Origin of the sequence: Mesorhizobium sp. M9A.F.Ca.ET.002.03.1.2, from assembly GCF_003952365.1 — a bacterium.
GTDB lineage: Bacteria > Pseudomonadota > Alphaproteobacteria > Rhizobiales > Rhizobiaceae > Mesorhizobium.
The window spans coordinates 2,075,969-2,133,290 of record NZ_CP034443.1 but is presented as its reverse complement, the minus strand read 5'-3'; the positions used below and the strand labels follow the sequence as shown (position 1 = coordinate 2,133,290).

General features: G+C 63.6%; 52 protein-coding genes (2 of these 52 cut by a window edge). 27 read left to right on the top strand and 25 right to left on the bottom strand.

The genetic code is table 11. The features are described from left to right. The 5 genes in view from EJ066_RS10580 to EJ066_RS10560 are tightly spaced (at most 58 nt apart) and all read right to left on the bottom strand, a layout consistent with a single transcriptional unit that may run on beyond the window. A protein-coding gene (locus EJ066_RS10580; RefSeq protein WP_126037431.1) for a dipeptide ABC transporter ATP-binding protein crosses the window boundary here: on the bottom strand, positions 1-425 show its 5' portion. It extends 406 nt beyond the left edge of the window; 425 of the gene's 831 nt are visible here — the first part of the coding sequence; its start codon is at positions 423-425; the stop codon falls past the left edge of the window. Next, complete coding sequence (locus EJ066_RS10575; RefSeq protein WP_126043820.1) at positions 422-1,297, bottom strand: ABC transporter ATP-binding protein; 876 nt, start codon at positions 1,295-1,297, stop codon at positions 422-424. The genes EJ066_RS10580 and EJ066_RS10575 overlap by 4 nt, the downstream gene beginning before the upstream one ends. A gap of 2 nt (positions 1,298-1,299) precedes the next feature. Continuing rightward, positions 1,300-2,217 (bottom strand): ABC transporter permease subunit, encoded by a 918-nt coding sequence (locus tag EJ066_RS10570; RefSeq protein WP_126037429.1) that lies wholly within the window; start codon positions 2,215-2,217, stop codon positions 1,300-1,302. 1 nt (position 2,218) lies between these two features. Further along, positions 2,219-3,226, bottom strand: coding sequence for an ABC transporter permease subunit (locus EJ066_RS10565; protein ID WP_126037427.1), 1,008 nt, complete (start codon positions 3,224-3,226; stop codon positions 2,219-2,221). A 58-nt stretch (positions 3,227-3,284) separates the two neighbouring features. Beyond that, a complete protein-coding gene (locus EJ066_RS10560) occupies positions 3,285-4,877 on the bottom strand; it encodes an ABC transporter substrate-binding protein (RefSeq protein ID WP_126037425.1) in 1,593 nt (530 codons plus the stop codon). A 424-nt stretch (positions 4,878-5,301) separates the two neighbouring features. On the opposite strand from EJ066_RS10560, the gene EJ066_RS10555 reads away from it, so the two are divergent. Both EJ066_RS10555 and EJ066_RS10550 read left to right on the top strand, forming a co-directional pair. After that, positions 5,302-7,236, top strand: a complete 1,935-nt coding sequence (locus EJ066_RS10555) for a long-chain fatty acid--CoA ligase (protein WP_126037423.1) — start codon at positions 5,302-5,304, stop codon at positions 7,234-7,236. An 80-nt stretch (positions 7,237-7,316) separates the two neighbouring features. Beyond that, positions 7,317-7,988: a 50S ribosomal protein L11 methyltransferase gene (locus EJ066_RS10550; protein WP_126043819.1), complete on the top strand. Its 672-nt coding sequence runs from the start codon at positions 7,317-7,319 to the stop codon at positions 7,986-7,988. Here EJ066_RS10550 and EJ066_RS10545 read toward each other — a convergent pair. Together EJ066_RS10545 and pgi are read right to left on the bottom strand one after the other, a co-directional pair. Beyond that, a complete protein-coding gene (locus EJ066_RS10545; protein ID WP_126037421.1) occupies positions 7,972-8,694 on the bottom strand; it encodes an HAD family hydrolase in 723 nt (240 codons plus the stop codon). The two genes, EJ066_RS10550 and EJ066_RS10545, sit on opposite strands and share 17 nt — an antisense overlap. Before the next feature lie 5 nt (positions 8,695-8,699). After that, a complete protein-coding gene (gene pgi, locus EJ066_RS10540; protein WP_126037419.1) occupies positions 8,700-10,361 on the bottom strand; it encodes a glucose-6-phosphate isomerase in 1,662 nt (553 codons plus the stop codon). A gap of 360 nt (positions 10,362-10,721) precedes the next feature. Between pgi and EJ066_RS10535 the strand changes: the two genes are divergently transcribed. After that, complete coding sequence (locus EJ066_RS10535) at positions 10,722-12,215, top strand: PLP-dependent aminotransferase family protein (RefSeq protein WP_126037418.1); 1,494 nt, start codon at positions 10,722-10,724, stop codon at positions 12,213-12,215. Positions 12,216-12,394: 179 nt separating this feature from the next. Further along, entirely contained in the window at positions 12,395-13,984 is a 1,590-nt protein-coding gene (locus EJ066_RS10530) for a trimethylamine methyltransferase family protein (protein WP_126037416.1), read from the top strand. 21 nt (positions 13,985-14,005) lie between these two features. Here EJ066_RS10530 and EJ066_RS10525 read toward each other — a convergent pair whose 3' ends face one another. The 3 genes from EJ066_RS10525 to EJ066_RS10515 form a co-directional block, all read right to left on the bottom strand. After that, positions 14,006-14,404, bottom strand: coding sequence for a hypothetical protein (locus EJ066_RS10525; RefSeq protein WP_126037414.1), 399 nt, complete (start codon positions 14,402-14,404; stop codon positions 14,006-14,008). Between the two features lie 64 nt (positions 14,405-14,468). Beyond that, complete coding sequence (gene chrA / locus EJ066_RS10520; protein ID WP_126037413.1) at positions 14,469-15,896, bottom strand: chromate efflux transporter; 1,428 nt, start codon at positions 15,894-15,896, stop codon at positions 14,469-14,471. Continuing rightward, positions 15,893-16,711, bottom strand: coding sequence for a chromate resistance protein ChrB domain-containing protein (locus EJ066_RS10515; protein ID WP_126037410.1), 819 nt, complete (start codon positions 16,709-16,711; stop codon positions 15,893-15,895). The genes chrA and EJ066_RS10515 overlap by 4 nt, the downstream gene beginning before the upstream one ends. 259 nt (positions 16,712-16,970) lie before the next feature. Here EJ066_RS10515 and EJ066_RS10510 point away from each other — a divergent pair, with 259 nt between their 5' ends. From EJ066_RS10510 to EJ066_RS10500, 3 genes are all read left to right on the top strand, one after another. Further along, on the top strand, positions 16,971-17,321 hold the full coding sequence (locus EJ066_RS10510; protein ID WP_126037408.1) for a metalloregulator ArsR/SmtB family transcription factor: 351 nt from the start codon (positions 16,971-16,973) through the stop codon (positions 17,319-17,321). Continuing rightward, positions 17,305-17,772, top strand: a complete 468-nt coding sequence (locus tag EJ066_RS10505; protein ID WP_126037406.1) for an SRPBCC domain-containing protein — start codon at positions 17,305-17,307, stop codon at positions 17,770-17,772. The genes EJ066_RS10510 and EJ066_RS10505 overlap by 17 nt, the downstream gene beginning before the upstream one ends. A gap of 63 nt (positions 17,773-17,835) precedes the next feature. Beyond that, on the top strand, positions 17,836-18,255 hold the full coding sequence (locus tag EJ066_RS10500) for a GFA family protein (RefSeq protein ID WP_126037404.1): 420 nt from the start codon (positions 17,836-17,838) through the stop codon (positions 18,253-18,255). A 75-nt stretch (positions 18,256-18,330) separates the two neighbouring features. Here EJ066_RS10500 and EJ066_RS10495 read toward each other — a convergent pair whose 3' ends face one another. Next, positions 18,331-20,136 carry an IlvD/Edd family dehydratase gene (locus EJ066_RS10495; RefSeq protein ID WP_126037402.1) on the bottom strand — a complete coding sequence of 602 codons (1,806 nt, stop codon included), beginning with the start codon at positions 20,134-20,136 and terminating at the stop codon, positions 18,331-18,333. A gap of 254 nt (positions 20,137-20,390) precedes the next feature. Here EJ066_RS10495 and EJ066_RS10490 point away from each other — a divergent pair, with 254 nt between their 5' ends. Then, positions 20,391-20,840 (top strand): carbon monoxide dehydrogenase subunit G, encoded by a 450-nt coding sequence (locus tag EJ066_RS10490; protein WP_126037400.1) that lies wholly within the window; start codon positions 20,391-20,393, stop codon positions 20,838-20,840. 32 nt (positions 20,841-20,872) lie between these two features. Here EJ066_RS10490 and EJ066_RS10485 read toward each other — a convergent pair whose 3' ends face one another. Continuing rightward, positions 20,873-22,066 carry an Mrp/NBP35 family ATP-binding protein gene (locus EJ066_RS10485; protein ID WP_126037399.1) on the bottom strand — a complete coding sequence of 398 codons (1,194 nt, stop codon included), beginning with the start codon at positions 22,064-22,066 and terminating at the stop codon, positions 20,873-20,875. 239 nt (positions 22,067-22,305) lie between these two features. Between EJ066_RS10485 and EJ066_RS10480 the strand changes: the two genes are divergently transcribed. From EJ066_RS10480 to EJ066_RS10450, 7 genes are all read left to right on the top strand, one after another. Beyond that, positions 22,306-22,683: a VOC family protein gene (locus tag EJ066_RS10480; RefSeq protein ID WP_126037397.1), complete on the top strand. Its 378-nt coding sequence runs from the start codon at positions 22,306-22,308 to the stop codon at positions 22,681-22,683. A gap of 98 nt (positions 22,684-22,781) precedes the next feature. Next, positions 22,782-23,681, top strand: coding sequence for a LysR family transcriptional regulator (locus EJ066_RS10475; protein ID WP_126037395.1), 900 nt, complete (start codon positions 22,782-22,784; stop codon positions 23,679-23,681). Between the two features lie 185 nt (positions 23,682-23,866). After that, positions 23,867-24,346, top strand: coding sequence for a formate dehydrogenase subunit gamma (locus EJ066_RS10470; protein ID WP_126037393.1), 480 nt, complete (start codon positions 23,867-23,869; stop codon positions 24,344-24,346). Further along, complete coding sequence (locus EJ066_RS10465; RefSeq protein ID WP_126037391.1) at positions 24,343-25,899, top strand: NADH-quinone oxidoreductase subunit NuoF; 1,557 nt, start codon at positions 24,343-24,345, stop codon at positions 25,897-25,899. The genes EJ066_RS10470 and EJ066_RS10465 overlap by 4 nt, the downstream gene beginning before the upstream one ends. Positions 25,900-25,911: 12 nt before the next feature. Next, on the top strand, positions 25,912-28,839 hold the full coding sequence (gene fdhF / locus EJ066_RS10460) for a formate dehydrogenase subunit alpha (RefSeq protein ID WP_126037389.1): 2,928 nt from the start codon (positions 25,912-25,914) through the stop codon (positions 28,837-28,839). Between the two features lie 2 nt (positions 28,840-28,841). Then, a complete protein-coding gene (gene fdhD / locus EJ066_RS10455; RefSeq protein ID WP_126037387.1) occupies positions 28,842-29,672 on the top strand; it encodes a formate dehydrogenase accessory sulfurtransferase FdhD in 831 nt (276 codons plus the stop codon). Next, complete coding sequence (locus EJ066_RS10450; RefSeq protein WP_126037385.1) at positions 29,662-29,982, top strand: formate dehydrogenase subunit delta; 321 nt, start codon at positions 29,662-29,664, stop codon at positions 29,980-29,982. Before fdhD ends, EJ066_RS10450 begins: the two co-directional genes overlap by 11 nt. A 397-nt stretch (positions 29,983-30,379) precedes the next feature. Here the strand turns inward: EJ066_RS10450 and EJ066_RS10445 are convergent, their stop codons facing one another. The 6 genes from EJ066_RS10445 to EJ066_RS10415 all read right to left on the bottom strand — a co-directional run bounded on the left by EJ066_RS10445 (position 30,380) and on the right by EJ066_RS10415 (position 37,264). Beyond that, positions 30,380-31,807 carry a gamma-aminobutyraldehyde dehydrogenase gene (locus EJ066_RS10445; protein ID WP_126037383.1) on the bottom strand — a complete coding sequence of 476 codons (1,428 nt, stop codon included), beginning with the start codon at positions 31,805-31,807 and terminating at the stop codon, positions 30,380-30,382. A gap of 29 nt (positions 31,808-31,836) precedes the next feature. Then, on the bottom strand, positions 31,837-32,652 hold the full coding sequence (locus EJ066_RS10440) for an ABC transporter permease (RefSeq protein WP_126037380.1): 816 nt from the start codon (positions 32,650-32,652) through the stop codon (positions 31,837-31,839). Then, positions 32,642-33,607, bottom strand: a complete 966-nt coding sequence (locus EJ066_RS10435; protein ID WP_126037378.1) for an ABC transporter permease — start codon at positions 33,605-33,607, stop codon at positions 32,642-32,644. Before EJ066_RS10435 ends, EJ066_RS10440 begins: the two co-directional genes overlap by 11 nt. Positions 33,608-33,859: 252 nt before the next feature. Then, positions 33,860-34,858: an ABC transporter ATP-binding protein gene (locus EJ066_RS10425; RefSeq protein ID WP_126037376.1), complete on the bottom strand. Its 999-nt coding sequence runs from the start codon at positions 34,856-34,858 to the stop codon at positions 33,860-33,862. 189 nt (positions 34,859-35,047) lie between these two features. Further along, positions 35,048-36,202, bottom strand: coding sequence for an ABC transporter substrate-binding protein (locus EJ066_RS10420; RefSeq protein ID WP_126037374.1), 1,155 nt, complete (start codon positions 36,200-36,202; stop codon positions 35,048-35,050). Between the two features lie 135 nt (positions 36,203-36,337). Next, entirely contained in the window at positions 36,338-37,264 is a 927-nt protein-coding gene (locus EJ066_RS10415) for a LysR substrate-binding domain-containing protein (RefSeq protein ID WP_126043818.1), read from the bottom strand. 87 nt (positions 37,265-37,351) lie between these two features. Here EJ066_RS10415 and EJ066_RS10410 point away from each other — a divergent pair, with 87 nt between their 5' ends. Beyond that, entirely contained in the window at positions 37,352-37,801 is a 450-nt protein-coding gene (locus EJ066_RS10410; RefSeq protein WP_126037372.1) for an Rrf2 family transcriptional regulator, read from the top strand. Positions 37,802-37,811: 10 nt separating this feature from the next. After that, a complete protein-coding gene (locus tag EJ066_RS10405) occupies positions 37,812-38,708 on the top strand; it encodes an NAD(P)/FAD-dependent oxidoreductase (protein ID WP_126043817.1) in 897 nt (298 codons plus the stop codon). Here EJ066_RS10405 and EJ066_RS10400 read toward each other — a convergent pair. Next, a complete protein-coding gene (locus tag EJ066_RS10400; protein WP_126037370.1) occupies positions 38,705-39,481 on the bottom strand; it encodes a DeoR/GlpR family DNA-binding transcription regulator in 777 nt (258 codons plus the stop codon). The two genes, EJ066_RS10405 and EJ066_RS10400, sit on opposite strands and share 4 nt — an antisense overlap. A gap of 441 nt (positions 39,482-39,922) precedes the next feature. Here EJ066_RS10400 and EJ066_RS10395 point away from each other — a divergent pair, with 441 nt between their 5' ends. Both EJ066_RS10395 and EJ066_RS10390 read left to right on the top strand, forming a co-directional pair. Further along, positions 39,923-40,807 carry a phosphotransferase family protein gene (locus EJ066_RS10395; protein WP_126037368.1) on the top strand — a complete coding sequence of 295 codons (885 nt, stop codon included), beginning with the start codon at positions 39,923-39,925 and terminating at the stop codon, positions 40,805-40,807. Then, positions 40,804-43,254, top strand: a complete 2,451-nt coding sequence (locus tag EJ066_RS10390; protein ID WP_126037366.1) for an FAD-dependent oxidoreductase — start codon at positions 40,804-40,806, stop codon at positions 43,252-43,254. Before EJ066_RS10395 ends, EJ066_RS10390 begins: the two co-directional genes overlap by 4 nt. 74 nt (positions 43,255-43,328) lie before the next feature. Here EJ066_RS10390 and EJ066_RS10385 read toward each other — a convergent pair whose 3' ends face one another. From EJ066_RS10385 to EJ066_RS10375, 3 genes are all read right to left on the bottom strand, one after another. Further along, positions 43,329-44,249: a DMT family transporter gene (locus tag EJ066_RS10385; protein ID WP_126037364.1), complete on the bottom strand. Its 921-nt coding sequence runs from the start codon at positions 44,247-44,249 to the stop codon at positions 43,329-43,331. 254 nt (positions 44,250-44,503) lie between these two features. Then, complete coding sequence (locus EJ066_RS10380; protein WP_126037362.1) at positions 44,504-44,758, bottom strand: hypothetical protein; 255 nt, start codon at positions 44,756-44,758, stop codon at positions 44,504-44,506. Between the two features lie 137 nt (positions 44,759-44,895). Continuing rightward, a complete protein-coding gene (locus EJ066_RS10375; protein WP_126037360.1) occupies positions 44,896-46,182 on the bottom strand; it encodes an amidohydrolase family protein in 1,287 nt (428 codons plus the stop codon). 245 nt (positions 46,183-46,427) lie between these two features. Here EJ066_RS10375 and EJ066_RS10370 point away from each other — a divergent pair, with 245 nt between their 5' ends. After that, positions 46,428-48,182 (top strand): ABC transporter ATP-binding protein, encoded by a 1,755-nt coding sequence (locus EJ066_RS10370; protein ID WP_126037358.1) that lies wholly within the window; start codon positions 46,428-46,430, stop codon positions 48,180-48,182. Between the two features lie 167 nt (positions 48,183-48,349). Here EJ066_RS10370 and ilvD read toward each other — a convergent pair whose 3' ends face one another. Further along, positions 48,350-50,194 (bottom strand): dihydroxy-acid dehydratase, encoded by a 1,845-nt coding sequence (ilvD, locus tag EJ066_RS10365; protein WP_126037356.1) that lies wholly within the window; start codon positions 50,192-50,194, stop codon positions 48,350-48,352. Positions 50,195-50,467: 273 nt separating this feature from the next. Here ilvD and EJ066_RS10360 point away from each other — a divergent pair, with 273 nt between their 5' ends. Further along, on the top strand, positions 50,468-50,941 hold the full coding sequence (locus EJ066_RS10360; protein ID WP_126037354.1) for a VOC family protein: 474 nt from the start codon (positions 50,468-50,470) through the stop codon (positions 50,939-50,941). A gap of 169 nt (positions 50,942-51,110) precedes the next feature. Here the strand turns inward: EJ066_RS10360 and EJ066_RS10355 are convergent, their stop codons facing one another. Beyond that, positions 51,111-52,703: a peptide chain release factor 3 gene (locus tag EJ066_RS10355; protein ID WP_126037352.1), complete on the bottom strand. Its 1,593-nt coding sequence runs from the start codon at positions 52,701-52,703 to the stop codon at positions 51,111-51,113. Between the two features lie 143 nt (positions 52,704-52,846). On the opposite strand from EJ066_RS10355, the gene EJ066_RS10350 reads away from it, so the two are divergent. After that, positions 52,847-53,926, top strand: coding sequence for an FAD-binding oxidoreductase (locus EJ066_RS10350; protein WP_126037350.1), 1,080 nt, complete (start codon positions 52,847-52,849; stop codon positions 53,924-53,926). 92 nt (positions 53,927-54,018) lie between these two features. Here EJ066_RS10350 and EJ066_RS10345 read toward each other — a convergent pair whose 3' ends face one another. Further along, entirely contained in the window at positions 54,019-54,273 is a 255-nt protein-coding gene (locus tag EJ066_RS10345) for a DUF6356 family protein (protein WP_126037348.1), read from the bottom strand. Between the two features lie 116 nt (positions 54,274-54,389). Between EJ066_RS10345 and EJ066_RS10340 the strand changes: the two genes are divergently transcribed. The 5 genes from EJ066_RS10340 to EJ066_RS10320 form a co-directional block, all read left to right on the top strand. Further along, complete coding sequence (locus EJ066_RS10340) at positions 54,390-54,860, top strand: Lrp/AsnC family transcriptional regulator (RefSeq protein WP_126037346.1); 471 nt, start codon at positions 54,390-54,392, stop codon at positions 54,858-54,860. A gap of 84 nt (positions 54,861-54,944) precedes the next feature. Beyond that, the gene (gene dut, locus EJ066_RS10335) at positions 54,945-55,430 is read left to right on the top strand and encodes a dUTP diphosphatase (protein ID WP_126037344.1); all 486 of its coding nucleotides are present in this window, start codon (positions 54,945-54,947) and stop codon (positions 55,428-55,430) included. A gap of 150 nt (positions 55,431-55,580) precedes the next feature. Continuing rightward, positions 55,581-56,249, top strand: a complete 669-nt coding sequence (locus EJ066_RS10330; RefSeq protein WP_126037343.1) for an HAD family phosphatase — start codon at positions 55,581-55,583, stop codon at positions 56,247-56,249. An 81-nt stretch (positions 56,250-56,330) separates the two neighbouring features. After that, positions 56,331-57,197, top strand: a complete 867-nt coding sequence (locus EJ066_RS10325; protein ID WP_126037341.1) for a hypothetical protein — start codon at positions 56,331-56,333, stop codon at positions 57,195-57,197. A 69-nt stretch (positions 57,198-57,266) separates the two neighbouring features. Beyond that, on the top strand, positions 57,267-57,322 hold the beginning of the coding sequence (locus tag EJ066_RS10320; RefSeq protein ID WP_126037339.1) for an oxaloacetate decarboxylase. It continues 748 nt past the right edge of the window; only the first 56 of its 804 coding nucleotides appear in the window; it begins with the start codon at positions 57,267-57,269; its stop codon lies off the right edge, out of view.

The following is a 57,322-nucleotide window of genomic DNA, read 5'->3' as shown; positions in this document are numbered from 1 at the left end:
CCGACCTTCTTCAGCATCTTCATGGCGAGATCGCGCCGTTCGGCGGCCGGCTTGTCGGTATTGATGAGCAGCGGCTCGCCCAGCACGTCGCCGATCTTCTGGCGCGGGTTGAGCGAACCATAGGGGTTCTGGAAGACGATCTGCACCTTGCGGCGCATTTCCTTCGTCAAGCCATCCCTGGCGATGTCGACCTTGTTGCCGTCGATGAAGAGCTCGCCCGATGTCGCCGGATCGATCAGGGTGACGATGCGGGCGAGCGTTGACTTGCCGCAACCGCTTTCACCGACGATGGCCAGCGTCTTGCCCTTATCGACGCTGAAGGAAACGCCCTTGACAGCGTGCACCGTGCGCGAGGGGCGAAACAGGCCGCCGCCGACATGATAGTCGCGCACGATGTTCTTGCCCTCAAGAACCGTCACGCTCATGACGCGGCTCCCGTTGCTGGCCCGGTTCCCGCGACAGTGGGGGCCGGTTCGAACAGCATGTCGGAAATGGTCGGCAGCCGGTCGCCGACGGCGTTTTCCGGCAGCGCCGACAGAAGCGCGCGCGTGTAGTTGCTCTTCGGCTGCTCGAACAGCGACAGAACGTCGGCCTCTTCCATCTTGCGGCCCTTGTACTGGACGATGACGCGGTCGGCGGTCTCGGCCACGACGCCCATATTGTGGGTGATCATAATCAGGCCCATGCCGTACTTGGCCTGCAGGCCTACCAAAAGGTCGAGGATCTGCTTCTGGATGGTGACGTCGAGCGCGGTGGTCGGCTCGTCGGCGATCAACAGCTTCGGATTGCAGGCGATGGCGATGGCGATCATGACGCGCTGGCACTGGCCGCCCGACATCTGGTGCGGGAACGAATTCAGCCGCTCTTCCGGATCGGCGATGCCGACCAGCTTCATCAGCTCGATGGCGCGGGCCCGGCGCTGAGCACGGTCCATGCCCATATGGAAACGCAGCACCTCCTCGATCTGGAAGCCGGCGGTGAAGCACGGATTGAGGCTGGCGATCGGCTCCTGGAAGATCATCGAGATGTCCTTGCCGACGATCTTGCGGCGCTCGGACGGACCGAGCCCGAGCAGGTCGATGCCGTCGAAGGCCATGCGGTCGGCCTTCACCGTCGCCGTGTTCGGCAAAAGCCCCATCACCGCCAGCATCGCCACCGATTTGCCGGAGCCGGATTCGCCGACGATCGCCAGCACCTCGCGCGGCTCGATCGACAGGTCGATGCCTTGCACGGCCATGAACGGTCCGGCGGCCGTATCGAAGGACACGGTGAGGTTCCTGATCTCGAGAAGAGGCATGGTCACGACCTCTTCAGCTTGGGGTCGAAGGCGTCGCGCAGGCCATCGCCGATCAGGTTGATGGCAAGCACCGTGATCAGGATGGCAAGGCCGGGGAAGGTCACCACCCATGGCGCGCGCAGGATGAACTCGCGCGCCGTGGCGAGCATCGTGCCCCATTCCGGCGTCGGCGGCTGCGCGCCGACGCCAAGGAAGCCGAGAGCCGCGGCCTCGAGGATGGCGTTGGAGAAGGACAGCGTCGCCTGCACGATCAGCGGCGCCATGCAGTTCGGCAAGATCGTCTTCACCATCAGCCTGAGATGACTGGCGCCGGCCACCTTGGCGGAGATCACATATTCGCGGTTCTTTTCGGCCATCACCGCCGCGCGCGTGAGCCGCGCGAAATGCGGCTGCAGCACCAGCGCAATCGCCAGCATGGCGTTGAACAGGCCGGGGCCGAGGATCGCCACCAGAACCAGGGCAAGGAGCAGCGACGGGAAGGCCAGGATGACGTCCATGATGCGCATGATCAGCGTATCGACCCAGCCGCGGAAATAGCCGGCGAGCACGCCGAGGACGATGCCGCTGGTCAGCGAGAAAACGACGACGACCAGACCGATGAACAGCGAGAACCGCGCCCCGAAAATCAGCCGAGAAAGCATGTCGCGGCCAACGGCGTCGGTGCCGAGCAGGAACATCGATTTGCCGCCCTCCTGCCAGACCGGCGGCGTCAGCAGCGCATCGCGAAACTGTTCGTCAGGCGAATGCGGCGCGACCAGCGGTGCGAAAATAGCTATCAGCACCAGAGCCGTGAACACGGCCAGGCCGATGACGGCGCCGGTGTTCATCGAGTAGTAATGCCAGAACTCGGCGAAGGCGCGTTGCCGGCCGCCGGTAGGAATGGATGCGGCGGTGGCTTCTGCCGTGATTTGGTCGGTCATCTCACTGCACCCGGATACGTGGGTTGATGACGGCGTAGAGCACATCGACGATCAGGTTCACCGCCATGACGATCAGCGCGATGATCAGCAAGCCGCTCTGGACGACAACATAGTCGCGCTTGGCGATCGCGTCGATCATCCACTTGCCGATACCGGGCCAGGAAAAGATCGTTTCGGTCAGGATGGCGCCCGCCATCAGCGTGCCGACCTGCAGGCCGATGGTGGTGACGACGGGGATCAGCGCATTGCGAAAAGCGTGGAGCCCAATGACGCGACGCGGCGCCAAGCCCTTGGCACGCGCGGTGCGGACATAGTCCTCGCCCAACACCTCCAGCATCGCCGACCGCGTCTGGCGCGCTATAACGGCGAGTGGAATCGTCGCCAGCACGATCGCCGGCAGGATCAGATGACTGGCGGCGGACCTGAAAGCGCCACTCTTGCCGGAAATCAGGCTGTCGATCAGCATGAACCCGGTGGTCGGCTTGAAGAAATATTGAAGGCCGATGCGACCGGAAACCGGCGTCCAGCCGAGATAGCCGGAGAAGAAGATGATGAGCAGCAGCCCCCACCAGAAGATCGGCATCGAATAGCCGGTCAGCGCCACACCCATCGTCGCCTGGTCGAACCATGATCCGCGCTTGATCGCGGCGAAGATGCCGGCGGGAATGCCGATGAGCACGGCGATGATCAGCGCGATTGTCGCCAGTTCCAGCGTGGCCGGAAACAGCGCCTGGAATTCACCGAGCACAGGCCGCTTGGTGGCGAGCGATATGCCGAAGTCGCCGGTCAGGACCCTGCCGATATACTCCAGATACTGGATGACATACGGCCGGTTGTAGCCAAACCGCTCGATAAGCTCCGCGTAGCGTTCGGGGCTGACGCCGCGCTCGCCGGCCAGGGCCAGGATCGGGTCGCCCGGCAGAAGCCGGACGAAAGCGAACGCCGCCAGCGATATGCCGAACACGGTCGGAACGATCAAGGCGAGCTTGTGGAGGAGATAGCGGAGCATCGTACTTCATAGAACGGCGGCGCCGGAAGTCCAGCGCCGCCGTCCAATTTCTCAGGAGTTATTCGGTGACGTCGACGCCGTCAAACCGATGAATGCCGAGCGGATCCATGACGAAGCCCGAAACTTTCTTGTTCATCGGCATGAAGACCTTGGAATGGGCGATGGTCAGCCACGGAGCCTCACGCTTGAACACGGCCTGGGCTTCCTCGTAGATCTTGGTGCGCTCGGCGACGTCCGTGGTCGCCTTGCCCTTCTGCAACAGGCCTTCGAACTCCTGGTTGCACCAGATCGCATAGTTGGACTGGCCGATGGCATCGCAGCCGAGCAGGAACAGGAAGTTGTCCGGATCGCCATTGTCACCGGTCCAGCCGAGCTGGAAGGCGCCGTCACGATCCTTCTGCTTGCCGCGTTCGCGATACTCGGTCCATTCATAGCTGACGATCTCGGCCTTCACGCCGATCTTGGTGTAGTCGGCCTGGATCAGTTCCGCGACCCTTTGGGCGTTCGGATTGTATGGGCGGCTGACGGGCATTGCCCAGATCTTCATCGACAGATCCGTGACGCCGGCGTCGGCCAGCATCTTCTTGGCCGCGTCCGGATCGTACGGATCGTCCTTGATGTCCTTGTTATAGGACCACATCGTCGGCGGGATCGGGTTGATGGCCGCCTGGCCGGCGCCCTGATAGACCGCATCAAGAATGGCCTGCTTGTTGACGGCCATGTTGAGGGCCTTGCGAACCTCGACCTTGTCGAAAGGCGGCTGCGTCGTGTTGTAGGCCATGTAGCCGATGTTCAGGCCTTCCTGCTCGTCGACCACGAGGTTCGTGTCGGCCTGCAGGCCGGCGATGTCGGCCGGCGCCGGGTACGACATGATATCGCACTCGCCTGCCTTCAGCTTCTGCGCGCGCACAGCCGGATCGGTCGTGATGGCGAAGATCAGATCGTCGATCTTCTGGCGGCCGCCAAAGTAGCCGTCCCATGCCGCATAGCGCACGACCGCATCCACCTGATAGTCGACGAACTGGAACGGACCGGTGCCGATCGGCTTCTGCGTGAACTGCTGCCTGGTGTCGGCCTTGTCGAGCTGGTCGGCATATTCCTTGGAGACGATCGACGCGAAATCCATGCCGAGATCCGGCAGGAAAGCGACTTCAGGCTTATTCAGCACGAACTTCACCGTCAGGTCGTCGACCTTGACGATTTCCTTGAGGAGATCGGGGAAGCCCATGCCGGTGAAATATTCCCAGCCGGTGCCTTCCAGATAGCTGAACCACGGGCTTTCCTTCTTCCACTGGCGTTCGAAGGAGAAGATCACGTCGTCGGCGTTGAGATCGCGCGTCGGGGTGAAGTAGTCGGTGGTCTGGAACTTCACGCCCGGCCGAAGCTTGAACGTGTATTCGAGACCGTCGTCGGAGACCGTCCAGCTCTCGGCGAGGCCGGGTGTGATGGTGGTCTTGCCGTGTTCGAACTCGACCAGACGTGAATAGATGGTGCGTGACGACGCGTCGAAGTCGTTGCCACCGCTCCACGGCGACGGGTCGAAGCCAGCCGGCGACGCCTCCGAGCAGTAGACCAATTGCTTCGCATTGGCCATGCCGCCGAGGACGCTTGCGGCCAGCAACGCGGCCGCAAAAGTCAGTTTCTTTTTCATGGAGGACTCCCTGATGTTCTTCCAAGCCCCTCTATCAGGCTCGCGAAGCGCGCATATAAGCACCGTTTTTCCGGCTTTGGAACACCCCGCTTGCCTACCCCATGGGAAGCAGAATTTAATTCTGCACACCGGCGAGAAGATAGAAGGAATTGTCAATTCTTGCCGATCACGGCATTATTAACGACTGCATTTTTTTATTGAACTTCAACGACCGATAGTGAGGAACCGCGACCTTCGGCTTGTCGCTGGCGCGGAAGATTTTCTTCCGGTCTTGCCGCAGGGGCAAGACTTGCACGGCTGCCGGTAGTCGCAATACATAGTGGCATGCTGGATTTCCTGGGTGCCCGGCCGCGGAGGACGTCTCTGTCATTCGGAGACGACGCGGCGGGCAAGCAGAGGCAAGAGAACAAGCAGGGAGGAACGGGTGGCAAAAACTCCAAGGACGACGCCCGCGAAAGCGGGGGCCAAAACCGCTGCAAAACCGGCCGGCCCCGACAAGCCAAAAGCGCTGTCTGCCGAAGCCGTTGCCAGGCCGAAGGTGGCCGCCGTGTCCACGAAGTCCAAAGTGTTTGCAGAGGCTGGCGGAACGCCCGCCGCCGTCAAACCAGAGGCGAACGCGGCACCGACAAGGGCTTTGTCAGCGTCGCCGGGGCCGGCCAGTAGATCGCCGAAGGCGCCTGCCGGATCGGCGAAGCCTTGGCTCAAAAGCTATCCGAAAGTCGTTCCGGCCGAGATCGGCGCCACCCCGTTCGGCTCCATCGGCGATCTGCTCGCTGACGTCTGTAAGCAGTACGCGAGCCGGCCCGCCTTCACCTGCATGGGCAAGACCGTCACCTATGCGGAAATCGAGCGGCTATCGGCCGCCTTCGGCGCTTTTCTGCAATCGAAGGGACTGCAGAAAGGCGCGCGCGTCGCGCTGATGATGCCGAACGTGCTGCAATATCCGGTGGCGATGATGGCAGTGCTGCGCGCCGGCTATGTCGTGGTCAACGTCAATCCGCTCTACACGCCGCGCGAGCTGGAACATCAGCTCAAGGATTCCGGCGCGCAGGCCATCGTCATTCTCGAGAATTTCGCCAGCACCTTGCAGGCGGTGATCGCCAGGACGGCGGTCAAGCACGTCGTGGTCGCGGCGATGGGCGACATGCTCGGCGGCCTGAAGGGGACGATCGTCAATTTCGTCGTGCGCCACGTGAAGAAGATGGTGCCGGCCTGGTCGCTTCCGGGCCATGTCAAGTTCAACGCCGCGTTGCAGGCAGGCGCCAGCGTGAGTTTCAAGCCGGCGAAGGCCGCTGCCGACGATATCGCCTTCCTGCAATATACGGGCGGCACCACCGGCATCTCGAAGGGCGCGGTACTGCTGCACAGCAACGTGCTGGCCAATGTCGCGCAGAACGCGCTCTGGATCGAAGACGCCTATACGATCAAGCCGAGGCCGGCGAATCTCAACCTCATCTGCGCGCTGCCGCTCTATCATATCTTCGCGCTGACGGTGAACGCGCTGATGGGCATGCAGATGGGCGGCCGGAACATACTCATTCCCAATCCGCGCGACATTCCCGGCTTCGTCAAGGAATTCGGCAAATACCCGATCCACATCTTTCCAGGCCTCAACACGCTGTTCAATGCGCTGCTCAACAACGAGGATTTCCGCAAACTCGACTTCAAGCCGCTGATCCTGACCCTGGCCGGCGGCATGGCGGTGCACAAGGGCGTTGCCGAGCGTTGGAAGGCGCTGACCGGCTGCCCGATCACCGAGGGCTACGGGCTTTCGGAAACCTCGCCGGTGGCCACCGCCAACAAATTCAGCGACGGCAATTTCACCGGCACGATCGGCCTGCCGCTGCCATCGACCGAGATCTCCATCCGCGACGACGACGGCAACGATCTGCCGCTCGGCGAGGTCGGCGAGATCTGCATCCGCGGACCGCAAGTGATGGCCGGTTACTGGAACCGACCGGACGAGACCGCCAAGGTGATGACCAAGGATGGTTTCTTCAAGTCGGGCGACATGGGTTTCATGGACGAGCGCGGCTACACCAAGATCGTCGACCGCAAGAAGGACATGATCCTTGTGTCCGGCTTCAACGTCTATCCGAACGAACTCGAGGAAATCGTGGCCCTGCATCCGGGCGTGCTCGAAGTGGCGGCGATCGGCGTGCCGGACGAACATTCGGGCGAAGTGCCGAAGCTGTTCATCGTCAAGAAGGACCCAGCGCTGACCGCCGAGGTGCTGACCGTCTATTGCCGCGAAAACCTGACCGGCTACAAGCGGCCAAAGTATATCGAGTTCCGGACCGAACTGCCGAAGACGCCGGTGGGCAAGATCCTGCGGCGAGCGTTGCGGGGACAGGCATAACTTTGGGCGATTGCCTTGCTGTCGACGATACGGCGGATACGTTTTCCCATCCCGATCCGCTGACGTTCATCAAGGCGAACATGCGTATCGCCCCGGTTCCCGCGCTTCCCGAAATCCGGCTTTATGCAGCCCATCCAGCGAGCGGTCTGTGGCGGCTCACGCATCCAGAAGGACGAGGAGCAGAGCCGGAAGAAGAAGCTGACGAGGACGGGGCCGAGCCGCAGCCACCTTACTGGGCCTATGCCTGGGCCGGCGGCGCGGTGCTTGCCCGCTACATCCTCGATCGGCCGGAGAGCGTGGCCGGGCTGCGCGTGCTCGATCTCGGCGCCGGCTCGGGCCTCGTCGGCATCGCGGCGGCAAAGGCCGGCGCCAGCGAAGTGATCGCGTCCGAGATCGACAGCAACGGCGTCGCCGCGCTCGGTCTCAATGCGGCGGCGAATGGCGTTACGATCACGGTAGTCGGCGAGGACATCACCGCCGGTCCGCCGCCGCCGGTGGATGTCGTGGCGGTCGGCGACTTGTTTTACGGACAAGATCTCGCCAACCGGATCATGCCCTTCCTCGACCGCTGCCTGGCCGCCGGCATCAACGTGCTGATCGGCGACCCGGGCCGCGCCTACCTGCCCCGCTCGCGGCTTCGCCTGCTGGCTGAATATCGCGTGCCGGATGTCGGCGAGGTCGGGGACGCGATGAAGCCGAGCGGCGTCTTCTCGTTCGAGCGGGAGCGAGGCGAATTCAGATCGTCTCGCTGACCCTCGCCGAAAGAAACTCGGGCAGATCGGCAACGGATTCCAGAATGACGTCGGCAACCTGCGACAGCGATTCACGCGTGCCGGTGCCGGAGAGCACGCCGATCGCCAGCCCGCAGCCGCCGACCCGTGCCATCTCCAGATCGTGGCGGCTGTCGCCGACCATGGCGATCGCCGACGGCTTCAGGCCGGTCAGGTCCGAAAAGGCCAGGATCGTATCCGGCGCCGGTTTCGGGTTGGCCACCGCGTCGTAACCATAGGCGGCGTCGAACAGTTGGGCGACGCCCAGCGTCAGCAACGTCTTTTCCGCGCCGGTGGTCGAATCGTTGGTGGCAACGCCGAGCCGGTAGGATTTCCCGTGAAGTATGCCAAGCGTCTCGACGATGCCCGGCAGCGCCACCGCCATCGCCGAGCCCTGCATCGAGGTGATCTCGTTGAAGCGGGCGACGGCAAGCATCTGATCTTCCTCGGACAGGCGCGGAAACCAAAGCTCGACGACATCCATATTGGTGCCGGAAGCAAAGATGGAATCGGGCTTGAAGCGCTTGGTGGCGAAATCGAAGCCAGCCGCGGCAAGCAGCCTGTCGGCTTTCCAGCGATCGCCCTCCGCCGCATCCATCGCCATGAAATCAGCGACGCCGAGCCATGTCGCGTTGAAGTCGACAAGCGTGCCGTCCTTGTCGAACAATATTCCCTTGATCTCGGCCAAGCCGCTTACTCCGATCCGCGCAATCGGTGGATATGTCCCACCAGTCCAGCGGTCGAAGCGTCTCGCTTTGCGGCATTCTCCTTGCCTTCCACGACCTCCTTGCCTTCCACGAAGGGCAGCAGGCCGGTCGCTAGTTCCTTGCCGAGTTCGACACCCCACTGGTCGAAGGAATTGATGTTGAAGAGCGTGCCTTCGACGAAGACGCGGTGCTCATAGAGCGCGATCAGCCGTCCGAACGTGTGCGGATCGAGTTGTCTGTAGAGGATTGTCACCGAGGGCCGGTCGCCGGAAAAGACGCGGTGCGGGGCGATCCTGTCGACATCGGCGGGGTCCATGCCTTTTGCCAGCATCTGCGCACGCGCTTCCTCCAGCGTGCGGCCCTTCATGAAGGCCTCCGACTGCGCCAGGCAGTTGGCGAGCAACAAATCGTGGTGATGCTTGAGATCCGGCTCATGACCGATGGCCGCGGCAAGGAATTCGACCGGAATGAAGTCGGTGCCCTGGTGCAGCAGCTGGAAGAAGGCGTGCTGGCCATTGGTGCCGGGCTCGCCCCAGACCAGCGGACCGGTCGGCGTGGTCACGGCGCCGCCGTCGAGGGTGACGCTCTTGCCGTTCGATTCCATGTCGAGCTGCTGCAGATATGCCGGCAGCCTGGACAGGCGCTGGTCGTAGGGAATGACGGCGCGGGCGGGGTATTTGCAGATCACCCGATGCCACCAGCCGATCAGGCCCATCAGCGCCGGCAGGTTCCTTCCCAGCGGCGCCGTCTGGAAATGTTCGTCCATGGCATGCGCGCCATCGAGAAAGGCGCGAAAATTCTTCGGGCCGACGGCGATCATCACCGGCAGGCCGATCGCGCCCCAGACGGAGTAGCGTCCGCCGACCCAATCCCAGAAGCCGAAGACGCGGTCGGACGCGATGCCGAATTTGGCCACCAGCTCCAGCGCCGTCGAGACGGCGGCGAAATGCTTGCCGACCGCTTCCTTACCGAGCGCCTTCTGCACCCATTCGCGCGCCGTCTCGGCGTTGGTCATCGTCTCGACCGTGGTGAAGGTCTTCGAGGCGATGATGAACAGCGTGGTTTCGGCGGAAAGGCCTTTCAGCGTGTCGTGGATATGGGCGCCGTCGATGTTGGACACGTAATGCGTGCGTGGCCCGTCGTGATAGGGCGCCAGCGCCAGCGTCGCCATGGCCGGGCCAAGGTCGGAACCGCCGATGCCGATGTTGACGATGTCGGTGATCTTCTTGCCGGTGGCGCCGGCCGCCTTGCCGGAGCGCACGGCATCGGCAAAGACGCCCATCGCGTCGAGCACGGCGACAACCTCCGCCTTGACGTCCTGACCGTCAAGCATGACGCCCTTGCCGTTCAGGTTGCGCAGCGCGGTGTGCAGCACGGCGCGGCCTTCGGTGACGTTGATCTTCTCGCCCGAGAACATCGCGGCGCGCCGGCCTTCGAGATCGGCGGCTGCCGCCAGCTTCTCCAGCATATCCATCGTCTGCGCGTCGACCGCGCATTTCGACCAGTCGAGCAGCAGGTCGCCGTCGGTGACGGAGAATTTTTCGAAGCGCTGCGGATCGGCAGCGAAGGCCTCGCGCATGCTGCCCCATTTGGCCGCACGGTGATCGCGCAGGGCGTCGAGCTGTTTTTGAAAGGACGATTGATCCACTGCCTCGCTCCGAAGTCTTTGATGCCATCATACCAGACCGGATGTTTCCGGCGCGTGTCGTCGCGGCAAACTATCTAGACGAAATCCACCGGTTTCAATGCGCGGGGATGACGCACTGCGCCACGCAGCGATGACGCGTGACGTCACGCAGCGATGACGCGTTACGTCACGCAGCGGTGACGCGTTACGTCACGCTGGGGATGCCGCGTTACGTCACGCTGGGGATGCCGCGGCGCAGCGAAGGATCACTGGCATAAATCCCAGCGATCAGAAAAATTGATTGGCGCAACCCCTTGTGCCACCGATACATTCGACTGGTCCAGCCAAGTGAAAAAGGCTGGCCATCGAGGAACAAATCCCATGCCACAGCGAAACGACACGGCCATATGGTCCGGCCTGTTCCGGATTTCGGCGGAATCCGGCCAGACCCTGCAGGCGCAGATCCGTCAGGCGATTGTCGCCGCCATCCTCGACCGGCAGATCGCCGCCTCTATGCCGCTTCCATCCTGCCGGATCCTGGCCGAGAAACTGGGCGTAGCGCGCGGCACCGTGGTGCTGGCCTTCCAGCAGCTCGTCGACCAGGGCTTCCTGGTGGCGCGCGAACGGCGCGGCCATTTCGTCAATCCCGAGGTGCTGGCGACGCCGGCGAGGCCGCATCAGAAGGCGCCCGACCAGGCCAACGAGATCGACTGGAAGGCGCGCCGGCAGATCGCTGCCAGCGACATGCCGCCGCCGGCCAAGCACGACAACTGGATCAAGTCGTCCTACCCGTTCGTCTATGGCCAGTTCGATCCGGCACTGTTCCCGACCGCAGAATGGCGCGAGTGCAACCGCATGGCGCTCGCCGTGCTCGAGATCCGCAACTGGGCATCCGACATGGTCGACCGCGACGACCCGCTCTTGATCGAGCAGATCCAGGCGCGGCTGTTGCCGCGGCGCGGTATCTTCGCCAATCCCGACGAGATCATCGTGACGCTCGGCGCGCAGAACGCGCTCTATATGCTGGCGACGCTGCTGATGACCAAAGGGTCCAAGGTGGCCATGGAAGACCCCGGCTACCCCGACGCACGCTCGATCTTCCGGCTGGCCGGCGCCGACGTCACACCGGTTCCGGTCGACCACTCCGGCATCGTAACCGCTTCCATTCCCAATGATTCCGGCTTCGTCTTCGTGACGCCCAGCCACCATTGCCCGACCATGGTGCCGCTGTCGGCGGAGCGCCGGCAGGACCTGCTGGCGCGGGCCACCCGCCACAATCAGATCATCATCGAGGACGGCTATGACAGCCAGCTTCTGGACGAGGCGCCGCAGCAGGCGCTGAAGAGCCTCGACCGTTCCGGCCGCGTCATCTATGTCGGCTCGATGTCGAAGACGCTGGCCCCCGGTCTGCGGCTCGGCTACATCGTCGCCTCGGCCGGGCTGATTGCCGAGCTTCGCGCGCTGCGCCGGTTCATGCTGCGTCATCCGCCGGCCAACAACCAGCGCGCGGTCGCGCTGTTCCTGTCGCTCGGCCATCACGAGGCGCTGGTGCGGCGGCTGTCGAGCGCCTTCGACGAACGGCGCAAGCGTCTGATCCATGCGATTTCCGCCTTCTTGCCGGAATGGCGCTCGACCGATTCGGCCGGCGGCGCGTCGCTTTGGCTCGAGGGGCCGCGCGGTACCGATTCGCGCAGGCTGGCCGAGGCCGCCGCCTCGCGCAGCGTCATCATCGAGCCTGGCGACCGCTTCTTCGACCGCACCGAAAAGCCGTCGCGCTTCATGCGGCTAGGCATTTCCTCGATCGCGCTGCAGCACATCGAGCCCGGCATCCGCGAACTGGCGACGGCTGCCGGGCGCAGGCCGGCGGCTGCCTGACGCCTCGTCGAGGCCGGGACCGGCCACGGTTCTTTAGCACCCTGGCATATGCGACGGGACCGTCTGGCTCATAGGCTGTGCCAATGTCGGCGGCATAGTTCCAGGCACAAGGGGACGAAGCAGGCCGATGGTGGACCAACCGCCGCCGCCTGCTTCGCAGCTAAAGTTGGAGTGCCTCCATGTCAGTGGCTGTTGAGAAGCCGGAGACGCCCTCGGACCAACGTTCGCGGCGTTCCGGCGGGCGCGAAGCGCGCCGCGCCATGCGGGCGGCGCCGCTTGCAGACGATATCAAGCCGGTGCGCGCCGGCCTCGAAGGCGGAAGTTACGGACCGCTCAGCGAAAACGACCGCGAGCGCATCCACGAGGCGGTGCTGACGCTGCTTGAAACGGTCGGATTTGCCAACGCCATCCCATCCTGCATCGAGGCGTTGACCAAGGCCGGCGCCACCCTCGGCAAGGACGACCGCATTCGCTTTCCCCGCGCGCTCGTCCTCGACACCATCAGACGAGCGGCACGGCATTTCACGCTGCATGGCCAGGATCCCAAGCACGACATGGTGATCCAGGGCAAGCGCGTGCATTACGGCACGGCGGGTGCCGCCGTGCATCTGGTCGATGTCGAGAAACGCGAGTACCGCGAGTCACTGCTGCAGGACATCTATGATGCCGCCCGCATCGTCGAAGGGCTCGACAACATCCATTTCTTCCAGCGGCCGATGGTGCCGCGCGACATTCCCGATCCGCTCGACATGGATTTCAACACGCTTTACGCCTGCGTGATGGGCACGTCGAAGCACGTCGGCACGTCATTCACGGTGCGCGAGAACGTCAAGCCGGCGCTCGACATGCTCTATGCGATCGCCGGCGGCGAGGAGAACTTCCGGGCGCGGCCGTTCGTGTCGAATTCGAACTGCTTCGTGGTGCCGCCGATGAAATTCGCCGAGGACGCCTGCGGCGTGCTCGAGGCCTGCGTCGAAGGCGGCATTCCGATCCTCTTGCTGTCGGCTGGCCAGGCGGGTGCCACGGCACCCGCAGCGATTGCCGGTGCGGTGGTGCAAGCGGTGGCCGAGGTGCTCGCCGGCCTCGTCTATGTCAACGCCATCAAGCCCGGCCATCCGGCGATCTTCGGCACTTGGCCGTTCGTCTCGGACCTCAGGACCGGCGCGATGTCCGGCGGCTCGGCCGAGCAGGCGGTGCTGACCGCGGCCTGCGCCCAGATGGCGCAATTCTACGACCTGCCGGGTGGTTCGGCCGCCGGCATGACCGATTCGAAACTGCCTGATATTCAGTCCGGCTACGAGAAGGGCATCACCGATGTGATGGCTGGCCTTGCCGGCCTCAACCTCGTCTACGAATCGGCCGGCATGCACGCCTCGCTGCTCGGCTTCTGCCTGGAAAGCCTGATCATCGACAACGACATGCTCGGCCATTGCCTGCGCTGCGTGCGCGGCATCGAGGTGACCGACGAGTCGCTGTCGATCGACACCATCGCCGACGTCTGCCTGAAGGGGCCGGGCCACTATCTCGGCAACGAGCAGACGCTGCGGCTGATGCAGACCGAATATTTCTATCCGGCGGTCGGCGACCGCTTTTCGCCGAAGGAATGGAACGAGAAAGGCAAGCCCGACATCTTGCAGCGGGCGATCGTCGAGAAGAAGCGCATCCTCGCCGAGCGCTTCCCGCGCCATGTGCCGAAGCCGGTCGACGACAAGTTGCGCGCCCGCTTCGGCAATCTGATCCAGCTGCCGCGCAGCGGCATGGGCGGCTGAGCACGCTTCTCCTCGGAACGGTCAGTCTGTGCTCAACCCGTAGCGTTCAAGCACTTCGGCGCTGATCAGCCTGGCATGCAGCGTCATCAGTATGATTTGCGCATCGAAGCTGTCGCCGGCCTCAAGTGCTGCCTCGATCCGGCGCTCCGCATCCAGCGTATGTTCACGGCCGTTGGACAGTTCGAACGCTTCCGGCCCGGCAATGCAATAGCCAAGCAGCAGCGCCACCGGCGGATAGGCTTGTGGCGGCGGCTCGTCGGACCAGTGATCCTTCATCAGATTGACGATGGTGAGCTTTGCTCCCTCCGGCACAAGGGCGGGGTGAAGGTCGACGCCGCGCAACGCGGTGTCGAGTTGCCTGAGGTCGCCTGAACGGCCGAACATTCCGAGGAAGCCTAGGGAAGAGCGCCGTCTCGCCATGATGTTCCTTCGTTTCCAGTCAGACATAGCGGGGTCGGCAACTTCAGTTAAGCACACGCAGCCGCTACCCGCTCGCCGACAGCAACAAGACACCGGCGAGGGCCGATCCCGCCAGCGTCGGCAGCATGCCGATCTTCAGCTTCAAAATGGCGATCATGGCGGCACAGGACAGCAGCGCCGCGCGCCAGTCGATCGATGAGAACACCGGCACGTCCATGCCAAGGCCGATGTTGCGCACCTCGCCGAAGATGACGTGCAAGGCGAACCATAGAGCGAGATTCATGATGACGCCGACGACGGCGGCGGTGATCGCGCCCAGCGCTGCCGACAGCGCCTTGTTGCCGCGCAGGGATTCGATGTAGGGCCCGCCGAGGAATATCCAGAAGAAGCAAGGGGTGAACGTCGCCCACAGCGTGAGCATCGCCCCAAGCGATCCGGCAAGCAGCGGGCTCAACGATCCGGATTGGCGGAACGCGGCAAGGAAGCCGACAAACTGCAGGACCAGGATGAGCGGACCGGGCGTCGTTTCGGCGAGCCCGAGGCCATCAACCATCTCACCGGGTGCGAGCCAGCCGAAGGATTCGACCGCTGCCTGCGCGACATAGGCAAGGACCGCGTAGGCGCCACCGAAGGTGACGACCGCCATGACGCTGAAGAAGCCACCGATCTCAGTCCACACGCTGGCGGATCCGGTGAACGCCCAGATCAGAAGCACAGGCCCGAGCCAGATCGGCAGCCAGATCGCAATGATGCGCGGCGCATGCCATCGCGTCGGCCTGGTGTGGGCGAGCTCGCCGCGCTCGAACATCAGGTCGACCGCGCCCTTGATGTCGGGAATCGCGTCCTTGCCGTGCGCCGCGCCGGAAAAGAGAGCTGGCGCAATACGGTTTCCAATCCAGCCCGTCAGGCCCGCAAGCAGGATGATGAGCGGAAACGGCACGTTCAATGCATAGATGGCGATGAAGGCGGCGAGCGCGATCGACACCATGACCCGATTCTTCAAGGCGCGTCGTCCGATCCGGATCATCGCCTCGATCACGATGGCGAGCACGGCCGCTTTCACCCCGAAAAACAGCGCCTCGACGAAGGGAGCGTCGCCATACAGCGCATAGAGGATACTCAAGGTGAGCATCACAAGCGCGCCCGGCGCGACGAAGAGGATGCCAGCGACCAGGCCGCCGATCGTCCGATGCAGCAACCAGCCGATATAGATGGCGAGCTGCTGGGCTTCAGGGCCGGGCAGCAGCATGCAGTAGTTCAACGCATGCAGGAAACGTTGCTCGCCGATCCAGCGCCGTTCCTCGACCAATTCCTTGTGCATGAGCGCGATCTGCCCGGCCGGCCCGCCGAAGCTGAGCAGGCCGATTTTTGCCCAGAGCTTCACGCCTTCGCGGAAGGTTGGCGCTGCCGGCGCTTCGACGGCCTCGCCCGTTTTCTCCGAAGCCCCCGTCTTGTCAGAAGCCCCCGCTGTGTCAGAAGCCGGGGCGCTCATGATGGCTTGCTTACGCTTGGCCAGTTGTGCGTCTCCTCGGTGGCATCGCGGCACCATCGGTAAAACGCATCGTAGAGCAGCATGCCTGCCTCCAGCTGTTCCAAATCGTCGCGAAACATTCGCGACAGACCAAGCGAGGCGGCCAGGAACCCGGCCGCCTGGGGAACCAGATCGAGGCGCGCGGTGTCGGCTGCGCGCACAATCGTGGCGAGGCGGTCGAGCGGTTCGGAGTCGAGCCCGAACTCTTCGATCATCGTGTCGAAGGTGCAGCGTTCGCCGCGGTGTGACCAGAACACATTGTCGATGTCGAATGGCACGGCCTGAAAGCGATCCGCAGTGGCCAACGCTTCGGCCGCCTCGACAAAGAGGAAGACCGCGCTCGGATCGATGAAGCGCCGGATCAGCCAGGGGCACGCGATGCGATCGACCTTGGGGCGGGCCCGCGTCACCCATACGGTGCGGCCTTTTGCATCGCGGGGTGGAATCTTGCCGGCATGGATCAAAGGCCCCTTGGCATCGCGCCAAGCCTCGAAGCCGCCTTCGAGGGATTCGGCGGCAATGCCGTCATGCCGCAGCCATGCGGCCACGCCTTGCGAGAGCTTCTGCCCTTTTTGGCAGACGACCGTCACTCGGCTGCCGGCGAATTCGGATGCCCAGGTCGAGACGGTTTTGAAATCGCGCCGGTTTGAGGCCGGCAGCAGTCGCGGATCGGCGTTGTAATCCTCTTCGATGCGAACGTCGATGATTGCAGGCGCGCCGGGCAGACCAATCAGACGGGACAGTTGCGATACAGTGATAGCGGTTGTCGACGGCATGGCGTCCACCTCCTGAAAGAGAAGCTTGGACGCGAACGTTGGGCTGACGCCTCACGGGGTCGTCGCGATACACCCCTTACCACGATCGTGGATTTGTCGCGCACGCTTGTCAAGCATCATCCGTCGTCCTTGACCCATTCTGTCCGCCAAGCGGTTCAGGGAAAGGGACACAGGTCGATTGCACTGGCACCTTGCGTGGGTTGACAGGCAGACAGGCCATGTTTAACTTGCAAGTTAATTAACCTTTGGGCTAATCGATATGCCAACAGACCCTCTCTCGACGACCTTCGCGACACTGGCCGATCCGACACGGCGCGCCATATTGGCAAGGCTGGCGCTTGGCGAAGCCACGGTGAATGAGCTGGCGGCGCCGTTCGAAATGAGCCTGCCAGCCATCTCCAAGCACTTGAAAGTGCTGGAACGCGCCGGGCTGATCACGCGCGGACGGGAGGCGCAGTGGCGGCCGTGCCGGCTGAAAGCCGGGCCGCTGAAGGAAGTTGCCGGCTGGCTGGAGCACTATCGCCGCTTCTGGGACGACAGTTTCGACCGCATGGCCGACTATCTCAAGGAAATCCAGACCAAGGGAGACCCGGATGGCCGCAAGAACTGAGACAGCCGAAGCTCCGAAATACGCACTGGAGATTTCGCGCCTGTTCGATGCGCCGCCGGGTCTGGTGTTCAAGCTGTGGACGACGCCGGAGCATCTGGTGCGCTGGTGGGGTCCGAAGAATTTTTCCTCGACCACGGAAAGGCTCGAATTCCGCGAAGGCGGGCGCTACCGCCACCTCATCCACGGGCCAGACGGCCAGACCTATGCGATGTCGGGTATCTTCCAGGAGATTGTCGAGCCGAAGCGCATCGCCTTCACCTTCTCCTGGGACGAAGGCGACTTCCAGGATCGGGTCGAGACCCTGGTGACGGTTTCCATCACCGCCGAAGGCGACCGCACACGGCTAACTTTCAGGCAGGAGCCGTTCGCCGACATCGAAACCCGGGATTCTCATATTGAGGGCTGGAGCGAATGCCTGGACAAGCTCGGCGTCTATCTGGCGAGCATTTGAGAGGAAGTCTCGCTCGGCAGCCTGTCGGCAACCAGCACAATTCAAGACCCACGAGGCAAGACGATGAAAAAGACCTATCACGGCAGCTGTCATTGCGGCGCGGTGCGTTTCGAAGCCGATATCGACCTCACTGACGGCATCCGCAAATGCAATTGCAGCTTCTGCTGGAAGCTCGGCTACCGGAAATCCTTCGCGGCCTATGAGGCCGTGCGGGTGACGGATGGCCGCGACCGGATGCGAGAATACAAGGCAACCCCGTCCAACTGGCCGGAAGGCGACATCAACCACTATATGTGCCCGAACTGCGGCGCGAATTTTCTGTCGCGCGGCTATCTCGACTTCATGGGCGGGAATTTCTGGGCGGTGAACGTCGCTTGTCTCGACGACGTCACCGAAGAGGAGTTGGCTGCAGCACCAATCGTCTATGAGGACGGCAAGCACGACCGGCAGATGGAAGCGCCTGCGGTCACTGCTTATCTATAGGCGCCGCTTGGGTGCGGCTCCTCCTTGAGAAGGTAAAGACGAGCAGCGGCGCCCGTCGTTGTTGCAGATCGCCGTTCAGTGATTGTCCCGCGGCACGCCGCTGGTGTGCGCCACATCCTGGTATTTCACCGCCGGCTTCAGCACCATTCCCTCGGAGAACTGGTCGACCATGCCGCGCTGGATCTCCTGCCATGGTGTCTGGTGCTTGGGGTAGTGATAGCCGCCATTGTTCTGCAGTTCGGCGCGGCGGCGCGTGATCTCGTCGTCGGTGACGAGAATGTCGGCGGTGCCCTTGCGCAGGTCGATGCGGACGCGGTCGCCGTTCTTCAACAGCGCCAGCCCGCCGCCGATCGCGGCTTCGGGCGAGGCATTGAGGATCGACGGCGAGCCCGACGTTCCCGACTGGCGGCCGTCGCCGATGCAGGCCAGCGCATGGATGCCCTTCTTGATGAGGTGGGCTGGCGGCTGCATGTTGACGACCTCGGCGCCGCCCGGATAACCGATCGGACCGGCGCCGCGCATGAACAGGATGGTGTGTTCGTCGATGCCTTGCGCCGGATCATCGATGCGGGCGTGGTAATCCTCGGGGCCGTCGAAGACCATGGCATTGCCCTCGAAGGCCTCGGGGTCCTTCGGGTTGGACAAATAGCGCTCGCGGAATTCGGGCGAGATGCCGCTGGTCTTCATGATCGCCGAATCGAACAGATTACCCCTAAGATTGATGAAGCCGGCATTGGCCTTCAGCGGCTCGGCGACGGTGCGGATGACGTCGAGATTCTCGTTGACGGCCGCGCTGCAATTGTCGCCCATCGTCTTGCCGTTGACAGTCATGGCGTCGGGATGAGGCAACAGCCCGGCCTTCATCAGTTCGGCCACGACCGCCGGCACGCCGCCGGCATGGTGATAATCCTCGCCGAGATATTCGCCCGACGGCTGCAGATTGACGAGGAGCGGTATCTCGAGGCCGACCTTTTGCCAATCGTCATTGTCGAGTGGAACGCCGAGATGGCGGGCGATGGCGTTGAGATGGATCGGCGCGTTGGTCGAGCCGCCGATGGCCGAATTGACGACGATGGCGTTCTCGAAGGCCTTGCGGGTCATGATGTCGGACGGCTTCAAATCCTCATGCACCATGTCGACGATGCGTTTTCCCGTCTCGTAGGCGATCTGGCCGCGCTCGCGATAGGGCGCGGGGATCGCGGCGGAGCCCGGCAACTGCATGCCGAGGGCCTCGGCCAGCGAATTCATGGTGGTGGCGGTGCCCATGGTGTTGCAATAGCCGGTGGACGGCGCCGAAGAGGCGACGATGTCCATGAACTCGTCATAGTCGATCTCACCGGCCGAGAGGCGCTGGCGCGATTCCCAGACGATGGTGCCGGAGCCGGTGCGCTTGCCCTTGTGCCAGCCGTTAAGCATCGGGCCGACCGACAGCGCGATGGCCGGAATGTTAACGGTGGCCGCGGCCATCAAAAGGGCCGGCGTCGTCTTGTCGCAGCCGATGGTGAGCACGACGCCGTCGAGCGGATAGCCGTAGAGCACCTCGACCAGCGACAAGTAGGCGAGGTTGCGGTCGAGCGCGGCGGTCGGGCGTTTGCCCGTCTCCTGGATCGGGTGGCACGGGAATTCGAAAGGGATGCCGCCCATCGACACGATGCCCTCGCGCACGCGCTTGGCCAGTTCGAGATGATGACGGTTGCAAGGCGACAGATCCGAGCCGGTCTGGGCGATGCCGATCAAAGGCTTGCCCGACATCAGTTCGGCACGCGTCAGCCCGTAATTCAGGTAGCGCTCGAGGTAAAGCGCGGTCATGCCCGGATTGTCGGGATTGTCGAACCACTCCTGCGAACGAAATTTCTTTTTTCTTGTAGGTGCGCCGGCCATCGTGGTCTCCGTATTTGTATGACAAATCGATATGACAACGCGCGAGAGCAAGCAAGGGGGACGCGCGCTCCGAAACCGGACTTTGGTGCGATAGACATGTGAGCGCCCCTGCGCTAGAGCGTACTTTGTGCGTCCATATGGACGCACAAAGTACGCTCTAGCATCTTGAATCTTCGCATCGTGCTTTCCGAAAATCGATTCCGATTTCGGGCCGGTGCGATAGGCTTCGTGCCTGTCTTGTCGGGGAGATTTTCATGGCTTTGGTGATCGAAGGCGAGGAACGCATCGCCGCATCCCTGCAAAAGGTGTGGGAAGCGCTGAACGACCCGGAGGTTCTGAAAGAGACCATTCCGGGCTGCAAGAGCCTCGAAAAGAAGTCGGACACCGAGATGGGAGCAACCGTGGTGCTCAAGATCGGCCCGATCAAGGCGACGTTCAACGGCGAGGTGACGCTGAAGAACCTCAACCCGCCGCATTCCTACACCATCCAGGGCGAAGGCAAGGGCGGCATCGCCGGCTTCGCCAAGGGCGGCGCCGATGTGACGCTGACCGCCGATGGGCCGGATACGACGATCCTCAGATATGCGGCCAAGGCCGATGTCGGCGGCAAGATCGCCCAGCTCGGCAGCCGGCTGATCGAATCGACGTCGAAGAAGCTGGCCGGACAGTTTTTTTCCTCGTTCGGCGAGAAGGTCGGCGGCTGAGTCCCTCCCCCTTGAGGGCAGGGTATCCACATTCACTCAAACACGATGCTCGGCACGGCAGAAGCCGCCACGCCCCGTTCTTCATTGACCCTGTCCCAGACGTTCGAGGCGATGTCGCGGTAGATTTTCGCCTCTGCGCCATCGGGCTTCGAGACCACCACCGGCGTTCCGGCATCCGAGCTTTCGCGAATGCCCATCTCGAGCGGCACCTCGCCGAGGAAGGTCACGCCGAGACGCTCGGCCTCGCGGCGCGCGCCGCCATGGCCGAAGATGTCGTAGCGCTTGCCGGTGTCGGGGGCGAGGAAATAGCTCATATTCTCGACGATGCCCAACACCGGCACGTCGACCTTCTTGAACATGTTGAGGCCTTTTCGCGCATCGATCAGTGCCAGATCCTGCGGCGTCGAGACGATGACAGCGCCGGCCAGCGGCACCTGCTGGGCCATGGTCAGCTGCGCGTCGCCGGTGCCGGGCGGCATGTCGACGACGAGCACGTCGAGCGGACCCCACTCGACCTCGCGCAGCATTTGCGTCAATGCCGACATCACCATTGGCCCGCGCCAGATCATCGGCGTCTCTTCGTCGACGAGGAAACCCATCGACATGACCTTCAGGCCGTAATTCTCCATCGGCCTCAGGACCTTGCCGTCGACGGTCTGCGGCCGGCCATGGATGTTGAGCAGCCGCGGCATGGACGGGCCGTAGATGTCGGCGTCGAGCACGCCGACCCTCAGGCCGTTGGCGGCGAGGCCAAGCGCGATGTTGACGGCGGTGGTCGACTTGCCGACGCCGCCCTTGCCGGAAGCGACAGCGATGATCGCCTCGATGCCGGGTATGCCGCGCTTGCCCTGGCTGTGCGAGGCTGGAGCATGCGGAGCCGGACGTGGCGCGGCAGCGGGTGCGGCCGGCGGCGCGGGCCTGGGGGCAGGCCGCGCTGGAACCGGGGCCTCCATGCCGCCGCCTTTCCTTTCCGCCGTCAGCGCGACCACGGCGCCGGCGACACCGGGGATCGCCTTGACGACGCGCTCGGCGGCAGCACGCAATGGCTCCATCTCCTGAGCCCGGGCGGCAGGAACGGTGATCGAGAAGAAGACTTTGGCATCGGCAATGAAAATCTCGGAAACCATGCCGAGGTCGACAATGTTGCCGGTGAAATCCGGCCCGTTGATCGTTTTCAGGCGTTCGGTGACGGCTTCCTTGGTAACGTTTTCCTGGACGGCGGGCATCAGCTTTTTCCTCTGCTTTCCGCTTCAGATAAGGCAGTTGCCGAACAGAACCAAGCGGCGGAACGACGCGCGCGGTGGCATGGCTTCAAAACTTGCGTTGCTTGTAGGGTTTTACGGGAGTCAAACGTCTTTAGGGAAGACGCACGCCGATCGCATAAGCCGCGGTCGCCAGAAGATGAAGCGGCCCTATTTCTTGCACAGCTTTCGGTGGCGCCAGCAAGCAAGGAAAGGAGACTGTCATGCTCGCAGACTGCAACGCAACGGCCAATCTCGCGGTGAAGGACCTGGCCAAGGCCAGGGCGTTCTACCAGGACATCCTGGGTCTGACAGAGGTCCACAACGAGGGTGGCGAATTGATCGTCTACAAATGCGGCGATACCAGCATCAATGTGTACCGCTCGAAGTTTGCCGGAACCAACAAGGCGACGGCGGTGACCTGGATGGTTGGCGTCGCGATCGAAAAAATTGTCAGCGCGTTAAGATCGAAAGGTGTTATTTTCGAACATTACGACATGCCTCACACAATGATGGAAGGCGACATCCACGTCGGTCACGGCATGAAGGTCGCATGGTTTAAGGATCCCGACGGCAACATTCTGAACCTGGTCGACAGGTAGGCGTCGACGATAGCGACGCCTACCTCGCACGCGGATTTCGCCAAGGCAACAACAGCGTGCATCTGGCGCAGCTTCAATTGGCCGGGTAGCTTCCGTCCATGATCGACAAGCTGGAATTCTTCATCACGCTGGCCAGGGAAGAGCATTTCGGCCGGGCGGCTGAGGTGTGCGGCGTCACCCAGCCGACGCTTTCGGCCGGCATCAAGCAGCTGGAGGGTCAGCTCGGCGTGATGCTGGTATTGCGCGGCTCACGCTTTCAGGGGCTGACGCCGGAGGGAGAACAGGTGCTGGTGTGGGCGCGCCGCATCGTTGGCGACACCCGCGCCATGCGCGAGGAGATGCGGGCGGCGCGGCACGGCCTCTCGGGGCGCATCCGCATCGCCGCCATCCCGACGGCGCTGGCCATGGTGGCGCGGCTGACGACGCCTTTTCGCGCCAAGCATCCCGGCGTCACCTTCTCGGTGCTGTCGCGCACCTCGATCGAGGTGCTGTCACTGCTCGGCAATTTCGACATTGATGCCGGCATCACCTATCTCGACAACGAGCCGCTGGGACGGGTGACCAGCGTGCCGCTCTATGACGAGCGCTACCAGTTGATCACCGCGGTCGGAAACCCCTATTCCGACCGCGACAAAGTGACATGGGCGGAGCTCAGCCAGCTGCCGCTCTGCCTGTTGACGCCGGACATGCAGAACCGCCGCATCATCGACCAGCATCTTGCCGAGGCTGGCGTGCAGGTGCGGCCGACACTCGAATCCAATTCGATGATCGTGCTGTTCTCCCATATCCGTACCGGCAAATGGTCGTCGATCATGCCGCTCAACCTCTCGGAAACATTCGGCTTTTCCGAACCGATCCGGGCCATTCCGATCGTCGAGCCGGATGCCAGCCATACCGTCGGGCTGGTGGCGACGCCGCGCGAGCCGCACACGCCGCTGGTCTCGGCGCTGCTGGACGAGGCGATGGCGCTGGCAGACGATTTCCGCGCCCGCCGCTGAGCTAGAGATTGCAGGCCGGACGGCATTGATAGAAGATTTCTATCAAGCAACGGATCGGCTTTATTGATTTCGCTGGTTTCCTCTGATTTCCTAACCACTTAGCGACATTGTGCATATCGTTGCCCCAAAACCGCTTCACTCTTTGGGCGACATGCTTGGATCGCAACGACCAGGGAGGGCGCTGCATGTCGATGCAGCCTGCAAGTACCGAGATCGCGTCGCGCACGGCGGCGATCGTCCAGGAGCTGGAGGGCCTCGAAGGCCCGCTGCTGCCGATCCTTCACAGCATCCAGGAAGAGTTCGGCCATGTGCCGCAGGACGCGCTGCCTGTCATCGCCGAGGCGCTGAACATCTCCAGGGCCGAGGTGCACGGCGTCGTCACCTTCTATCATGACTACCGCAGCCACCCGGCCGGGCGGCATGTGCTGAAGCTCTGCCAGGCGGAAGCCTGCCAGTCGATGGGCTCGGACGCCATTGCCGCCAAGCTCAAGCAGTTGCTGGGCATCGGCTTTCACGAGACGGCCCGCGACGGTTCGGTGACGCTGGAGCCGGTCTATTGCCTCGGCCTTTGCGCCTGCGCGCCGTCGGCGATGCTGGACGGCGAGGTGATCGGCCGGCTCAATGACGAGAAGCTCGACGAGATCGTTGCCGAGGTGCGCTCATGATCCCGCGCATTTACATTCCAGGCGATTCCGGCGCGCTGGCGCTCGGTGCGGAAAAAGTCGCCAAGGCGATCGAGAAGCAATTGGCCGATCGCGGCATCGAGGCCAAGATCGTGCGCAACGGTTCGCGCGGCGCCTATTTCCTCGAGCCGATGGTCGAGGTGGCGACGGCTAACGGCCGCGTCGCCTACGGGCCGGTAAAACCTTCCGACGTCAAAAGCCTGTTCGACTGCGGCTTTCTCACTGGTGGTTACCACAAGCGCTGGCTGGGCGCACCCGACAAGATCCCGTTTCTGGCAAAGCAGACACGGCTGACCTTCGCGCGTTGCGGCGTCACCGATCCGCTGTCGCTCGATCACTACAAGGCGCATGGCGGGCTGAAGGGCCTGCAGAACGCCGTGGCGATGACGCCGGCCGATGTCGTCAGCCAAGTGACCGAGTCCGGCCTGCGCGGTCGTGGCGGCGCAGGGTTCCCGACCGGCATCAAGTGGAAGACGGTGCTCGATACCACGGCCGACCGCAAATATATCGTCTGCAATGCCGACGAGGGCGATTCCGGCACGTTCGCCGACCGCATGATCATGGAAGGCGACCCGTTCGTGCTCATCGAGGGCATGGCGATCGCCGGCATCGCGACGGGCGCGACCAAGGGTTTCATCTATATCCGCTCGGAGTATCCGCACGCGGTAGCGGTCATGCAGAAAGCCGTCGAGATCGCCCGCAAGGCCGGCCTGCTCGGCCTCAACGTGCTAGGTTCTCCCAATGCCTTCGACATGGAAGTCCGTGTCGGCGCCGGCGCCTATGTCTGCGGCGAGGAGACCTCGCTGCTCGACAGCCTCGAGGGCAAGCGCGGGCAGGTGCGGGCCAAGCCGCCGCTGCCGGCGCACAAGGGCCTGTTCGGCAAGCCGACGGTGATCAATAACGTCATCTCGCTGGCTTCGGTGCCGATCATCATGGATAAGGGCGCGGCCTTCTACAAGGATTTCGGCATGGGCCGTTCGCGCGGCACCATTCCGATCCAGATCGCCGGCAACGTCAAGTATCCCGGCCTCTACGAGGCCGCGTTCGGCATGACGCTGGGCGAGATCGTCGACGATATCGGCGGCGGCACCGCGACAGGACGTCCGGTCAAGGCCGTGCAGGTCGGCGGGCCGCTCGGCGCCTATTTCCCTCGCGCTTTGTTCGACACGCCTTTCGACTACGAAGCGTTCGCCGCCAAGGACGGGCTGATCGGTCATGCCGGCATCGTCGTGTTCGACGACACGGCCGACATGCTGAAGCAGGCGCGCTTCGCCATGGAATTCTGCAGCATCGAAAGCTGCGGCAAGTGCACGCCCTGCCGCATCGGCTCGACGCGCGGCGTCGAGGTGCTGGACCGGCTCGCCCGGAACGTCGAACCCGAAAAACAGATCGCGCTGGTCACCGACCTTTGCAACACGATGAAGTTCGGCTCGCTTTGCGCTCTGGGCGGCTTCACCCCATATCCGGTGATGAGTGCACTCAACCATTTCCCCGACGACTTTCGGCCGACGCCAGTCGCCGAAGCAGCGGAATAGGAGCGGACAGGCATGAACGCGACATTCGACATCAAATCGCTGGTCCAGGAAATCGACTACGGCACGCCCGCCTCGGAAGCAGAACAGCAGGTGACGCTGACGGTCGACGGCAAGTCGGTGACGGTTCCAGCGGGGACCTCGATCATGCGCGCTTCGATGGAAGCGGGCGTCGAAATCCCGAAGCTCTGCGCCACCGACATGCTGGACTCGTTCGGCTCCTGCCGGGTCTGCCTGGTCGAGATCGATGGACGCGGCGGCACACCTGCTTCCTGCACGACGCCGGTCGGCGAAGGCATGGTTGTGCACACGCAGACCGACCGCCTCAACGCCATCCGCCGCGGCGTGATGGAACTCTACGTCTCCGACCATCCGACCGGCTGGAACGAGGAGGCCGGCACCGGCGCCAGCGAGTTCGACAAGGTCGCCAAGACGGTCGGCCTGACTGAAAACCGCTACGGCATCGAGGGACGCAACCACGTCAAGCAGGAAAACGGCGTAGCGCCCGGCCATGGCTCGCTGGCTGTCGACTACATCGCCCGTGATGAATCCAATCCCTATTTCACTTATGATCCGGCGCAATGCATCGTCTGCTCGCGTTGCGTGCGAGCCTGCGAGGAGGTGCAGGGCACCTTCGCGCTGACCATCGAGGGCCGCGGTTTCGAATCGCGCATGGTCGCCGGCATGCACGAGGATTTCATCGCTTCCGAATGCGTGTCCTGCGGGGCCTGCGTGCAGGCCTGCCCAACCGATGCGCTGCGCGAGAAGTCGGTGCTTGCCAAGGGCCTGCCGGAGCGTTCGGCCGTCACCACCTGCGCTTATTGCGGCGTCGGCTGCTCGTTCAAGGCCGAAGTGAAGGGCGACGAGGTCATTCGCATGATGCCCTACAAGGAGGGCAAGGCGAACCATGGGCATTCCTGCGTGAAGGGCCGTTTCGCTTATGGCTACGCCACGCACAAGGACCGCATCCTGTCGCCGATGATCCGGGAAAAGGTCACCGATCCCTGGCGCGAGGTGAGCTGGGAAGAGGCGATCGCCCATACGGCCAAGGAATTCCGCCGTATCCAGTACCAGTATGGCCGCACCGCGATCGGCGGCATCACCTCCTCGCGCTGCACCAACGAAGAGACCTATCTCGTCCAGAAGCTGGTGCGGCAGGGCTTCCGCAATAACAATGTCGATACCTGCGCGCGCGTCTGCCATTCGCCAACCGGCTACGGGCTCGGCCAGACCTATGGCACCTCGGCCGGCACGCAGGATTTCGACTCCGTCGACTATACCGACGTCGCCGTCATCATCGGCGCCAATCCCGCTTCCGCCCATCCAGTATTCGCCTCGCGGCTGAAGAAGCGGCTGCGTGGCTCGCCAGGAAAGGAGGGCGCCAAGCTGATCGTGCTCGATCCGCGTCGTACCGAGATGGTCAAGTCGGCACATATCGAAGCGGCCTATCACCTGCCGCTGAAGCCCGGCACCAATGTAGCGGTGCTGACGGCGCTGGCGCATGTCGTCGTCACCGAAGGCCTTTTCAACGAAGCTTTCATCCGCGAACGCTGCGACTGGGCGGAGTTCCAGGACTGGGCGTCTTTCGTCGCCTTGCCGGAAAACAGCCCCGAGACCGTCGGCAAGTTGTCCGGCGTCGATCCCGAGCTGATCCGCGGCGCGGCGCGTCTCTACGCCACCGGCGGCAATGGCGCGATCTATTACGGTCTCGGCGTGACGGAACACAGCCAGGGTTCAACCACGGTGATGGCGATCGCTAACCTCGCCATGGCCACCGGCAATATCGGCCGGCCGGGCGTCGGCGTGAATCCGCTGCGCGGCCAGAACAATGTGCAGGGCTCGTGCGACATGGGCTCCTTCCCGCACGAACTGCCCGGCTACCGCCATATCTCCGGCGAAGCCGTGCGCGACATTTATGAAAGCCTGTGGGGCGTGAAGCTCGACGACGAACCCGGCCTGCGCATCCCCAACATGCTGGATGCCGCCGTCGACGGCAGCTTCAAGGGCATCTACATCCAGGGCGAGGACATCCTGCAGTCCGATCCAGACACCAAGCATGTTGCCGCCGGCCTCGCCGCGATGGAATGCGTCGTCGTGCACGACCTCTTCCTCAACGAGACGGCGAACTACGCGCATGTCTTCCTGCCGGGCTCGACCTTTCTCGAGAAGGACGGCACTTTCACCAATGCCGAGCGCCGCATCAACATGGTGCGCAAGGTTCTGGAGCCGAAGGCGCGCTACGCCGATTGGGAGGCGACGCAGGAGCTTGCCCGTGCGATCGGGCTGGACTGGAACTACCAGCATCCCTCCGAGATCATGGACGAGATCGCCAGGACGACGCCGAGCTTCGCCGGCGTTTCCTTCGAACTGCTCGACCGTGTCGGATCCGTGCAATGGCCCTGCAACGAGAAGGCGCCTCTCGGCACGCCGATCATGCACATCGATGGTTTCGTGCGCGGCAAGGGCAAGTTCATCCGCACCGAATATGTGGCGACGGACGAAAGGACCGGGCCGCGCTTCCCGCTGCTGCTGACCACCGGCCGGATTCTGTCGCAATACAATGTCGGGGCGCAGACGAGGCGGACCGAAAATGTGATGTGGCATGCCGAAGACCGGTTGGAGATCCACCCACACGATGCCGAGAACCGTGGCATCCGCGACGGCGACTGGGTGCGGTTGGCAAGCCGATCCGGCGAGACGACGCTGCGCGCGCTGATCACCGACCGCGTCTCGCCGGGCGTAGTCTATACGACGTTCCACCACCCCGACACGCAGGCCAACGTGATCACCACCGACTTCTCGGACTGGGCGACCAACTGTCCGGAATACAAGGTCACCGCCGTGCAGGTGGCACCGTCAAACGGCCCGACCGAGTGGCAGAGGGACTATAACGAGCAGGCGCGCCAGAGCCGGCGCATCGCCCCGCTGGAAGCGGCGGAGTAGTCTTGGCCGCGCGCCGCAAAGCAACGACGCAGATTTCGCGGCTGGCGCACCGCGCCAGCGGCACTGCGGCCGCTGACCGCATGGTGCCTGAAGAGACGCCGGTGGCGTTCTCCTATGCGGGCACCACTCATGCGGTGATGATGGCGACCCCCGCCGATTTCGAGGACTTCGCGCTCGGCTTCTCCCTGACCGAGGGCATCATCGCCGCCCCTGAAGAGATCGAGGCGATCGAGGTCGAGGATCACGGTGCGGGCATCGACATCCAGATCAGGCTGAAGGATCAAGCCAATACGCGCTTCGAAGCGCGGCGCCGACGGCTGGCAGGCCCGGTCGGCTGCGGGTTGTGCGGCATCGAATCGATCGAGGAAGCGATGCGCTTGGTCGACGCTGTCGGTTCGTCGAGACTTACGCTTAAGGCCGACGATATCGTCCGCTCGGTCAAGCTCCTGTCGAAGGTGCAGCCGCTGCATGCCGAGACGGGTGCGGTCCATGCCGCAGGCTTCTATGTGCCGGGCAAGGGCATCGTTATGGCGCGCGAGGATGTCGGCCGCCACAATGCGCTGGACAAGCTGGCCGGCGCGCTGGCCAAGACCGACATCGACGGCGCATCGGGCGCCGTCGTCGTGACGTCGCGCGTGTCGGTGGAGATGGTGCAGAAGACCGCGGCGATCGGTGCTGCCTTCATCATCGCCGTCTCGGCGCCGACCGCGCTTGCCATCCGCACGGCAGGAGAGGCAGGCATGACGCTGGTGGCGTTGGTGCGCGGCGGTGATTTCGATATTTTCACCCACCCCGAGCGGGTGGTTTCCGGAGTGACTAGGCATGTCGCATGACGAAGAACACATCATGAGCACCAGGGAAAAGCTGGTGCGCATGGCCAACCAGATCGCCGATTTCTTCCATTCCAAGCCGCGCGAGGAAAGCATTGCCGGCGTTGCGGAGCATATCAACAAGTTCTGGGAGCCGAGGATGCGGCGGCAGCTGTTCGAAATGCTGGATGCCGGCGGCGAAGGCTTCAACGAGCTCGTTGTGGCTGCTTCCGGCAAGATCAAGCGGCCCAAGACGCCGGAACAGGCCGATACGAGCATCGGTTACGCCGGGCGTGGGCCTGCACAGGCCGAGAGTGCCGCTCCGCCGAAATAGCCCGACAACCGCCTCCCGGTCGCCGAAGGTCTTATATTTCGCTCCTCTAAAGTTTGGCTGCCGCAAAAAACGGCGTGGCTCTGCTATGGTCGGCGACAAGAAATCGTCTGGCCGGGCGGGACATTTGCGTGAGGCCGATCGAAACTCGATACGCCCGAAGTGTGCGGATGGGGCAAGGAGATGGGGCCCTATGTGGCAGATCTTCCGCGTTGTGGCGTAGCAACTGCGCCCACTTTTTCCCCTTGTGGGAGAAGGTGGATTGGCGCGTTAGCGCCAAGACGGATGAGGAGTATTCCAGCTTGGCGCTTGCTTACCCCTCACCCGGATTGCCAACCGATTTGTGAAGGACAAATCGGGGCAACCCGACCTCTCCCACAAGGGGGAGAGGTAAAAAACGCTACCCGTGCGCCACCATCACATGCCGCACGGCGGTGTAGTCCTCCAGGGCATAGAGCGACATGTCCTTGCCGTAGCCGGATTGTTTCAGCCCGCCATGCGGCATCTCGTTGGTCAGCATGAAATGGGTGTTGATCCAAGTGCAGCCATATTGCAGGCGGGCGGCCGTCGCCATGGCGCGGGAGACATCCTTGGTCCATACCGAGGATGCGAGGCCATAATCGCTGTCATTGGCCCAGCTCACCGCCTCGTCGACCTCTGAAAATCGGGTGACGGAGACGACCGGCCCGAATACCTCGCGGCGCACGATCTCGTCCTCCTGCAGAGCGCCGGCGACGACGGTCGGCTGGTAGAAGAAGCCGGAGCCCTCGCCCGGCTTGCCGCCGGTGGTGATCTCGATGTGCTTCAGCTCGGAGGCGCGCTCGACGAAGCTCGAGACGCGGTCGCGCTGGCGGCGTGAGATGAGCGGCCCGATCTCGTTCTCGGTGTCATCGGGGCGGTTGTACTTGATGGTCGAGACGGCGGAGGAAAGGTCGGCGACGAGCTTGTCGTAGATCTTCTTGCCGGCATAGATGCGGCAAGCGGCGGTGCAGTCCTGGCCGGCATTGTAGTAGCCGAAGGCGCGCAGGCCGTTGACCACCGCATCGAGATCGGCGTCGTCGAAGACGATGACCGGTGCCTTGCCGCCGAGCTCGAGATGCGTGCGCTTGACCGATTTGGCGGCGGCCTGCAGAACCTTCTTGCCGGTGGCGACGTCGCCGGTGATCGAGATCATGTTGACCTTCGGGTGGTTGATCAGCGTGTTGCCGACGCTGTCGCCACGACCGAGCACGACATTGACGACGCCCTCCGGCAGGATATCGGCCAGGATTTTCGCCAGCTTGAGCGAGGTCAGCGGCGTCTGCTCCGAGGGCTTGAAGACGACGGTGTTGCCGCCGGCAATCGCCGGCGCCAGCTTCCATGCCATCATCATCAGCGGATAGTTCCACGGCGCGATCGAGGCGACGACGCCGATGGCATCGCGCCGCACCATCGAGGTGTGACCGGGAATGTATTCGCCGGCGACCTGGCCGGGCATCGAGCGGACGGCGCCGGCAAAGAAGCGGTAGCAGTCGACGATCGCCGGGATCTCGTCGTTGAGCACGGCATTGATCGGCTTGCCGCAATTGAGCGCTTCGAGGGCGGCGAATTCCTTCGCCTCGGTCTCGATGCGGCCGGCGATCTTCAGGAGATAGCCCGAGCGCTGGGCCGGCGTGGTGCGCGACCAGGTGACGAAAGCCTTTTCGGCCGCCAGCACCGCCGCCTCGATCTGCGCCTGGCTGGCTTCAGGCAGGTTGAGGATGGTCGCCCCGGTCTTCGGATTAAGGATCGGCTCCTCGGTCTCGGTGCCCTTCTCGAATTTCGAGCCGATCAGCATCTTTGTGTCCATGGCAGTCTCTCCCTTGCGGATTCTTGACGTTATTTGCCCGAGCCGGCGATCTGGTCGCCGTCGCGGGTCAGGTAATAGGCGGCGAGGATGGGCAGCAGCGTCACCAGCACGACGACCATGGCCACGACATTGGTGACCGGGCGCTGGCGCGGACGGATCAGTTCCTCCAGCATCCAGATCGGCAGCGTCTGCTGCTGGCCGGCGGTGAAGGTGGTGACGATGACCTCGTCGAACGACAGCGCGAAGGCAAGCATGCCGCCGGCAAGGAGTGCCGTGGCGATGTTGGGCAGCACGACATGCCGAAACGTCTGGAAGCCGTCGGCGCCGAGGTCCATCGACGCCTCGATCATCGAACCGGAGGTGCGGCGGAAGCGGGCGACGGCGTTGTTGTAGACGACAACGACGCAGAAGGTGGCGTGGCCGAGGACGATCGTCCAGAACGAGAACGGAATCTCGGCCAGTGAAAAGGCCGAGCGCAGTGCGATGCCGGTGATGATGCCGGGCAGCGCGATGGGCAGGATGACGAGCAGCGAGATCGTTTCGCGGCCAAAGAACCGTGTTCGCGACACGGCGGCCGCGCAGAGCGTGCCAAGCACCAGGGCGACGATGGTCGAGATGGCGGCAACCCTGACCGACAGCGACAGCGCTGCCCAGACGTCGGGGCGGTTCCAGGTGACGGCGAACCACTGCGTGGTCAGCCCTGGCGGCGGCCAGACGAAGCTCTTTTCCTCGGTCGTGAAGGCATAGACGAAGATCAAGAAGATCGGCAAATGCAGGAACAGCAGGCCGCCGGCAGCGGCGATCTTCAGGCCGAGGGGGGCCGATTGGCCGCGATCAGAGCGCATCGAAGGCTCCCATGCGCTTGGCGCCCCAAAGGTAGAAACCCATGATGACGATGGGCACCACGGTGAAGGCGGCGGCGAGCGGAATGTTGCCGGCGGTGCCCTGCTGCGAATAGACGGCCTGGCCGATGAACAGCCGCGAGGTGCCGATGATCTGCGGGATGATGTAGTCGCCGAGCGTCAGCGAGAAGGTGAAGATCGAGCCGGCGACGATGCCCGGCAGCGCCAGCGGGAACAGCACGTTGCGGAAGGTCTGGCCAGGCGAGGCGCCAAGATCGGACGAGGCTTCGACCAGATTGCCCGGCACGCGCTCGAGTGCCGCCTGCACCGGCAGGATCATGAAGGGCAGCCAGACATAGACGAAGACGATGAAGGTGCCGGTGAAGGAGACCGACACAGAGTTGCCGCCGACGATCGGCAGCGACAGCCAGCCATCGAGCAGCCACAGAAGATGCAGCTTGGCGAGCAGCCAGGTCAGGATGCCTTCCTTGGCGAGGATGAGCTTCCAGGCGTAGATCTTGACCAGATAGCTCGACCACAGCGGCAGCATGACGCCGAGATAGAACAGCGCCTTCCAGCGGCCGCGCGCATAACGCGCCGCGTAATAGGCGATGGGGAAGGCGATGACCGCGGAGGCGAGCGTGACCAGGGCCGCCATCGTCACCGTGCGCAGGATGATGTCGAGATTGGCGGCCTGGAGCAGGTCGCCATAGGTTTTCAGCGTGAACTGCCGGTTGATGAGGCCGGAGAACTCGTCGATCGAGAAAAAGCTCTGTAAGAGCAGCGCGAACAGCGAGCCGATATAGACGATGCCGAGCCACAGGATCGGCGGCAGCAGCATGAGGAGCAGCAGCAGGCTCGGCTTGCGCCACAAGAGGTCGGACAGGGCGCCACGCATGCCGCCGCTTCCCGGCAGGATGGCGGGGGCGGGGTTGGAGTTGAGCGCGGCGATTGTCATGACGCCGCCCGGCCCTGGCGGAGGATAGAGAGGCCGCGATCCTTCGCGCCCCCCTCTGTCCTGCCGGACATCTCCCCCACGAGGGGGAGATCGGCAGCTTCGGCGCCTTACTCATTCTTGCGGCGTAGGCGATTGGCGAAAGCCGGCGTGACGTCCGATCTCCCCCCTTGTGGGGGAGATGTCCGGCAGGACAGAGGGGGGCGCCGTAGAGCGCCTTGTCTCGGCTATTGGCGACAATTGCCGAAAGCGCCTTCATGCCGTCTCGTCCATCAGATGCAGGTGCTCGCGGTTGAAGGTGAGCACGACCGCCTCCCCTTCCGTGGGCAATTTCGTACCAGCCGGCACAACAGCGTGCAGCCTCAGCCCGTCGGCATCGAGCGCCAGCCTTGTCGTGGCGCCGAGATAGTTGGTCGAGACGAGGCGGGCGGCAACGCCGTCGCCCTTGGCGGCACGACCGACACGAATGGATTCAGGGCGCAGGCTGCCCCAGCGGTGCTGGCCTGAGTAACGCTGGACGAAATCCGGCGGCAGCACGTTGGACGAGCCGACGAAATCGGCGACGAAGCGCGTCTTCGGCCGCTGGTAGATATCTTCCGGCGTGCCGACCTGCATGATCTTGCCGTCGTTGAAGACGGCGACGCGGTCGGCCATGGACAGCGCCTCGCCCTGGTCGTGGGTGACGAAGACGAAGGTGATGCCAAGCGCCTTCTGCAGCGACTTCAGCTCTTCCTGCATGTTCTCGCGCAGCTTGAGGTCGAGCGCGCCAAGCGGCTCGTCGAGCAGAAGCACTTTTGGCTGGTTGACCAGCGCGCGGGCGAGCGCGACGCGCTGGCGCTGGCCGCCGGAGAGCTGGCCGGGACGACGGGCGCCGTAACCGGGAAGCCGCACCAGCGACAGCGCCTCCTCCGCCGCCTTCTGCCGCTGCGGCTTGCCGACGCCCTTGACCATCAGGCCATAGGCGACATTGTCGAGCACGTTGAGATGCGGGAACAGCGCGTAGTCCTGGAACACGGTGTTGACGTTGCGGCGATAGGGCGGGACGCCTTCGGCGCGTTCATCGAAGATGGAGATCGAGCCCGCCGTCGGCTGCTCGAAGCCGGCGATCAGCCGCAGGCAGGTCGTCTTGCCGGAGCCGGAAGGCCCGAGCATGGCAAAGAACTCGCCCGGCACGATGTCGAGATCGACAGTGTCGACGGCGCGCACGCTGCCGAAATGGCGGGAGACTTTCTGGAAGGAAACGGCCGAGGTCATGGGCTGTCCTGATGTGTCAGGCTCTTAAATCCAGGCGTCTGCGCTGCCCCTCATCCGCCTGCCGGCACCTTCTCCCGTATAGTGACGGGGAGAAGGAAGCGCTCCAGCGCTGGCGACCCCCTCTCCCCGTTCTTCACGGGGAGAGGGTAAGGGGTGAGGGGCAGCGCCTACCTCTCTAGCAAAGCGAACTCACCGCCCGCCGATGACGCCGATATAGTCCGACACCCAGCGATAGTAAGGCACGCACTGGTCGTTTCCGGTGGCGCATTTCGACACCGGCGTCTTCCAGAACCTGATCTTGTCGAAATTGTCGTAGCCGTTGGTCTTGCAGCCTTCGTCGCCGAGCAGTTCGTTGCCCTTGCAGGCGGCGGGCACCACCGGCAGCGAGCCGAACCAGGCGGAGACATCGCCCTGCACTTTCGGCGACAGCGAATGCTCGAGCCACATATAGGCGCAGTTCGGGTGGGCCGGGTCGGCTTCCATCATGGTGGTGTCGGCCCAGCCGGTGACGCCTTCCTCGGGAATGGTCGAGGCGACCGGTTTCTTGGCGGCGACCAGCGTGTTGACCTGATAGGGCCACGAGCCGGAGGCGACGACGCCTTCGTTCTGGAAATCGTCGACCTGGATGGCGGCGTCATGCCAGTAGCGGCCGACCAGCGTGCGCTGGACGCGCAAGAGATCGAGGGCTGCCTTGTACTGGTCCTCGGTCAGTTCATAGGGGTCCTTGATGCCGAGCTCCGGCTTGTGGGCCATCAGATAATTGGCGGCATCGGCAATGTGGATCGGCCCGTCATAGGCCTGGACGCGGCCCTTGTTCGATTTGCCGTCGGGCAGGTTCATTTCCTCGAAGACGACGTTCCAGCTCTTCGGCGCTTCCTTGAACACTTCGGTGTTGTACATCAGCACGTTCGGCCCCCACTGGTAGGGAACGCCGTAATGGGCGCCGCCGACCGTGAACCACGGGGCGTCCTTCAGGCGGTCGTCGACCGTCTTCCAACTCGGGATGAGATCGGTGTTGATCGCCTGGACGCGCTTGCCGGCGACGAGACGCAGCGAGGCATCGCCGGAGGCGGTGACGAGGTCGAAGCCGCCCTCATTCATCAGCGCAACCATCTCGTCGGAGGTGTTGGCGGTCTTGATGTTGACCTTGCAGCCCGTGTCCTTCTCGAAGGATGTGACCCAGTCGTAGCCTTTGTCGGTTTCACCGCGCTCGATATAGCCGGGCCAGGCGACAATGTTGACCTCGCCTTCGCCCTTACCGAGTTCCGTGACCTGGGCGATGGCCTGGCCGGAGAAGGCCAGCGCAACTGTCAAGGCAGTGCATGACTTCAGCAGTGAATTCATCGTCGATCTCCCATTTTTGGCGCATAAGGGGCCGCACTGTCGCGGCGGCTTTGGTCCCTGATCGTCAAGGTGCTGTGAAATTTCCGGTTTCGCAAATTCATTTATCAGAAAGGCGATATCGGTTTTTCCGATAGATCAGCGGCCAATCTTGTCCGGCCGCTGACGGACCATGCGCTGCGACTGGGCAAGACCGATGAAGTCGCGCGCGGCCTGCGGCAGGCCGGAGCCGCGCCGCCAGACCATGCCGACCTGGACCACCGGCAAGGAGCCCGAAATATCGCGCGATTCGATGCGGTCGCCTTCCAGCGACCACGGCCGGTAGACGAGGTCGGGCAGCAGCGCCACGCCGGCGCCGGTGGCGACGAGGCTGCGCACCGCTTCGACCGAGCGGGTGCGGAAGGCGACATGCGGCTTGGCGCCGATCGCCGCCAGCAGTTTTCCGGTATTCTCCTCGATCTCGTCGACGGTCAGCATGATCAGCGGCTCCGAGGCGATGTCGCCGATGCCGATGATGTCGGCGCCGGCCAGCGGATGGCCGAGCGGCAGCCACAGCCGGTAGGCCGAGACTTCAAGGATTTCCGATTGCAGCGCGGTGCGGTCGCGCAGGTTCGAGGTGACCATGACGGCGATGTCGAGCTTGCCGCCGATCAAGAGATGTTCGAGGTAATCGCCATTGTCCTCGATGGCCGATACCTCGACGCCCGGATAGGCGCGGCGGTAGCGGGCGAGAAGGTCGGACAGCACATAGCCGGCGACCAGCGAGGTGACGCCGAGCTGGAGCCGGCCGCCTGCAATCGCCTGATCGCCGAAGAAGGCGCGGCGCGCGTCGGAAACGTCGGCAAGGATCTTGGTCGCGTGACGCAGGAACTGGTGACCCTTGTGGGTGATGTTGAGGCCGCGCGGGTGGCGCTCGAACAGTTCAACGCCGAGATCGCTTTCGAGCTCCTTGATCGCCTCGGTGACCGACGATTGCGAGATGGACAGGTTCTGCGCGGCACCCGACACCGTGCCCTGCTCGGCGACGGCGATGAAGAACTGCAGCTGGCGGATGGTGAAGGCCATGGCCGGACTAAACACGGCGGAGACGCCGCTGGGAAGTGGGGACCGGCATCACTTGACGATCGCAAGTCTCGTAACTAACTAAGTTACATGAAACGAAACAGCAGACTGTCGTCGACCCTGCACATTCTCGTCCACATGACCGAAACGCAGGAACACGCGCTGACCTCCGAGCAGCTCGCCACATTCATCCACACGAACCCGGTCGTGGTCCGCCGGACCATCGCCGGCTTGCGCGACGCCGGCATCGTCACCTCGTTGCGCGGCCATGGCGGCGGCTGGCAGCTTGGCCGCCCGCCCGAAAACATCTCGCTGGCCGAGATCAGCGCCGCACTTGGCGAAACGCTGCTGCCGTTCGGCACCGAGCCGGAAAGCCCCGGCTGTCTTGTCGAACAAGCGGTGATCGCGGCGCTCGACGAGTTTCGCGTCGAGGCCGAAAGGCTGCTGGCGGAGAAACTCAGCCACATCACGCTCGCCGACCTCGCCGCCGATTTCCGCCGCCGCTACGAGTTGATTGGAGTGACCAGCCATGCAGTATGATCTGCCAGCCATGCAGTATGATCTGATTGTCGTGGGCGGCAGCTTTGCCGGCCTGTCGGCCGCCATCCAGGCGGCGCGGGCACGGCGCAATGTCCTAGTGATCGATGCGGGGCAGCCGCGCAACCGTTTCGCCGAGCATTCGCATGGGTTCCTCGGACAGGACGGGCGCGCGCCCGGCGCCATCCTGGACGACGCAAGGCAGCAGCTGCTGGCCTATCCGACAGCCAAGCTCGTCGCCGGGTTGGTGGACAAGGCCGCTGCCGCCGGTGCCGGCTTCGAGATCACAGCGGATCGCGGCGAGACATTCAGCGCGGCGCGGCTGGTCCTTGCCACCGGCGTGCGCGATATCCTGCCCGATATCCCAGGGCTTGCCGAGCATTGGGGAAAGAGCGTTCTGCACTGCCCCTATTGCCACGGCTATGAGGTGGCCAGCGGGTCGCTTGGCGTGCTCGCAACCGGACCGATGTCGGTGCATCAGGCGCAACTGATCGCCGACTGGGGCGACGTCACGCTGTTCGCCAACGGCATGTTCGAGCCTGACGCGGAACAGATGCTTGCGCTGGAAAGGCGGAATGTGCGGTTCGAGCCGGCCGGCGTGGCCGAACTGGAAAAGGATGGTTCGGGCGGACTGACCGTCAGGCTCGAAGACGGCCGCAAAGCCGGCGTCAAGGCACTGTTCACCGCGCCGCGCAACACCATGGCGAGTCCGGTTGCCGAACAGCTCGGCTGCGGCTTCACGGAAGGTCTTCTCGGTCCAGTGATTGTTGTCGACGACCGCCAGCAGACGACAGTCCCCGGTGTCTATGCCGCCGGAGACGCGGCACGATCGATGCACAACATCGCCTTCGCCGTATCAGGCGGCGCCTTCGCGGGCATATGCGCCCACCAATCGCTGGTTTTCGATTAGATCCCGGTTTCCGCGCCTGCAATGCTGAGCCGCGCGCCAGCCTGGGAAAGTACCGCAGCGATGTCATGCGGCGGCGGCCGGTCGGTGGCGAGTTCGGAAAAGCCGTCGAAGCCGCAGACCTGGACCAGGCCTTGGCGACCGAATTTGGTGTGGTCGGTGATGACAAGCGTACGCTGGCCGCGCGACAGCACCATGCGGGCGAATTCCGCCTCTTCCAGATCATAGTCCATGACGCCCGTGTTAGCATCGACCGCGCCGGTGGAGATCACCGCATGGCTGACGGAAAACCGGCTGACGAATTCGATGGCCGAGACGCCGAAGGCGGCGCCCGAATCGCTGCGCAACTCGCCGCCCGCCATATAGACCTTGTTGCCATTGACCGTAGCCAGCGTGCGGGCGATGTCGGAAGAGTTGGTGACCACCGTCAGCCGCCGGTGGCCGAGCAGTTCGCGGGCCAGGAAAGAGGTGGTGGTCCCGGTGTCGAGCATGATCGATTCGCCGTCGCGGATGGTGGCGGCGACCATGCGGGCGATGGCGCGCTTGGCATCGGCGTTCTCGCGCATGCGCCGCTCGAACGGCGCCTCGCCAGCCATCGACGGCAGGCCGACGGCGCCATGCATCTTCAGGATCGAACCGTCACTGGTCAGCGGCTTGACGTCGCGGCGCACAGTCTCCAGAGAGACACCCAGCCGGTCGGCCAGGCTGGCGATGGTGACGGTGCCCTCCTCCTGCAGGAGACGCAGGATTTCGCCATGCCGCTTCGAATGGATCATCGGGTCTCGCCCAATCGGATTGTTGCGCCGCTGACCGCTTTTAAGGCAAATCTGCCACACTATACAAGGAATCCTTGCAATTTCGGGCAAGACGACAGAAAAAGTCACAAATTTTCGTTGACAAGCCAGGTCACATGGCAGGACACTGGCTTGGTGACAGGCTCGGAGTTGCCACGAGAGAACGATGGCAGAGCCGCACCAGAATTTATCTGCCCGAACGTCTGGAAAATCGTCTGGCGCAAGGGAAAGGGTTTTTTTCGAATCCGCGGGGGCGGATGCCGGAGTCAAAGAACCCGGCACAGGGGCTCGTCGGTGCGGTGCGGGATACCGATCCTGGCGTCCCGCACCGACGAGACTTTCGCATTGCTCCCTCCTGTCGACCGCTATCTTTGCGTCCCCCCGTGGCGCCTTGTTGACTCCCGCGAAACGAGGGATGAACCCTTGACTGCCGAGGATCGCATCCGCGCCCTGCCCTGCTGGACCGGTAGCATCGAGATCGAACCGCTGCCGGGCGGCCTGAGCAACGCCAACTATCTGGTCGAGGACGCGGCCGGGCGGCATGTCGTGCGCTTTGGCCAGGACTTTCCGTTCCACCACGTCTTTCGCGAGCGCGAGGTGATGACGGCGCGCGCAGCGCATGCCGCCGGCTTCGCGCCGGCGGTTCGCTATTCCGAGCCTGGCATCCTGGTGACGGAATTTCTCGGCGCCAAGACCTATGTCGCGGAAGACGTGCGCGCCAATATCGGCCGTGTCGCCGCCCTGATGCGCGGCTTCCATCGGGAGATGCCAAATCATGTCTCCGGCGCCGGCTTCATGTTCTGGGTGTTCCATGTCATCCGCGACTATGCGCGCACGCTTGAGGAAGGCGGCAGCCGCATGCGAAGCGAGTTGCCGCGCCTGCTGGCTCTGGCCGACGAGCTAGAACGGGCGCAGAAACTGCTGCCGATCGTCTTCGGCCATAATGATCTTTTGCCGGCTAATATCCTCGACGATGGCCACAGATTGTGGCTGATCGATTTCGAATATGCCGGCTTCAACACGGCGATGTTCGACCTTGCCGGCGTCGCCTCGAACGCCAGCATGAGCGACGAGGAATCCTTCGCCTTCCTGACCGCCTATTTCATGAAGGAGCCAGACCAGGCGATCCGCCGCTCGCACGCGGCCATGCAATGCGCATCGCTGCTGCGCGAGGCGATGTGGAGCATGGTTTCCGAACTTTATCTCGACGCACCCGGCATCGACTACGTCGCCTATACCGACGAAAACCTGACGCGGCTGGAAGCCGCGCTGGAAAACTATAGAACAAAATACGGACAGAAATCATGACATTGCCCAGCCATGCCGGGATCGTCGTCATCGGCGGCGGCATTGTCGGCTGTTCGACGGCCTATCATCTGGCGCGTGACCACAAGGCCGATGTCGTGCTTTTGGAACAGGGCAAGCTGACTTCGGGTTCCACCTGGCATGCGGCGGGGCTGGTCGGACAGTTGCGGTCGTCGGCCTCTATCACCCGCGTGCTCAAATATTCGGTCGATCTCTACAAGGGGCTGGAAGCCGAAACCGGGCTGGCCACCGGCTGGAAGATGACCGGATGCCTCAGGCTCGCCACCAATGCCGACCGCTGGACCGAGTACAAGAGGCTGGCGACGACGGCGAAAAGCTTCGGCATGGACATGCAGTTGCTGACGCCGGCCGAAGTCAAGACAATGTGGCCGCTGCTGGAAACCGGCGATCTCGTCGGCGCCAGTTGGCTGCCGACCGATGGCCAGGCAAGCCCTTCCGACATCACGCAGTCGCTGGCCAAGGGCGCGCGCATGCATGGCGCCAGGCTGTTCGAGGATACCCGCGTCACCGGCTTCGAGATGAAGGACGGCCGTATCACCGCGGTGAGGACCAACAAGGGCGACATCGCCTGCGACAAGGTGGTGAACTGTGCCGGGCAATGGGCGCGGCAGGTAGGGGCGCTGGCCGGCATCAACGTGCCGTTGCAGCCGGTGAAGCACCAGTACATCGTCACCGAAAGGATCGACGGGTTGGCGACCGATGCGCCGACGATCCGCGACCCCGACCGCCGCACCTATTTCAAGGAGGAGGTCGGCGGACTGGTGATGGGCGGCTACGAGCCGAATCCGCAAGCCTGGACCACCGATCTTGCCGGAGGCGACGTTCCTGATGACTGGGCGTTCCGGCTGTTCGACGACGATTACGATCATTTCGAGCAGCATATGAACCAGGCGATCGCGCGGGTTCCGGCGCTCGAAACCGTCGGCGTCAAACAGATGATCAACGGGCCGGAGAGTTTTACGCCGGACGGCAATTTCATTCTCGGCGTCGCACCCGAATGCGCCAACATGTTCGTCGGCGCCGGCTTCAACGCCTTCGGCATCGCGGCGGGCGGCGGCGCCGGCTGGGTGCTGGCACAATGGGTGGTCGACGGCGAGGCGCCGCTCGACCTGTGGGTGGTCGATATCAGACGCTTTTGCGACCTGCACCGCGACCGGCAATGGGTCCGCGACCGCACGCTGGAAGCCTATGGCAAGCACTACACGATCGGCTTCCCGCATGAGGAGTATGTCACGGGCCGGCCGCGGATCGTGTCGCCGCTCTATCAACGGCTGCAAGAGCGCCGCGCGGTGTTCGGTTCGAAGCTTGGCTGGGAGCGGCCGAACTGGTTCGCGCCCGAAGACATCGAGCCTGAGGACGTCTATTCGATGGGCCGGCAGAACTGGTTTTCGGCAGTCGGCGACGAACACCGGCAGGTGCGCGAGAGCGTCGGCATCTTCGACCAGTCGTCTTTTGCCAAATATGAATTGAGCGGCGCGGACGCGCTGAAAGCGCTCGACTGGATCTGCGCCAACGACATCAAGCCGGTCGGCCGGCTGACCTACACGCAGCTTCTCAACACGCGCGGCGGTATCGAGGCCGACCTGACCGTGGCGCGGCTCGGCGAAGAGAGATTCTACATCGTCACCGGCACCGGTTTCCGCACGCATGATTTCTCGTGGATCGGCGACCATGTCGGCAAGGAACTCGACGTGACGCTGACCGATGTCACCGAGGATTTCGGCACGCTGTCGCTGATGGGGCCGCGTGCCCGCGACGTGCTGGCCGCGGTGACCGATGCGGATGTGTCGAACACCGCTTTCCCATTCGGACATGTGCGGGAAATCGCCATCGCCGGCCACACAATCCGGGCGCTGCGCGTCACCTATGTCGGCGAGCTCGGCTGGGAGCTGCATGTGCCGATCGCGGCAACGGGCGAGATCTTCGACGCGCTGATGGCGGCGGGCGAGAAGCACGGCATCCGCCCGGTCGGCTACCGGGCGCTGGAATCGCTGCGGCTGGAAAAAGGCTACCGCGCCTGGGGCTCCGACATCACGCCCAACGATACCCCGCAGGAGGCCGGCCTCGGCTGGGCGGTGAAGCTCAGAAAGAACACGGATTTCGTCGGCAGAAGGGCGCTTGAAAGGCTCGACGGCGCCGCGCTGAAAAAGCGCTTTGCCGGCTTCACGGTCGACGATCGCGAGATCGTTCTGGTCGGGCGCGAGACGATCCTGCGCAACAACGAGCCGGTCGGCTACCTGACCAGCGGCGGCTATGGCTACACGGTCGGCAAAAACATCGGCTACGGCTATGTGCGCAACGCCGACGGCGTCAGCGACGACTTCCTCGCCTCCGGCGATTACGAGCTGGTGGTGGCGATGGAGCGGACGCCGGCGAAAATCCATCTCGAGCCGCTTTACGACCCAGCGGGCGAAAAGGTCAGGGCTTAGAAATTTCTGGGTCAGCGGCGACGCGCAACGTTGGGTATCAGAAATCTGAGCGTCAGGTACCAGAAACCTGGACCTTAGTTGACGCCCTTCGGCACGTTTTCGGGCGGCACCGTGTCGACCACCTTCTGACGATGGAAGATGAACAGGCCGGCCAGCACGATGATGCCTGAGCCGATCAGGATGCGCGGGCCGGGCACGTCGCCGAAGAAGGCAAGCCCGAAGATAACGGCCCACAGCAGCAGGCTGTAATGCAGCGGCGCCAGCGTCGAGGCGGGCGCCAGCTTCAGCGCCCTGGTGATCATCAGATGCGCGCCGCAGGAGACGACGCCGAGAAGCAGCATGGCGCCGAAATCGAGCGAGGACGGCGTCTGCCAGTTGCCGATGGTGAGAACTCCGCCGACCAGCAATGTGCCGATGGTTTGCCAGGTAACGAGCGAGGTGTCGCTGGTGCCACGCAGCCGACGGTTGAGGATGATGGCGAAGGCGAATGAAATGCTTCCGGCCAGCGCGAAGGTCGACGACAGCGAAAACGCCGCCGATGACGGCTTCAGCATGATCAGCACGCCGCAGAAGCCGACCAGGATCGCCATCCAGCGGCGCCAGCCGACCTTTTCACCGAGCAGCAGATGGGACAGCGCCGCTACGTAGATCGGCCCCGCCATGTAGAAACTCATGACGTCGGCGAGCGGCAGATAGACGACGGCGGCATAGAACAGCGCCGTGTCGAGCGTCGTCATGACGACGCGCAGGACCTGCAGCTCAAGGCGCTCCATGCGGAACAGCCTGGCCGTGCCTTGACGCGCGATCATCGGGCCGAGCACGAAAAAGGCGCCGATGGAACGGATCAGCACGACCTGGCCGACCGAAAAGCTGGTGACCAGCCATTTGCCCATCGCATCGTTCAACGCAAACAGGAAATCGCCGGCCAGCATCAGCAGAATGCCGGCCAAAAGCACGTTCCTCATCGTCGAATTCCGGGCTGTTGGCTGTGCCATACCGATGTCGCTTCCTCCCGCATGAAAGCCAATGCAGGTCGCCCAAAAGTGCGCAGCGGTTTTGGGCAACGACATGCATAAGATAAACACCCAAAGCGCGTCGCATGAATCTCTTCAGACGCGCTTTGGATGGAGCCGCGTCGTAGACGCAAGCAGCCGCTTTGACGAGCGGAAATAGGGAATCCGGCCAGACCAGAGCCGGAAATCGGCTGGGCCTAGACCGATGAATATGATCGAAACGGCGCCTGGACGGCCTACTTTGGCCGCGGCCGGATGATGATCGGACGATAGATCACCGGCCGGTCCCAAGGATCGAAAGCCGACGCGCTTCTCAGATCCGCGCGGCGCGCGAGATCGATGCGCTGCAGACATTCGGCGAAGGCATCATTCTTCCTGACGAAGCCGTAGGACCGGCATTTCGCCTCGTCCGCGGCACGGCGGTCTTCCGCCGTCATGCAGCCTGTACAGATTGCGGCCAGCGCGACCGCCATCGCCGTCTTGTACCACATGCTGTCCTCCTCGGCGTAAAAGTGGAGACTGACTGTAGACTTAAGATTGGATCCTATCAATCTGATCGACGCGCGCGGCTTGATGCAGGTCCGCCGTCCTGTTGGGCCTGCCCACTATCGGTCATGACAATTCCTGGTCATGACATGGGCGGACGATGCCTGCGGTTCACCGTTCCCGGCCGCCCCGCGATCGAAAGCCGCGTGTCCTGCCTGGCCCGCTCGGCCACCACCTTGCCCCTGGCGATCACGCACAGGCGTTCGGGGCGCAGACGCAAGGCCTCGACCGGATCGCCGGCATCGAGGACGACGAGGCTGGCGCGCTTGCCGACCGCCAGGCCGAGATGGTCGAGGCCCATGATGGCGGCGTTGACATTGGTGACCATGTCGAAGCAGCGCGCCATGTCGGCCGGGCTCGACATCTGGGCGACGTGAAGACCCATGAAGGCGACGTCGAGCATGTCGGCGGTGCCCAGCGAATACCAGGGGTCGAGCACGCAATCCTGGCCCCAGCCGACACGGATGCCGTGGGCCAGCATCTCCTTGACCCGCGTCAGGCCGCGGCGCTTGGGAAACGTGTCGTGGCGGCCCTGCAGCATGATGTTGATCAGCGGATTGGGGATCGCCGAGACGCCTGCCTCGGCGATCAGCGGCAACAGCTTCGAGACATAGTAGTTGTCCATCGAGTGCATCGAGGTGAGATGCGAGCCGGCGACCCTGCCTTGCAGGCCGAGGCGCTGCGTCTCATAGGCAAGCTGCTCGATATGGCGCGACAACGGGTCGTCGGTCTCGTCGCAATGCAGGTCGACCATGAGACCGCGCTTTGCCGCGATCTCGCACAGTTCCGTCACCGAGCGCGTGCCGTCGACCATGGTGCGCTCGAAATGCGGAATGCCGCCGACGATGTCGATGCCCATGTCGAGCGCGCGGATGGTGTTGTCGCGCGCCGTCGGCGAGCGATAGAACCCATCCTGCGGGAAGGCGACCAGTTGCAGGTCGATGGTGGGCGCGACCGTCTTCTTCACGTCGAGCAAGGCTTCGACCGCCAGCAGCCTGTCATCGCAGACATCGACATGGGTGCGAATGGCGAGCAGGCCCATCGACACCGCCCAGTCGCAGTAGGCGAGCGCGCGCTCGCGCACCGCTTCGTGCGTCAGCAGCGGCTTCAGCTCGCCCCACAGCGAAATGCCTTCCAGCAGCGTGCCCGACGCGTTGACGCGCGGGATGCCCAGGGAGAGCGTGGCGTCCATGTGGAAATGTGGATCGACGAAAGGCGGCGAGATCAGATTGCCATGCGCGTCGATCGCCGTGCCCGCGGTTACGTTCAGTTCGGGCTCGATGGCCGCGATCGTCTCGCCGACGATGCCGATATCGGCGATCGTGCCGTCGGGCAGCGTGCCGCCGCGGACGATAAGGTCGAAATTCATCTGTCGTCATCCTTTTCAGAATCATACTACAGCGCTGCGCGTCCTCCTGGACTCGCAAAGGTCGCTGCAGCACTTGGATTTTGCGCATGATCCCCAGCGAAAATCGATTCCGATTTACGGGGGTTATGCGCATCGTGGCGCACAGGTTGCCGCAGCCGCTTCCTTCCGCGGCGGCGAATGGTTCCATCCGGCCGCAACTCGCTCTATAAGCCGCCTTTCGTTGTCGCGGTTCAGGGATCAGCCGGTTGTTTCGATTTTTCCGCTCGTCGGAGAACCTGCACCTCATCGTGAGGCTGCTCAGGGAATCGTTCCGCAAACACATGTTCGGCTACAGCATCGCCATATTGGCGATGCTGGTGGTGGCCGGCATGACGGCAGCCAGCGCCTGGATCATGCGCGACATCACCAACGAGTTCATGATCTCGCGGGACGTCAAGCGGATCTACCTGATCGCAGCCGCGGTCGCCGCCATCTTCATCATCAAGGGGCTCGCCACCTTCGTCCAGGCCTATTTCCTCAGCCGGGTCGGCAACAGCATCATCGCCGACCGGCAGCGCAAGATCTATGACCGGATCCTGGCGCAAGGCATCGAATTCTACCACTCGACCTCCTCGTCCGACCTGATCACCCGCATGACCAACAACGCGCAGGCCGCGCGCAGGGTGCTCGACCTCGTCGTCACGTCGTTCGTGCGTGATCTGGTTTCGCTCATCGGCCTGCTGCTGGTCATGTTTATCCAGCAACCGGCGCTGTCGCTGGTTTCCTTCATTGTCGGACCGGCGGCGATCTATTTCGTCAACCGCATCCTCAAGCGAATCCGCAAGATCACCGAAATGGAGTTCCGCTCCATCGGACAGATCGTGCAGGTGATGCAGGAAACAACGATCGGCGTGCGTGTCGTCAAATCCTTCAATCTCGAGGATTCGATGCGCAAGCGTATGCACAAGGCGGTTTCCGATGTCGAAAGCCGGGCCAACAGCATCGCCACGCTGGAGGCCGGCACCAGCCCGATCATGGAAACACTGGCCGGGCTGGCCATCGCCGGCGTCATCCTGGTCAGCGGCGTTCTCGTCGTGCAGGGCGGGCAGACACCCGGCAGCATCATGGCCTTCATCACCGCGCTCCTGCTTGCCTACGAGCCGGCAAAGCGCCTTGCCCGCGTCCGCATCTCGCTGGAGACCGGCATGGTCGGGGTGCGCATGATGTTCCAACTGGCCGACCGGCCGCTGACGCTGGCCGAAAAACCCGATGCCAAGCCGCTTCTGCAAGGCCCGGGCGAGATCCGGTTCGACGATGTGAGCTTCTCCTACCAGGACGGCCAACCCGTGCTGGAACACTTCGACCTGACCTTCGCGCCCGGCAAGATGACGGCGCTGGTCGGACCTTCGGGCAGCGGCAAATCGACCATGCTCAACCTGATCATGCGCATGTACGACCCGCAAGGCGGCAAGGTGCTGTTCGATGGCCAGGATATTGCGCACGCTACGCTCGCTTCGCTGCGGCAGAAGATCGCCTATGTCAGCCAGGACACGTTCCTGTTCGCCGGCACGGTGATGCACAACATCCGCCTCGGGCGGCAGGACGCGAGCGACGAGGACGTGATGTCAGCCGCCAAGGCGGCCAATGCCCACAACTTCATCACCGCCATGGCGAAAGGCTACGACACGGAAGTCGGCGAGAACGGCGCGCTGCTTTCCGGCGGCCAGCGCCAGCGCATTTCGATCGCGCGCGCCATGCTGCGCAATGCGGAGATCCTGCTTCTCGACGAGGCGACCAGCGCGCTCGACGCCGAATCCGAGGCGCTGTTTCGCGACGCGCTGCAACAGCTGACGGTCGGGCGCACGACCATCGTCATCGCCCACCGCCTATCGACCGTGCACCAGGCCGATACAATCGTGGTGCTGGAAGCCGGCAAGGTGGTGGAAAGCGGCGCGCATCGAACACTGCTCAAGCAGGGCGGGCTTTATCAGAAGCTTTATGAGTATCAGCTGATGCCGTAGCAGCATTTCCCTTCTCCCCTTGTGGGAGAAGGTGGATTGGCGCGCAGCACCAAGACGGTTGAGGGGTGCTGGCCGGAATGAGACGCCGGCGTTCCCTGGAACACCCCTCATCCGACCGAGCTTCGCTCGGCCACCTTCTCCCACAGGGGGAGAAGGGAAGAACCGCGCTACTCCGGCACGCGCCTCACCGCGCCCTTGTCGGCGCTGGTGGCGAAAGCGGCATAGGCGCGCAAGGCCGTCGTCACCTTGCGCTTGCGCTTTTCCTCGGGCTTCCAGGCGGCAGCTCCCTTGGCCTCCATCGCCGCGCGGCGCGCTGCGAGTTCGGCGTCGCTCACCGCGAGATGGATGGTACGGTTCGGGATATCGATCTCGATCGTGTCACCCTCCTGTACCAGCCCGATCAGCCCGCCTTCGGCCGCTTCCGGTGAGGCATGGCCGATGGACAGGCCTGATGTGCCGCCGGAGAAGCGGCCATCAGTGACCAGCGCGCACGCCTTGCCGAGCCCCTTCGACTTGAGATAGCTGGTCGGGTAGAGCATTTCCTGCATGCCGGGGCCGCCGCGCGGCCCCTCGTAGCGGATGACGACGACATCGCCGGCCTTGATCTCGTTCGAGAGGATCGCCTTGACGCTGGCGTCCTGGCTTTCGAACACGCGCGCCGGGCCGGTGAATTTGAGGATGGATTCGTCGACGCCGGCGGTCTTCACGATGCAGCCGTCGAGCGCCAGATTGCCTTTCAGCACGGCAAGGCCGCCGTCTTTCGAGAAAGGCGTCTGCGCCGAGCGGATGACGCCCTTCTCGCGGTCGAGATCGAGCTCGTCCCAGCGGCGGTCCTGGCTGAAGGCGACCTGCGTCGGTACGCCGCCCGGTGCGGCAAGGAAGAAATCGCGGACGTTCTGGCTGGTGGTGCGCGAAATATCCCAGTGATCGAGCGCTTCGCCAAGGCTTGCCGTGTGCACCGTCGGCAGGTCGCGGTTGATCAGGCCGGCGCTGTCGAGCTGGCCGAGGATGGCCATGATGCCGCCGGCGCGATGGACGTCCTCCATGTGGACGTCGGCCTTGGCCGGCGCCACCTTGCACAGCACCGGAACCCGCCGCGACAGCCGGTCGATATCCTCCATGGTGAAATCGACCTCGCCCTCATGCGCGGCAGCCAGGATGTGCAGCACGGTATTGGTCGAGCCGCCCATGGCGATGTCGAGCGTCATGGCGTTCTCGAAGGCGCCCTTCGAGGCAATGCTGCGCGGCAGTGCGGTGTCGTCGTCCTGCTCATAGCAGCGCTGGGCGAGATCGACGATCAGATGACCGGCCTCGACGAACAGCCGCTTGCGGTCGGCGTGCGTCGCCAGCGTCGAGCCGTTGCCGGGCAGCGACAGGCCGAGCGCCTCGGTCAGGCAGTTCATCGAATTGGCGGTGAACATGCCCGAACAGGAGCCGCAGGTCGGACAGGCCGAGCGCTCGATGGTCTTGACATCCTCGTCGGAGATCTTGTCGTCGGCGGCCGCGACCATGGCGTCGACCAGATCGAGCGCCTGCGTCTTGCCGGCGAGCACCACCTTGCCGGCTTCCATCGGCCCGCCGGAGACGAAGACGGTCGGGATGTTGAGGCGCAGCGACGCCATCAGCATGCCCGGCGTGATCTTGTCGCAATTGGAGATGCAGACCATGGCGTCGGCGCAGTGGGCATTGACCATGTATTCGACCGAGTCGGCGATCAGTTCGCGCGACGGCAGCGAATAGAGCATGCCGTCGTGGCCCATGGCGATGCCGTCGTCGACGGCGATGGTGTTGAATTCCTTGGCGACGCCGCCGGCCTTTTCGATCTCGCGGGCAACCAGCTGGCCGAGATCCTTGAGATGGACATGGCCCGGCACGAACTGGGTGAAGGAATTGACCACGGCGATGATCGGCTTGCCGAAATCCGAATCCTTCATGCCGGTGGCGCGCCACAGGCCGCGGGCGCCGGCCATGTTGCGGCCATGGGTGGTGGTGCGGGAACGATAGGCGGGCATGAACTTTCCTTAGCTGGCTGGCCGCGCCACGGATGGCGCGACGGCGCTGAATTCGGATCGCAGGCGTTATAGACGCCGAAGCCTGGTCTGGCCACAATTTTGCAGTGCGCCACATTTCCCAGGAAAATTCCCAGATCCGCAGAAAAGATCGATGGCACTGTCGGATTGCGTGCCTACCGGGCGTCCTTGGGCAAGCGGCAGGGCAAATAACACCAACGCCAAGCCAGGCCGTTTCACTGTGATAGCCAACTGCAACAGCCGAGGAGCAAGCAAATGCAAAAGATCACCCCCTGCCTGTGGTTTGACGACCAGGCCGAGGACGCGATGAACCACTACATCTCCATCTTCAAGAATTCGAAGGTGCTGAGCGTGATGCGCTGGCCCAAGGGCAGCGGCGATAATGAGGGAAAGGTGTTGGTGGCCGAATTCGAGCTCGACGGCGTGCAGTTTCAGGCGCTCAACGGCGGGCCGCAATTCAAGTTCACCGAGGCAGTCTCGCTGTCCATCAACTGCAAGACGCAGGAAGAGGTCGACCATTTCTGGAACAGGCTAATCGAGGGCGGTGGCGAGCCCAGCCAGTGCAGCTGGCTGAAGGACAAATTCGGCCTTTCCTGGCAGGTCGTTCCCGAGCAGTTGCCGAAGCTGCTGCAGGACCCCGACAGGGAAAAGGCCGGCCGTGTCATGCAGGCGATGATGCAGATGAGCAAGATCGACATCGCCAAGATCGAAGAGGCGGCCAAGGGCTGAGCGATCTTTCCTTTTCCCCTTCTTGTGGGAGAAGGTGTCGCCGAAGGTGACGGATGAGGGGGGTGTTCCAGCTTGGCAAGACAGCGCTCTGTCCAGCACCCCTCAACCGTCTTGGCGCTTCGCGCCAATCCACCTTCTCCCACAAGAAGGGGAGAAGGAAGGCCGTGCTTCAAGCCGCCTTGTCTCTCACCTGATAATCCTTGACCGCGGCGAAGCGGATCGCCTTCCAGCGCTCGGCCTCGTAGTTGAGCGAAAAGGCGTGTTGGGCCAAAAACACCGGATCGTTGTCGAGGTCGCGGGCGATGTCGCCGCGATGCGCCTCGATGAAACGATGCACCTCGGCCTTGTCGTCGGCGGAGATCCAGCGACAGACGGAAAAGCGCGACATCTCGAAATCGACCGGCAGCGAATATTCAACGTTCAACCGCTCCTTCAAGACATCGAGCTGCAGCGCGCCGACGACGCCGACGATTGCGGGCGAACCATCCTCCGGCGAGAACAATTGCACGACGCCTTCCTCGGCCATCTGGTGCAGCGCTTCCTTCAGCTTCTTGGCCTTCATCGCATCGCCAAGCCGAACGCGGCGCAGGATTTCCGGCGCGAAATTCGGCACGCCGCGGAACAGGATCTCCTCGCCCTCGGTCAGCGTATCGCCGATGCGCAGCGTGCCGTGGTTGGGGATGCCGACGACGTCGCCGGCAAAAGCCTCGTCGGCGGTGACGCGGGTGCGGGCAAAGAAGAATTGCGGCGCCGACAGCGACATCGGCTTGCCGGTGCGCACCAGCTTGGCCTTCATGCCGCGCTCGAGCTTGCCCGAGCAGACGCGAACGAAGGCAATGCGGTCGCGATGGTTGGGGTCCATGTTGGCCTGGATCTTGAAGACGAACGACGTCATCTTGTCCTCGGTCGCCTCGACCTTGCGGGTGTCGGCCTCCTGCGCGCGCGGCGGCGGCCCGTAGGCGCCAAGCGCCTCGATCAGGTCGCGCACGCCATAATTGCGCAGCGCCGAGCCGAAATAGACCGGCGTCAGATGGCCCTCGCGAAACGCGTCGATGTCGAGCGGACGGCAGGCTTCGCGCGCCAGTTCCAACTCCTCGATGAAATCCTCGCGCTCGTTTTCCGGCAACAGGCCGGCGACGCGGTTGGAATCCGGGCCGTTGACCGGCGTCCGCTCCTTCTCGGCGTCGCCCTTGCGCACCGCGTTCAGCGCCAGGTGATAGGTGCCGGAGAAGGTTTTTCCCCGACCGATCGGCCAGGTGATGGGCGCTGTGTCCAGCGCCAGCTTCTGCTCGATCTCGTCGAGGATCTCGAACGGGTCGCGGCTTTCGCGATCCATCTTGTTGACGAAGGTGATGATCGGGATGTCGCGCAGCCGGCAGACCTCGAACAGCTTCAGCGTGCGTGGCTCGATGCCCTTGGCGGCGTCGATGACCATGACCGCCGCATCGACCGCCGACAGCGTGCGGTAGGTGTCGTCGGCGAAATCCTCGTGGCCGGGCGTGTCGAGCAGATTGAAGACATTATCCTCGTACTCGAAGGTCATCACCGAGGTGACGACCGAAATGCCGCGCTCGCGCTCGATCTTCATCCAGTCCGAGCGGGTCTGGATGCGGTCCTTCTTGGCCTTGACCTCGCCGGCAAGCTGGATGGCGCCGCCGAACAGAAGCAGCTTTTCGGTGAGCGTCGTCTTGCCGGCGTCGGGGTGCGCGATGATCGCGAAAGTGCGGCGGCGCGATACCGCGTTTTCGATGTCTTCAGCCAATTTTAGGAATCCTGTCTGTGGCGCGGGCTTCTAGCAGCGCTTTTGTGGCCTGTCGAACGGTTTTGGGCGGATGGCCCCCGTCCGGTCTTGAGATAGGGTCGCCGCAACGGCATCAGAAGACCCGATTCGACAAAGGACCATCCATGAGCGCAGCCAAGCAAGTCATCGTCGTCGGCGCCGGCATTATCGGCGCGTCCATCGCCTGGCATCTGGCGAAGGCTGGAGCGAAGGTGACGGTCCTCGCAGACAGCGGCGCCGGCGGCGTCGCCACGCCGAATTCCTTTGCCTGGATCAATGCCAGCTGGGGCAATCCAGAACCGTATTTCCGGCTGCGCACCCGTTCGATGGCCGAGTGGACGCGGCTGGCACAGGACCTGCCCGGCATTCCGCTCGCCTGGTGCGGCGGCCTGTGCTGGGACCTGCCGGCTGCCGAATTGGAAGCCTATGCCTCAGGGCATTCCGCCTGGGGCTATGGCATCGAGCGCGTCGATCGTGCGGGGGCCGCACGCATCGAGCCCAATCTTGCCGAGCTTCCCGATTTCGCCCTGCATGTGCCTGGGGAAGGCGTCGCCGAGCCGGTCGCGGCCACGCGGGCGCTGCTGGCCGATGCCGAGCGGCGCGGCGCGCGAGTGACGACCGGAACCGCCGTGACCGCGTTGGTGGAGGCCAACGGCAGGGTTACCGGCGTGGATATTTCAGGCGGACGCATTGCCGCCGACGAGGTGGTCATCGCGGCGGGGGCCGGCGCTCCGGCGATCGCCGCGACGGCCGGGGTAGACCTGCCGATCGAGACGCCGCCCGGCCTGATCATCCATTCGCGCCCATACGAAAAGCTGCTCAACGGTTTGGTGATCGGCGACCGGCTGCATATGCGCCAGACTGCCGAGGGCCGCATCATCGCCGGTTCGGATTTCGGCGGCGCCGATCCGGGTATGGATGCCGAAGCCACCGCCCGCGAGCTGTTTGCGTCGATGAAAGGCATGCTGCGCGGCGCCGACGGGCTGGAGCTGGATTTTTACACGGTCGGCTACCGGCCAACACCCATCGACGGCTTTCCGATCGTTGGACGGGCCGAGGGCGTGAGCGGCCTTTATGTCGCCGTCATGCATTCGGGCATCACGCTGGCACCCGCCGTCGGCCTGTTCGCCACCCGGGAAATCCTGGAGGGCGAGCGCGATCCGCTGCTTGAGCCTTACGGGCTGGGGCGGTTTGCCAATGTTTAGTGTCCTGGAGTGTTCCTGCCGATCTCCCCTTGTGAGGGCGATGACCGACAGGATGGATAGGCCGCCCAACTGGCAAACCGCTCGATCTTCCTTCAGGCGCGGTCCGTGAGAGCCGCAGGCTCCTTGCCCGCGTGTGAGCCCCTGTTGTGCGTCCGCTCGTAAAGCTCGCGGATGATTCCGCTTGCCGTGGAATCGAACAAGAACGGCAAGAAAGCGTGAACGAGCGCGGCGAAAGCCGCCATGAACAGCCGCGACGAGAACCACGCGGCGAAAGCCATGTGGCCGAAATAGGTTTCGCCCACCGAAGCCGGGTGTGAGGTGAAAAGTCTTGCGAGCCGTGCCGTCATGTCGATCCTCCTGCCGGGCATGCAGACCCGATGAATAAGCAGACTGACACGAAGCTCCGGTTCATTGGTCCCAAATCATCCTTGTATTTGGCCAATTATTGGGACAAACATCCCACATGACGCTGAACATCGATGAGATCGACCGAAGATTGCTGGCCGAACTGCAACGCGACGGCACACTGTCGGTCGACCAATTGTCGGAAAGGGTGTCGCTGTCGCGCAACGCCTGCTGGCGCCGGGTGAAGCGGCTTGAGGAGGATCGCGTCATCACCGGCAGGGTGGCGCTGGTCGATGCCGACAAGCTCGGCCTTGGCCTTTCGGTATTCATCCTGGTCCGCACCTCCAATCACGATCCGGACTGGCTGCAGAAATTCCGCGCGGCGGTGACCGGCTTTCCCGAGATCACCGGCGTCTACCGCATGTCCGGCGACCTCGACTATGTGCTGCGCGCCCGCGTCGCCGACGTCAGGGCTTATGACCGGCTCTATCAGCGGCTGATCGCCAAGGTGGCGTTGTCGGACGTTTCGGCCTCCTTCGTCATGGAGGAGATCAAGGAGACCACGGTCGTTCCCGTCGAACTGCGCTGAAGCGGAACCGCGCTGAAAGAAAGTCGTTGATAGCATTGCCGCCGAGTTGACCGAATCGGCTTTGGCGGCGATAGGATCAGCCTCATGCGCGCAGCACTCTATCCCTCCTCCGTCATCGGTCCGGCCGTCGGCTTCGTCAGGCTGCCGCATGGCGAAGGCCTGCCGCTTCCCGCCTATGAAAGCCCGGGCGCCGCCGGCATGGATCTGCGCGCCGCGGTGCCGGACGACCGGCCGCTGCTGATCCTGCCGGCAAAACGCGCCCTGGTGCCGACCGGGCTGATCCTGGAGATTCCGGAAGGCATGGAAGGTCAGGTCCGGCCACGCTCGGGTCTCGCCTTCAAGCACGGCCTCACCTGCCTAAACACGCCGGGCACCATCGATAGCGACTATCGCGGCGAGGTGAAGGTGCTGCTGATCAACCTCGGCGACGAGGATTTCGCGGTGACGCGCGGCATGCGGATCGCCCAGATCGTCTTTGCGTCCGTGATGCAGGCGACGGTCGAGGAGCGCACACTGGCCGGTGGCACGACGCGCGGCTCCGGCGGGTTCGGATCGACCGGCACGGCCTGATGTCTGGGTCGTGTTTCAGTCATATTGAACCCTTCTAACGGGTGAATTCGAGCCAAATCCTTCGGCCTTCGGACTTGGCCGTGCTACCAGCACGGCCTGCGCCGAAGACCTCGACCTTGACCCAAATTCCCTCCGGTAGAAGGGTTCAATATGACTGAAACACGATCCCTACCCAAACTGGTCATCTTCGATTGCGACGGGGTCCTGGTCGACACCGAGAACCTGGCCAATCGGCGCCTCGCCGAATGGCTTGTTGCCGCCGGCTTTCCGGCGAGCTTCGAATATTGCCGCAAGAATTTCTCCGGCCGCAGCATGGCCTCGGTGCAAAAGGAGGTCGAGGCGACCGGCGTCAGCCTCGGCGCTGATTTCGTCGAGCGCTGGAACGCCGGCCTGCCGGACCTGTTCGCGCATGGCGTCGAAACCGTCCCCTATGTTCGGGAGTTCATCGAAGCCGTGCATAGGGCCGGCATCGCAACTTGCGTCGCCTCATCGGCGCGGGTTTCGAAAATGCACATCACGCTCGGCCAGACAGGTCTGCTGCCGCTGTTCGAGCATGCGCTGTTCAGCTCGACCATGGTCTCGCGCGGCAAGCCGTTTCCCGACCTGTTCCTGCATGCCGCAAGCACGATGGGCTTCGCGCCCGCCGACTGCATCGTCATCGAGGACAGCGTCGCCGGGACATCGGCCGGCATTGCCGCCGGCATGCGGGTGTTTTCCTATCACGGCGACCCGCATTCCGACCGCGACGGCCTCGCCGAGGCTGGCGGCGTTCTGTTCGACGACATGCGCGAACTGGCCGGGCTGGTGCCGATCCACTGATCTGATATTCAGCCTTCTTATCCGGCTGTACGCCTCGGTCGTCCGTGCTAGCTTGCGAAGGCTCGACAGTTCGAGGAACGCATGCATCGCACCCTGCTTCGCTTCATCCTCGCCTGTCTGCTGCTGCTGCCATGTCCGTGGACCGCGGCCGGCGCGCAAGGCGTCAGCTTTCCGGACCTCGGCAGCCCCGTCCCCGGCCACGGGGACACGACCTATCTCGATCTCGCCAGAATGGTCATTTCCGATCTGGCGGCGGACAAGGACGGCTTCTACCGGGGTTCCATGCCGATCGAGATGCGCCATATCGAGGGTCCCGATAGCGGTGGCCAGCCGCCCGAGACGTCGAGCCTTTCCAACGCCGCAGCGCTCAACATCAAGGCCGGCGGCAAGCATCGGCTGGCGATGCTGTTCGACCTCGGCGGCTCCGCCGACAGTGCCGAGGGTTTCGCGGTGCTGGCGCTTTACGATCTTGCCGGCAAGCCGAGACTGCTCGACGCTGTCAATGTCGCCGTCGACCGGAGCACCTATTTCCGCGATCCGGGCAAGCTGCCGATCGGGCCTGGCGATGACGTCATCATTACGCTGAGCACGCATTTCAATTCGAACCAGGGCTACGTCGGCACGCCGCTGATCCTGGTCCGCGACGACAGTTTCGAACTGATCGACGTGATCCACACGTTCGACGAGTCTCTGTGCGCCTACAAGCGCACGCAGGAATTGGCCCTTGAGACCGTTGCGGACGGCCAGCCCTATGCGGCAATCCAGGCCACGGTGACCGATGCCATAGTGACTGAAGCCGCAGGGCCGAATGGCGAAAGTTGCGACGAGGCGGCGCCCGAAGCTTCCTCACGCGACATCTCCGTCACCTACCATTGGGACGGGGCCGCATACGTCAAGGATTCCGACGCATTGGACAAATTGGCAGGAGAGAATGCCAAACGCTTCTGAGCCAATCGCATTCGTTTGCCCGGCGGGCGGTGGCAGGGTAAAATACGCTACGCACTCTGGGGAGCATCCATGGACAAGGGCAAGATTTTTCGCGACCTGCATGCCTCGATCTTCGTCATGCCCAA

Coding starts and splice junctions, on each gene's coding strand:
- EJ066_RS10575 (WP_126043820.1), bottom strand. CDS start 1,297: ATGCCTCTTCTCGAGATCAGGAACCTCACCGTGTCCTTCGATACGGCC.
- EJ066_RS10570 (WP_126037429.1), bottom strand. CDS start 2,217: ATGACCGACCAAATCACGGCAGAAGCCACCGCCGCATCCATTCCTACC.
- EJ066_RS10565 (WP_126037427.1), bottom strand. CDS start 3,226: ATGCTCCGCTATCTCCTCCACAAGCTCGCCTTGATCGTTCCGACCGTG.
- EJ066_RS10560 (WP_126037425.1), bottom strand. CDS start 4,877: ATGAAAAAGAAACTGACTTTTGCGGCCGCGTTGCTGGCCGCAAGCGTC.
- EJ066_RS10550 (WP_126043819.1), top strand. CDS start 7,317: ATGCGTATCGCCCCGGTTCCCGCGCTTCCCGAAATCCGGCTTTATGCA.
- EJ066_RS10535 (WP_126037418.1), top strand. CDS start 10,722: ATGCCACAGCGAAACGACACGGCCATATGGTCCGGCCTGTTCCGGATT.
- EJ066_RS10530 (WP_126037416.1), top strand. CDS start 12,395: ATGTCAGTGGCTGTTGAGAAGCCGGAGACGCCCTCGGACCAACGTTCG.
- EJ066_RS10525 (WP_126037414.1), bottom strand. CDS start 14,404: ATGGCGAGACGGCGCTCTTCCCTAGGCTTCCTCGGAATGTTCGGCCGT.
- chrA (WP_126037413.1), bottom strand. CDS start 15,896: ATGAGCGCCCCGGCTTCTGACACAGCGGGGGCTTCTGACAAGACGGGG.
- EJ066_RS10515 (WP_126037410.1), bottom strand. CDS start 16,711: ATGCCGTCGACAACCGCTATCACTGTATCGCAACTGTCCCGTCTGATT.
- EJ066_RS10510 (WP_126037408.1), top strand. CDS start 16,971: ATGCCAACAGACCCTCTCTCGACGACCTTCGCGACACTGGCCGATCCG.
- EJ066_RS10505 (WP_126037406.1), top strand. CDS start 17,305: ATGGCCGCAAGAACTGAGACAGCCGAAGCTCCGAAATACGCACTGGAG.
- EJ066_RS10500 (WP_126037404.1), top strand. CDS start 17,836: ATGAAAAAGACCTATCACGGCAGCTGTCATTGCGGCGCGGTGCGTTTC.
- EJ066_RS10495 (WP_126037402.1), bottom strand. CDS start 20,136: ATGGCCGGCGCACCTACAAGAAAAAAGAAATTTCGTTCGCAGGAGTGG.
- EJ066_RS10490 (WP_126037400.1), top strand. CDS start 20,391: ATGGCTTTGGTGATCGAAGGCGAGGAACGCATCGCCGCATCCCTGCAA.
- EJ066_RS10485 (WP_126037399.1), bottom strand. CDS start 22,066: ATGCCCGCCGTCCAGGAAAACGTTACCAAGGAAGCCGTCACCGAACGC.
- EJ066_RS10480 (WP_126037397.1), top strand. CDS start 22,306: ATGCTCGCAGACTGCAACGCAACGGCCAATCTCGCGGTGAAGGACCTG.
- EJ066_RS10475 (WP_126037395.1), top strand. CDS start 22,782: ATGATCGACAAGCTGGAATTCTTCATCACGCTGGCCAGGGAAGAGCAT.
- EJ066_RS10470 (WP_126037393.1), top strand. CDS start 23,867: ATGTCGATGCAGCCTGCAAGTACCGAGATCGCGTCGCGCACGGCGGCG.
- EJ066_RS10465 (WP_126037391.1), top strand. CDS start 24,343: ATGATCCCGCGCATTTACATTCCAGGCGATTCCGGCGCGCTGGCGCTC.
- fdhF (WP_126037389.1), top strand. CDS start 25,912: ATGAACGCGACATTCGACATCAAATCGCTGGTCCAGGAAATCGACTAC.
- EJ066_RS10450 (WP_126037385.1), top strand. CDS start 29,662: ATGTCGCATGACGAAGAACACATCATGAGCACCAGGGAAAAGCTGGTG.
- EJ066_RS10445 (WP_126037383.1), bottom strand. CDS start 31,807: ATGGACACAAAGATGCTGATCGGCTCGAAATTCGAGAAGGGCACCGAG.
- EJ066_RS10440 (WP_126037380.1), bottom strand. CDS start 32,652: ATGCGCTCTGATCGCGGCCAATCGGCCCCCCTCGGCCTGAAGATCGCC.
- EJ066_RS10435 (WP_126037378.1), bottom strand. CDS start 33,607: ATGACAATCGCCGCGCTCAACTCCAACCCCGCCCCCGCCATCCTGCCG.
- EJ066_RS10425 (WP_126037376.1), bottom strand. CDS start 34,858: ATGACCTCGGCCGTTTCCTTCCAGAAAGTCTCCCGCCATTTCGGCAGC.
- EJ066_RS10420 (WP_126037374.1), bottom strand. CDS start 36,202: ATGAATTCACTGCTGAAGTCATGCACTGCCTTGACAGTTGCGCTGGCC.
- EJ066_RS10415 (WP_126043818.1), bottom strand. CDS start 37,264: ATGGCCTTCACCATCCGCCAGCTGCAGTTCTTCATCGCCGTCGCCGAG.
- EJ066_RS10410 (WP_126037372.1), top strand. CDS start 37,352: ATGAAACGAAACAGCAGACTGTCGTCGACCCTGCACATTCTCGTCCAC.
- EJ066_RS10405 (WP_126043817.1), top strand. CDS start 37,812: ATGCAGTATGATCTGATTGTCGTGGGCGGCAGCTTTGCCGGCCTGTCG.
- EJ066_RS10400 (WP_126037370.1), bottom strand. CDS start 39,481: ATGATCCATTCGAAGCGGCATGGCGAAATCCTGCGTCTCCTGCAGGAG.
- EJ066_RS10390 (WP_126037366.1), top strand. CDS start 40,804: ATGACATTGCCCAGCCATGCCGGGATCGTCGTCATCGGCGGCGGCATT.
- EJ066_RS10385 (WP_126037364.1), bottom strand. CDS start 44,249: ATGGCACAGCCAACAGCCCGGAATTCGACGATGAGGAACGTGCTTTTG.
- EJ066_RS10380 (WP_126037362.1), bottom strand. CDS start 44,758: ATGTGGTACAAGACGGCGATGGCGGTCGCGCTGGCCGCAATCTGTACA.
- EJ066_RS10375 (WP_126037360.1), bottom strand. CDS start 46,182: ATGAATTTCGACCTTATCGTCCGCGGCGGCACGCTGCCCGACGGCACG.
- ilvD (WP_126037356.1), bottom strand. CDS start 50,194: ATGCCCGCCTATCGTTCCCGCACCACCACCCATGGCCGCAACATGGCC.
- EJ066_RS10360 (WP_126037354.1), top strand. CDS start 50,468: ATGCAAAAGATCACCCCCTGCCTGTGGTTTGACGACCAGGCCGAGGAC.
- EJ066_RS10350 (WP_126037350.1), top strand. CDS start 52,847: ATGAGCGCAGCCAAGCAAGTCATCGTCGTCGGCGCCGGCATTATCGGC.
- EJ066_RS10345 (WP_126037348.1), bottom strand. CDS start 54,273: ATGACGGCACGGCTCGCAAGACTTTTCACCTCACACCCGGCTTCGGTG.
- EJ066_RS10340 (WP_126037346.1), top strand. CDS start 54,390: ATGACGCTGAACATCGATGAGATCGACCGAAGATTGCTGGCCGAACTG.
- dut (WP_126037344.1), top strand. CDS start 54,945: ATGCGCGCAGCACTCTATCCCTCCTCCGTCATCGGTCCGGCCGTCGGC.
- EJ066_RS10330 (WP_126037343.1), top strand. CDS start 55,581: ATGACTGAAACACGATCCCTACCCAAACTGGTCATCTTCGATTGCGAC.
- EJ066_RS10325 (WP_126037341.1), top strand. CDS start 56,331: ATGCATCGCACCCTGCTTCGCTTCATCCTCGCCTGTCTGCTGCTGCTG.